Below are 57,671 nucleotides of genomic sequence, written 5' to 3' on the forward strand. Positions count from 1 at the left end.
CCATCCGACGAGGGTGGCCAGCTCGTCCGCGCCCAGCGCGGGGGCGGAGCGGGACAGCTGGGGGAGCAGTCGCTCGAACGCCTCCACCAGCTCGTCGGAAACCTTGTCGACGACCTCGACCGCAACGCTCATGTCGTCCGACCATAGTGGGTCGGACCGCGCCCTTCGGTGTGAGGCGACGCACGCTAAACGGACCACTGGGTCCGGTACTCTTGGTTGTCATGACACGGCTACACATCAGTGACGCGATCCGGGCGACGGCGTTCTCCGGCGACGGCGACTTGTCCGAAATTTTAGACAAGTACTATGCGCCGGACTACACGCATCGTAATGACGGCGAGACGATGGATCGGGCGGCGTTCGTCGAGATGGTCGCCAAGTATCGAGGCCAGATCGCGCAGGGCACGGTGACGGTGCTCGACGAGATGTACGACGGCGACCGCTACGCCGAGCGGCACGTCTACGACATCACGCTGCGCGACGGCTCCACGATCAACCGGGAGCTCTACCTCTTCGGCACCGTCGCGCCGGACGGCCGATTCCGGCACATCACCGAAACCGGCTTCGACCTCTAGCTCGACAAGGTGTAACGGCCGGCCGCCGGGACGTGGACCAGCGTCCACTCGCCCCGCGGGCGCACCGACGCGCCGCCGGATGCCGTCAACCAGCGGTAGTAGTGCACCCGCAGGGTCAGATCGGCCGCCGCGGGGGCGTCAAACGTGATGCCGGCGGCGGTCTGCGCGACCATCGTCGCCGGGGCCGGCACGATCGGCTGCGGATCCGCCACCGCATACAACCGCCAGTGCTCGTCGCTCCAGACCGGCGTCAGATAGGGCAGCCCGGTCGCGATCAGCTGCGCCTCGGGCCGGCCCGACCAGTGCAGCTTGGCGTCGGGCACGGCGACGAACTGGACCGCGCGTTCGGCCAGCCACGCACGGTAGCTGTCCGCGGTCAGTGCCACGCCGGTTCCGCGCGCGCCGGGGATGTCGGTGAAGAACAGCGGGTTCCGCTCGATGTCGGCCTGCCGCAGCCAGCCACGGGCCAACGGCACATTCCCCATGTACGCCGCCTCCCAGTAATCCTGCGTCGGCGGAACCTCGACGCGTCCGGTGAGACGCTCCTGCCCCAAGCGAGCCAGCAGCGGGGCGAAATACGACGGGTCGGCGGTCGGGTTGCCGATGTCCCGCACGTCCGCGACCTCCACCGGCGGCTGCCACCAGAACAGCACCGCCACCAGCGGTAGCACGGCCCAGACCGGGAGCGCGCGGCCGGACCAGCGGGCGAGTCGCCAGGACGGCAGCGCGGGCACGGCCGCATACCCGGCGATCAGCGGCAGCGTGAACATCACCGCCAGGCGGGTCGCGTTGAGGCCGACCGGCGTGTGGATCAGTGAGGCGCCGAGGACCCCTGCCGCCGACAGCAGCGCGCCCGCGCGGACCGGCCACCGGGGCACCAGGACCGCTACGGCGAGGCTGGCCACGACGGCGCGCAGCACGTCGTTGGAGCTGATGTTCATCCAGCCGCCGTCGCCGAAGAGAAACGCGGTCAGCCCTAGCGGGATGGCTGCCGGCACGGCGATCAGCAGCCCATTCCGGATAAATCCGGATTTGTGCCAGGAAGGGTGGCCGGTGTCGGGTGCCGGTGCGTTCCGAGCGGGAGCCGGTTCGTCCTGGCTGGGTGCTGGCGCGTCGTGGCTGGGTGCTGGCGCGTCCTGGCCGGGCGCCGCGGCCAGTGGGCCACGTCCCGGCCGTGGGATCAGCAGCGAGACGCCCGCCAGCCCCAGGAACAAGCCCGCGACCGGGCTCGTCGCCGACGCCGCGAAGGCCGCGACCGCCGCCAGCCAGCGCAGCCTCGGGTACGTCAGAAGCAGGAGAGCCGCCAACCCCAAGGCGACCCCCAGCCCGTACGTCACCCGGCCGCTGACCAGGTTGAACGCGATGCAGGCCGTCCCCACCAACGCGCCGAGCCAGAGACGCGGCGCGCCCGTGCGCCGGAACAACGCGGCCAGCAGCACCGAGGACAGCACCAGTGACAGGGCGCCGGTGAGGCGTACCCCCAAAATGGCCATGACCGGCTGCGACACGAAGCTGTAGCCCAACTGGTCGACCCCGGCGTACCAGCGCAGATCGATCGGCGTCCACCCATGGCCGGCGAAGAAGGACGCGCGGGCGGTCTGCGCGGCCAGGTCCGAGCCCATCCGGGGCAGCAGCAGATAACACGCGCCTAAGGCCGCCGCGAGCACGGCGGTGACCCACTCCAGCCGGTGCCGAGACCACACGCCGACCACCGTACCGGCGTCGGGATCGTCGCAGCGCGTCACGGTAGGGTGCTCGCCATGTCCCGCGCCACCCTCTGCCGCTATGCGGGCCTGGCAGGCAGTCTGCTGCTCGCGGTGGCCGCGTGGCTCGGTGGCGCGCGCAGCCCGTGGCAGCCGACAGTCACGCCGCGCACGATCTTCGCGGGCGAGAACGGCGTGGTGCTGCCGCTGTCCTGGCTGCTGGGCACGCTGCTGATGATCGGCGCGTGGTGGTTCGGCCGGCGTGCGGTGCCTTCGGCGCGCTGGGCTTACGTGACCGCGGCGCTGTGGGCGGTCCCGCTCCTCCCGTTCCTCCCGCTGGGCAGCTACGACGTCTACTCGTACGCCTGTCAGGGTTGGCAGCAGAGCGCCGGTCTCGACCCGTACGCGGGCGGGGTCGCGGGCTGCCCCTGGCACGAGGCCGTGGCGCCGACCTGGCTGAACTCGCCCGCGCCGTACGGGCCGGTGTTTCTCGTGCTGGCCGCGGCCGCCGCGAAGCTGGGCGGCTCACTCACCGGGACCATCATCCTGCTGCGGGTGATCGCGGTGCTCGGCGTGCTGCTGATCGCGGTGTGCCTGCCGGTCCTGGCGCGGCGGGCCGGCGTGCCGCTGAAGCGCGCGGTGTGGCTGACCCTGGCCTGCCCGCTGGTGCCGATCCACCTGGTCTCCGGCGCGCACAACGACGCCGTGATGGTCGGTTTCCTGGTGGCGGCTCTGGCGCTCGCCTCGACGAAGCGCTACTTCTGGGCGGCCGGCATCCTGCTCGGGCTGGCGATCGGCGTGAAGGCCACCGCGGTCGTCGTGGTCCCGTTCGTGCTCCTGCTGGCCCGGCCGCGGTGGCTGCGTGGCGCTGTCGAGATCGTCGGGTCGGCCGCGGCGACCATCGTGGTGATCTCGCTGGCCTCCGGGCGTGGCCTCGGCTGGATCACCGGGCTGACCGGCAGCAGCATCTCGGTGCAGTGGACGTCGCCGTCCACCGCGGTCGGCATGGCGATCGACCAGTTCGGCCCGGACGCGGTTCCGGTCACCCGGGTCGTCGGCATCGTCGTGCTCGTCGTCGTGCTGGCGTTGCTCTGGTGGCGCTCGATCACGATCAAGACCGCAGACCCGATTACGTACGCCGGGTACGCGCTCGCCGCCACCGTGCTGCTCTCGCCGGTGTTCCATCCGTGGTACGCGACCTGGGCGCTGCCGGTGCTCGCCGCCACGCTGCGCCGGGACACCCGATGGCTGCTGGTGCCGTGCGCGATCGCCAGCGCGTTGTGCTTGCCTGATGGTTACAACTTGGCCTTGGCTACGAAGGCGCAGGGCGCGCTGGCCGTGACAGCATTTCTCCTGATTTTTGCCGGGAAAGCGATATATGAAGCGAAAAATAGGGCAGGGCCTGATCGTCGTCGTGCTCGCGGGGATCGCGATCCTGAGCGTCTTCCTTACTGAGGAGAAGCACTTCTTCTTCGACTCGCGGGTCTACTACGGTGCGATCAACTTCCTGTTCCACAACGACGGGATGGTCTACGACTGGACGCGCCCGGGCAGCCCGTACGGCTTCACCTACCCGCCCTTCGCCGGCCTGGTCATGGCGCCGATGGCGGTGCTCCCGCTCGGCGCGGTCATCTGGCTGACGGTGGCCGCGACGGTCCTGTCCACCGCCCTGGTCGCCTGGTGGCTGGCCGGCCCGGTCCTGCGCCGGCACGGCTGGACCGGCTGGTTCGGCGTCGCGGTCGCGATCTGCCTGGCGATCACCTTCGAACCGGTCCGCGAGACCATCGGGTTCGGCCAGGTCAACACGCTGCTGCTCGCGCTGGTCGTCGGCGACATGCTGTTCGGTGTGGCCCGCGGCCGCAAGTGGGCCGGCGTCGGCATCGGGCTGGCCACCGCGGTCAAGCTCACCCCGGGCGTCTTCATCCTGTACCTGCTGGTTACCCGGCGCTGGCGAGCCGCCGGCGTCGCGGCCGGCACCACCGCGGCGGCGTCGCTGCTGGCCGCCGCGATCTTCCCGGCCGAGTCGCGGGTGTTCTGGACGTCGGCACTGTGGGACACCAACCGGGTCGGCGGCCTGCAGTTCCTGTCCAACCAGTCGGAACGTGGCCTGCTCGCCCGGCTGCCGCTGGACGGCGTCGAGTCGAAGGTGTGGATCGCCGCGGTGGTGCTCACGCTCGCGGGGTGGGCGTGGCGGATGCGGCGCGAACCGGACGACGTCTTCGGGGGGCTCGCGCTGACCGGGGTGCTGGGTTGTCTGCTCAGCCCGGTCACGTGGATTCACCACTGCGTCTGGCTGCTCCCGGCAATCGTCCGATGTGTCGATAGTGGACTGTCCCGGCGGAATTGGTGGCATTTCGGGTTGGGTGTCGCGGCGTACGTGATAACCACATCGCATCTCACCTGGCTGTGGGAATTCCATCCGCAGCCGCCGCTGGCAATTCTCGGCGCCAATGTATATGTCTATTTCAGCCTGGCCCTGCTGGTCTGGACACCCATCGGCACCTCGCGTTTGCTTCCCGTCCATGAACCGGAAAAGGTCGTCTTGTAGTCACCATGTATGTCAATACGTCGCACCACGTCGGCGCTCGCGGTTCTCGGAATGACCGCGGCCGCCGCGTTGAACGTCGCGCCGTCCACCGCTTCGGCGCACGGGCGGGACACTGAGTTCAAACGTCTCGCGACCTTTCCCGCGTACCTGAATTCCTCGATCGGCGATGCGGCCGTGGCGGAGATCTCCACCGTCACCGAAGACGGCCGCACGGTCGTGTACACCGACAGCGCCGGCAAGCGGCTCGGCTTCGTCGACATCACGAACCCCGGCAGCCCGAAGCCGAAGGGCACACTGGACGTGGGCGGCGAGCCCACCTCGGTGGCGCACCTCGGTCACCTGCTGCTGGCCGGCGTGAACACCTCGGCCTCGTTCACCGACCCGTCCGGCAAGCTGCTGGTCGTCGACGACCGTTCCCGGGCCATCGTGCGTTCGCTCGACCTCGGCGGGCAGCCCGACTCGGTCGCGGTGTCGCCGGACGGCCGCTACATCGCCGTCGTGATCGAGAACGAGCGCGACGAGGACGTCGACGACGGCGCGATCCCGCAAATGCCCGCGGGCTATCTGGCCGTGGTCGACGCCCGTGCGTGGAAGGTCTCGAAGGTTGATCTGACCGGCCTGGCCGCCATCGCCCCGGACGACCCCGAGCCGGAGTACGTCTCGATCAACTCCCGGAACGAGGCGATCGTCTCGATCCAGGAGAACAACCACTTCGCGGTCGTGTCGCTGGCCTCGCGCAAGGTCGTCCGCTCGTTCCCGGCCGGCGCGGTCACCGTGTCCGGGGTGGACACGAAGGACGACGACACCATCACGCTGGACGGCACGATCACCGCGAACCGGGAGCCGGACGGCGTGGCGTGGATCGGCGACGACTACTTCGCCAGCGCCAACGAGGGCGACTACCAGGGTGGGACCCGCGGCTGGAGCATCTTCTCCCGCGACGGCAAGGTCGTCTGGGACGCCGGGAACTCGCTCGAGCACATCGCGGTCGAGCACGGCCTTTACCCGGACAAGCGCTCGGACGCCAAGGGGATCGAGCCGGAGAACGTGGCGTACGCGCGCATCAACGGGACGCCGTACATTTTCGTCAACTCGGAGCGCGGCAACTTCACCGCCGTGTACGACGTGTCGAACCCCCGGTCGCCCCGTTTCCAGCAGTTGCTGCCGACCGCCGCGGGTCCGGAGGGTGTGGTCGCGGTTCCGTCGCGTGGGCTGATCGTGGTGTCCAGCGAGACCGACGACCCGGACAACAACCTGCGCGGGGCCGTGGGGATCTACGGCATCGGGCACGGACAGTTCCCGTCGATCGTGTCGCAGCGTGACATCCCGTGGGGGACCTTGTCGTCTTTGTCGGCCGTGCCGGGAACGTCGTCGCGGCTCGTCTCGGTGACGGATGCGGCTTACACGCCGACGCATATTTTGAACATTTCGGTTAAATCGACGCCGGCGACGATCGATGGTTCGCTGACCGTGACCAAGTCCGGGGCTCCGGTCGGTTACGACGCCGAGGGCATCGTGGCGCGCCAGGGCGGCGGTTACTGGCTGGCCGTCGAGGGTTCCGCCGCCACCCCCAACCTTCTCGTACGCCTGGACAGCCGTGCCCGGGTGCAGCAGGAGATCCCGCTCCCGGCCGACGTGGCGGCGTCGGTCACCACGATGGGCCTCGAGGGCGTCGCCGAGGTCGGCTCGTCGGTGTACGTGGCGGTGCAGCGGCCGTTGAAGACCGACCCGCAGACGGTGACCCGGATCGGGAAATATGACACCAAGTCCGGTACGTGGTCGTGGCTGTACTACCCGCTGGACACCACGTCGGTCGGCACGGTCGGCCTGTCCGAGATCGTCGCGGTCGACCGGAACACGTTCGCGGTGATCGAACGGGACAACCAGCGCGGCCCGCAGGCGTCGATCAAGCGGATCTACGAGTTCGACGTCCCGGCCACCTGGTCCGGCGTGGTGACGGTCAAGAAGCGCCTGGTCAAGGACGTGTTGCCGCGGCTGCAGTCGGACCACGGGTGGGTGCCGGACAAGATCGAGGGGCTCGCGGTCGCCGGCAACGGTCAGACGTACGCGGTGACCGACAACGACGCGGTCGACGACTCCACCGGTGAGACCGTCTTCCTGCGTCTGGGCAAGCTGCTCTGACATCCGCTGACAGGGCGCTTTTTTCGTATCAGCGCTCTGTCAGCGGCCCCGGCAACACTGCGGTCATGGACATGACGAACGCGATCGTCGCCGAGGGCCTGGTGAAGCGCTTCGGCGACACCACCGCTCTCGGCGGCGTCGACCTTGCCGTACGGACGGGGACCGTACTCGGCCTATTGGGGCCGAACGGGGCCGGCAAGACCACGGCGGTGCGGGTGCTGGCCACCCTGATCCGTCCCGACGCCGGGCACGCCACCGTGGGCGGATACGACGTGGTCCGAGACGCGCACCAGGTGCGCAGCCTGATCGGGCTGACCGGCCAGTACGCGTCGGTCGACGAAACCCTCACCGGCACCGAGAACCTGCTGCTGATCGGCCGCCTGCTCGGCCAGTCCCGGCGCGCCGCCCGGGCCCGGGCCCGCGAGCTGCTGGAACGCTTCAACCTGACGGACGCCGCCGACCGCGCGGCCGGTAAGTACTCCGGCGGCATGCGGCGGCGCCTCGACCTGGCCGCCAGCCTGGTGGGCCATCCCCAGCTGTTGTACCTGGACGAGCCGACCACGGGACTGGACCCGGCCGCCCGCAACGACGTGTGGGACATCGTCCGGGGCCTGGTCCGCGACGGCGTGACAGTGCTGCTCACCACGCAGTACCTGGACGAGGCCGATCAACTCGCCGACGAGATCGTGGTGATCGACCAGGGCAAGGTCATCGCGACCGGCACGTCGGATGAGCTCAAGGCCCGCACCGGCGCGCAGACGCTGACCGTACGCCCGGCAACGGAGGCCGACCGTGACGTGATCGCGGCGGCCGTGGGCGCGGTGGCGGCCGGCGAGGTCGACCTGCGCGGCCCGATCATCACCGCGCCGGTGACCGACCCGGCCGCGCTCACCCATCTGGTGCGCCGGCTGGACGAGCTGGGCCTCGTGGTGGCCGAGCTGTCGCTGCGCAGCCCGAGCCTGGACGAGGTGTTCCTGACCCTGACCGGCCACACCGCTTCCGCTGCCGCCATTGATTTGGAAAGGACCGTGGCATGACGACTCAGGCTGTTGGTGCTCGCGCCGGTGCCGCCGTTTCCGTCCGCAACACGGCGACCCTGGCGTGGCGCACCTTGGTGCAGATCAAACACAACCCGTTCGAACTGATCGACTTCAGCGTCCAGCCGATCATGTTCCTGGTCCTTTTCACGTACGTGTTCGGTGGCGCCATCGCCGGCTCCACCTCGGAGTACCTGGCGTTCGGCCTGCCCGGCATCATCGTCCAGAACATGCTGTTCGCGACCATGAACACCGGCGTCGGCCTGAACACCGACATCAGCAAGGGCGTCTTCGACCGGTTGCGTTCCCTGCCGATCTCCCGCTTCTCCCCACTGGCCGGCCGCATCCTGGCCGACGTCATCAAGCAGGCGTGGGCGATCGGCTTGCTCCTGGTGGTCGGGACGATCCTGGGCTTCCGCATCCAGACGGGCCCGCTGGAGGTGATCGGCGCCTTCGCTTTGCTCCTTTTGTTCGCCTTCGCCGCGTCCTGGATGTCGGTCCTGGTGGCGATGCTGGTGTCCGCCCCCGAGAAGGTCCAGATCTTCGGCTTCGCCTTGCTGTTCCCGCTGACGTTCGCCTCGAACGCTTTCGCCCCGACGTCCACGATGCCGGGTTGGCTCCAGGCGTGGGTAAAGGTCAACCCGGTAACGATCCTGGCCGACGCGGTGCGGGGTTTGTTCAACGGCGGCCCGATCGCGACGCCGGTGACCCAGTCCTTGATCTGGGCGGCCATCCTGCTGGTGGTGTTCGCCCCGCTGTCGGTGTGGGCCTTCCGCAGGCGCACTTAGCAACCGGCCCGCCCGGCCTCGTCGGCGTCGTGACCCAGCGCGGTTGCGACGCCGACCTCGCCGCTCAGACCAGCCAGTCGCGCAGTAGGTCGGCGGCCGAGTCGGCCGTCATCCCGCAAGCCCTTCCGTACGCCTCGTCGAAGGGGCCGTCGCCCAGGGCGGCCCGGGCCGCGAACGTGATGCGCTCGACGTCGGGCACCGAGCGGTCCCGCGAGCCCCGCACGGCGTCGGCCGCGCCCAGCAAGTAGGCCGCGCGGGACGGGTTGCCCTCGCGCATCGCCAAGTCGGCCAGGCCGACGATGCACAGGGCGATCACCGGGGAGTCGCGGGACTCGATGGCTATCGTCAAGGCCTCGGCGTGCAACGCCCGGGCCGCTGCCAGATCGCCGTCCGCGGCCTCGATCAAGGCCTGGGTGCTTCGCGTCATCGCGCGGAACTGGGGGACGAAAGCCGGATTGTCCATCTTGGACGCCGAGCGGGCGATGCCCTGGCGGGCGCCCTCCAGGTCGCCCTGCATGCGGGCGAAGGTCGCCGTTCCGTACTCGACCGAGGCGATCACCTCGGGCAGGCCGACCTCCTCGGCCAGGACCCGCGCCAGTTTCAGCACGCGGCGGGCCTCGGTGTGCTCGCCCGCCATCCACAACTGGTGGGCGAGCTTGACCTCCAGCTGGGGCAGATCCTCCCGGATGCCGACCTCGCGGACCAGCGCGATCGCCTCCTGCTGCCAGACGGTCGCCTGGGCGAAGTCGCCGCGGGCCGCCGCCATGTCGCCGAGCGAGCTGAGGGCGAACCCGATGCCCCAGCGTTCGCCCAGCTCGCGGAACAGTTCCAGGGCCTCGCGCAGCTCCGCCTCGGCCAGGTCGGCGCTCTGCCCGAAGTTCAGGCGCAGCTGGGCCAGGATCATCCGGGAGATCGCGCGCAGCCACGGGTCCGGGTCGTCGAACAGCGGTTCCACCAGGGCGATGCCGCGTTCCGGGCCGTCGCGGTCGTCGAACATCGTCGAGAGGGGCTTGAGCAGCCGCAGCGCGGGATGCCGTGCGTCGGGGCCGGCGCCGTTGTTCTCGGCGGCCCGGAACTCCTGCTGCACCCGGTCGATCGGCAGGGCGCCCTCCAAGCCGTTGATCGCGGCGAAGGTGTGCATCAGCGCCAGGTCTTCCGGGTCGGCGTCGCCGGTCATCCGGGCCACTTCGTCGGCGATGAGCGCGCCCTCCGTGCGGTGCCCGCGCAGCCACCAGTACCAGCCGAGGCGGGCGACGAACGCGGTGGCGGTCGGGGTGTCGCCGACGTCGATCGCGGCGCGGATGGCGGCGTGCATGTTGTCGTGTTCCTCGCTGAGACGGCGCAGCCACACGAGCTGCTCGCGGCCGCGTAACTGCGGCTCGGCGCGGTCGGCCAGGTCGAGCAGCCAGCGCGCGAGCGCGATCCGCTGCGACTCGGTCTCTCCGGCCTCGGCCAGCCGTTCCAGCCCGTACTCGCGAATCGTCTCCAGCATCCGGTAGCGGCCGTCGGTGCCGAGGGTGAGCAGCGACTTGTCGACCAGCGCGCCGAGCACGTCCAAGCCGGTGCCGCAGACCTGTTCGGCGGCGGTCACCTCGGCGCCGCCGTGGAACACCGCGAACCGCCGCCACGCCATGCGCTCGTCCTCGCCGAGCAGATCCCAGCTCCAGTCGACGACCGCGCGCAGGGTCTGGTGCCGGGGCAGGGCGCTACGACTGCCGCCGGTGAGCAGCCGGAACCGGTCGGCCAGACGGTCCGCGAGCACGGCGATCGGCAACGTGCGCAGGCGCGCGGCGGCGAGCTCGATCGCCAGCGGCATGCCGTCCAGCGCCCGGCACACGCGTACGACCGGCTCGGTGGTGTCCTCGCTCAGCGCGAAACTCGCGGCGCGATCGAGGAGGAGGCGTACGGACGGGAAAGCGGAAGCGGTCGTCGCGTCCGCGCCCACCGGCGGGAGGGCCAGCGGCTCGACCGGAAAAAGACGTTCGCCCGGAATGCCCAGCGGCTCGCGGCTGGTGGCCAGCAGGCGAAGGCCGGGCGCGGCGCGCAGCAGCGTGTCGGCGACGTGCGCGGCGGCGGCCACGAGATGCTCGCAATTGTCCAGGATGAGCAGCATGTTCCGGCTGGCGACGGCCTCCTGCAGACGGACGAGCGGCGGCACGTCGACGGTGGCGCGTTCGAAGACGAGCTGACCGCGCAGATTCAGCGCGGTCGCAATGGCCTGTGGCACCTCGGCCGGGTCGGTGACCGGGGCCAATTCGATGCGCCAGACCTCGCCCGGAATGCCCGCGCCGACCTCGACGGAAAGCCGCGTCTTGCCGCTGCCGCCGGGCCCCAGCAAGGTGACGAGGCGATTAGCCACAATCAATTCCCGCACCGTACGCACGTCGTGGTCCCGGCCGACAAAGCTGCTCATCTCGGCGGGCAGATTGCCCTTCGCCGGCGTGTCCGAGCGCAGAATGTCGACGTGCAGCCGGGCCAGTTCCGCCGACGGGTCCACGCCCAGCTGATCGGCCAGTCGCCGCCGGGTCGTCTCGAAGACCTCCAGCGCCCGCGCCGCATTGCCGTTCTTGTGCAGCGCGCGCATGAGAAGCGCGGTGAGTTGCTCGTCTAACGGGTGCGATCGAAGAAGACCCTCGAGTTCCGGTACGGGATTTTCGGCCGCCCCCAGTTGGGCTTTCGTGGCGGTCAGGCGCAGTTCTTCGAGGCGTACGGCGTCGGCTTGTGCCACCGGGGGAAAGTCGAGGTCGCCGCGCCAGAGTTTGAGGGCTTCGGCCGGCTCGGCATGGGCAAGCCGGACAAATCGGTTGACATCCACTTTGTCGGCATCTATTGCCAGGCGGTAGCCGGTCGGCGCGGCCTCGACGTCGAGCTCGGGAGCCGTCCGGCGCAGCCGGGAGACCAGGGCCTGCAGGGCGTTCGCGGCCTGGGCGGGCGGGTCGTCGCCCCAGACGCCGTCGATGAGCCGGTCCGCGGAGACCACCCGGTTCGCGTCCAGGGCCAGCAGGGTCAGCAGGGTGCGCAGGCGGACGCCCCCGACCGGCACGGCCTCCCCGGTGCGGGCGCGTAGTTCAACGGGCCCGAGGACCGCGATCTCCACCCGTCTGATTCTGCCCTGCCGGGCAAACCCATTCCGCCCCCGGCGCGGTTCGAATCCTCAGGCGGGTCTCAGTTGATCGGCGCGCAGGTGGCCGGTGCTGGCAACTTCGACAACCGTCAACGCGTCGAGAATGGTGACGGCGCCGGGCGGAAAATCTTCCGGGACGGTTTGGTCACCCGGCAGCGCACGGAGGAAATCGGCCGTGATGCCGCCGTGCGTGACGACGGCGATCGCACCGGGCTCGCGTTCGCATTCACGGCAGAACGCCAGCATCCGCTGCCCGGCTGTGCGCGACGAATCGCCGACCCGTGGCACGAAGTCGCGGTCACGGACGGTTCGGGCCCAGTCGTCCCGGAACTGCTCCGACGACACGCTGCCGTCCCAATTCATCCGCTCACGCAGCCGCTCGTCGACGTGAATCGGCAGGTCACCGGCCTGCGCCGCGATGCATTGCGCGGTCTGCCGGGCCCGCAGCAGCGGACTGCTGTAGAGAGCGCCGATGCCCTGGCCGCTCAGCCACACCCCGGTCAATGTCGCCTGCCGGCAGCCGCGCGGGGTCAGCGGCGGATCGCCGGCCGCGGCCACCGTCTCGGCATGCTGCACCACATAGATACGCGCCATGCTCTTACTCGACCACAGTCAGCAGCTTTTTGCCCTTCTCCACGATGTAGGTGGCGAGTTCCGACCCTTCCGTGGTGCCAATGTTGCGCACCGAGTGGACCGCGCCGGCCGGGACGGTCAGTACCTCGCCGGGGCCGTAGATCTTGGTCGGCCGGCCCTCGACCTCGTACTCCAGTTGACCCTCGAGCACGTAGATGACCTCCTCGCCGGGATGGAAGTGCCGCAGCGGCGGGAAGCCCGGCTGCACGTAGACGCGCGACTGGATCACCTCGCGTCCCGGGGTGCTGAGGTCGTAGCGCTGCAGGTCGGTGCGCCAGAGGCCGGGCGCGACCCGGGTCCGTTCGTCGGTCATGGGGCCAGTCTGCGGCGGCCCGGGGGGCCTCGAGTCCGTGTGACACCCGGCGGGTGCACGGGTGGTTCCCCTCTCAGATGTTGGATTCGCCGTTCTTCGCGCGTTCGGCGGCCACCTGGCGTTCGACGGTGCTCAGCGGATCGGGGTCGAGACCTGCGGGAATAAGCCGTCCGCGGAGCGCGGCGGCCCGGCCGGCCCAGCCATGGGCTTTGCCGGCGACGACGTCGAGCCGGGCGTGCGCGTCGAGCGCGTCCAGTTCGTGCCAGGCCAGCCGGTGCCGGACGGCAAGCCGCAGGGCGGAGTCCGCGTCGTCGCGGCCGCGTCCGAGGTGAGCTGGGTCGCCGGCCGCGGCCCGGTCCGCATGGATGCCGGCACGGACGGCGAGCGCCGCCGCTTGCGCCAGCACCAGCTTCCGAGGTCCGGCCAAGGTGAGCGCCTCCGCGACGTGTTGGTCCGCTGCGTCGAGGTCGCCGTCGGCGCGGGCGCACTCGGCCAGCATGGTCAGGGTGAGTGCCAGCTCGACCAGGAAATCTCCGTCGCGAAGGATAACCACCGCGGCCGCTACCTTTTCTCGCGCGGCATGAGGTCGGCCGACGGTGAGGTCGAGCGAACCGAGTATTCGATCGCACAGGGCCAGGTCGTCGTTCCAGCCGTTCTCCGCACAGATCCTGCGGTTGGCGTCCGTCAATGTCCGGGCGGCGGCGTGCCGGCCGGTCCGGACAAGAAACTCGGCCCACCACACGCCGGGGAAAGAAAACATATGGTCGTTACCGGGTGGCTCGGCGTACTCGAGGCGGTCGGCGAACATGAACCGTTCCTCGGCGGCGCGGGATTCCCCCAGCAAGGTGAGCAACCACCCGCGCCATTCAGCCGCGTTGGCGAACGCGCTCGTGGTGTCCACGCGTGCGGCGACGGCGGTGCTTTCCTCGGCCGCCTCCCACGCCGCATCGATGTCCCCGACATGACCGAGACACTCGATCAGATTCCGCCACGTGCGCTCAAGACTGCGGACGTCACCGGCGTCAACGTCGAGATCGATCGAAGCCAGTTGATACTCCTGGGCAGTCACCGGGTCGCCGGTGATGAATGCGAAGAATCCGGTGCCGCGCATGTACGACGCCAGACGATCCACGCCCAGGTGGCTGGCGCACGCGTTGCGGTGATCAACAGTGTCCACGAACGCAGACGTAGCGCGGAGACCCAGCCCGGCCGCGGCAATTGGATCCATACCGTTCCCGCATCGGTACGAGTTCGGTTCTGAAACAGATCGTCAGCGGCTTGCCATTGATCGGCGGCGACCAGAAGCTCGATGGCTTCGACGACTCGACGCCCGTCCTCGCGACTCACGATCGTTCCGGCGGGCAGGCCGGTAAGCGTAGCGTCCGCTGCCATCTCGGCGGCATCCAGCGCCAGGGGCCGAAACGCATCCCGGACCAGCGGATGGGCGGCCAAGGTGCCGTCCGGATGCCAGGACAGGAGCCCGGTCAGCCGGGAGCGGGCGACCGCCTCCACCCGGCCGGCCGTCCATCCATCGAGATGGCCGCCGAACCTTTCGTGCCGAGCGACAGCGAGCACACTGTCCGGAGTGACCGGACGGGCGAACAATGCCACGGCGGCGACGAGATACTGATCCGGTTTCGACAATCGCGTGCCGTAGAAACGAAGCACCTTGGCGACGCGCGCATCGGTGCTGGCTGTCGCCGCAAGCCCGGTCCGAAGGCTGGCGAGATCTGAGGTCGGCGGCCGGTCGGCCAGTATCGCGCCCAAGGCGGCCACCGCGAGGGCATGCCCATCGACACCGATCACCAGCTCTTGCCGTTCGATCTCGGCCAGCCAGCCGCCGCCGGCAGCGGCCAGCAGTGCCGCCCCCTCGGCGGGGGTGAACGGCGGTACCTCCAGTATCCGGGCGGTGTCCCCGTCAAACCGCTCCAGGTCGGCGAACGGAAACCGGGAGGTCAGCGCGACCAAGCCGCCGTTGGGGATCTGGCAGGCGCCGGTCAGCACCTCGCGCAACGTGCCATCCAATAATCGGCCGAACTCGGTCCCGGCCGGACCCTCCTGGGCTACTTCCAACCCGTCCAGCACCAAAACCAGCGGTACCACACGGAGCAGAGCCAGCACCGCCGCGCCCAGCCGGCCGCGGGTAGCCACCACGATGCCGAGGTTCTCCGCAGCCCATGTCAACAGGGCGAGGGCCCATCGTTCGGCGGAGGCATCGGCGTAGAAACTCCAGCCGAACAGCCCGCGGAATTCCGGACGTGCGACCGCCCCGCCGTGCCGCTCGAACCATTCGGTGACGAGCGCCGTCTTGCCCGCCCCGCCCCAGGCCGTCACCCCGACGAGCCGCACCGTCGGGTCGGCCGCCCACCGCGACAGACGGGCCAGCTCCTCCGAACGGCCGGTGAAATTCGACACGGGCTCCGCCGGTGGCGTCCACTTCACCGGCATTTCGGCTGTGCCGTGCCGGGCGGGCGGGTTGGCCAGGCCGGCTGTCGGCGGGAAAGCGGGTGCGGTGAACCCGCTGAGCAGCGCCTGCAACGCCGAATGGTCACCGTTGGGGGCGCGATACAGGATCAGCTCCGCCCCGTACTCGATCGCTGCCATGGCCCGCAACGTCTCCGGGTCCATCCCGCCGTCCGGGTCCCAGCCCATCACCGCCACGTGCCGCGGTGCCCCGCCCGGGTCGATGGCGGTGCCGGTCTGCTCGGCCACCTCGCGCAGCACCGCGGCGATGCGCTGGTCGGCGAAGCTGAACCCGATCCACACCAGATGCGAGCGCCGGACCAGACCGGCCAGCACCCGGCTCAGCTTTCCCGCGTACGCGCGCCGGTACTCCGAGGCCGCCAGCACTATCGCGTCCGGCTGGTTGTGGTGGCCGTGCGCGAACAACACCGGCAGCTCGTCGTCGCCGAAAATGTCGTCGGTCTCCCACCGGTCCAGGTTCAGCTCGTCGGTCCACGACGTGAAGCCCGTGCCGGACGCCCGTGGCCGTACCCGCATGCGCGCGTCGATGATGCCGGGGTCGTAGTTCGTGGTCACGACCGCCTGGAACGGGCAGCGGCACACCAGCTCGTGCGTCGGCGTCCACGTCCGGCCCGACTCTTCGTCATGGCGTACCCGGAAAACGTCTCGCAGCGCGGCCTGATAGCGATGCGCACCCAGATGCTGCCGGACCAGCGCGACGGCCGTGTCCGGTCGTTGTGCGGCGACCGCCCGGATCGTCGCGGCCGTTTCGTCGCTGAGGCCACGCGCTGACGCCACGTCGACGAGGTCGCCGATGACCGCGGTCCACAGCGGATAAAGCGGCGCCGACACGCCGGCACCGAGGAACGCCACCGCGTCGCCGCCGTCGAGATAGCGGCGTAACGCGTCGAGCCCCGCCGCGTTGACCCGGGCCAGGTCGTCGTCCGACATGGCCCCACCATGCCAGGACGATCGAGCCCGGCCCATCCCACGAGCGTGCTACTCGGCCGCGCGAGCCGACGATGCGACGTGTTCACGCATGCATATGTGGCTGTTTGGCGGTGGGATACCTCGTGCCTTCAAGATCGTTCGGTGAAATCGAGATCATCGCGCCGATGGCGGGCCATTGTGGTGACCACGGTCACCACCGTGGTGGCCGCGGCGTCCACCGGTGTCGTCGTCACGCCCGCCGCCGCCAGCGCGGCCGCGGACAAGACCAAGCCGGTTGACTACACGTCGTTCGTCGACCCGTTCGTTTCGACGGCGGGGGACGACGGCAACGACCTACCGGGCGCTCAGGCGCCGAACGGCATCGTGAAGGTCAACCCCCTGACCGTGCCGGGGCGTAACCATTCGGGTTACGACTACAACCAGACCCACATCGCCGGGTTCACCCAGACCGACCTGGACGGGGTCGGCGGCTCCGGGGGCGGCGGTGACATTCTCGTGGTGCCGACCGAGGTCGAGTACGGTGCCCGGCCGTCGACCGGGTCGTACTCGCACCCGTTCACGCACCAGAACGAGACCGCCACGCCCGGGTATTACCAGGTGCGGCTGGGGGAGATCTCGGGTCATGACGGCGCCGTGCAGAACGGGCCGGGCGCGATCAACGCGGAGGTGACCGCGACGACCCGCACCGCACTGCACCGCTACACCTTCCCGGACGGCGCCAAGCCGGAACTCGTCGTCGATCTGAACAACAACTTCACCAGCCGTACCGGATCATCGGTCGACGTCAAGAGCCTCAGCGACGGCCGGGTCTCGTTGTCGGGCGACATCGCCGGGAACTTCAACGGAGCTTCCTACGCGCTGCACTACTACGCCGAGACCGAGCAACCCGTCGTGTCGTACAAGACGTGGGGGTCGGGTCAGTTCGGGGACGTGGCATCGCGTCGCGGTACCGACACCGGTGCCATTCTCACCTTCGCGTCCAAGAATGTCGGCCTGCGGGTCACCGTCTCGCCGATCAGCGCGGACCAGGCACGCGTCGACCAGGGCGCCGAGGTCGGAAAGCTGACGTTCGACGGCGTACGGGATGCGACGAAGGCGGTCTGGAACAAGCAGCTCGGCCGCGTCGATGTGTCGGCCTCGGTGAAGGCCGACTCGGACGGATCGCTGAAGCGCCTGTTCTACACCCATCTGTACCGCATGTTCGCGTTGCCGATGAACGCGACGAGCACGTCCGGCACCTACCGCGGTGTCGACGGCGTGGTGCACAAGACCGGCGACTTCACCTACTACGACGCATGGTCGTCGTGGGACGACTTCCGCAAGTATTCGGTGTTCGCGTACGTGGATCCCGAGATGTACCGCGACATGATCCAGTCGCTCATCTACCTCTTCGCCGACGTGCAGAGCACCGGCAAGGCGATCGGCGGGCTCACCCAGTCGGTGCCGACCGTGCGCTGGGAGCGCTCGGCGGTGATCATCGCGGACGCGCTGTCGAAGGGCTTCACCGGCTTCGACCGGCTCGACCAGGCGTACCCGGCGTTGAAGAGCTACGTCGGCTACTACAACGGCAATCAGCTGCGCCAGGGGTACATCGAGGACCACCCCGGTGACTCGGTGCAGCGCGGTTACGACCAGTGGGCGCTGTCGATCATCGCCGACGAGCTGGGCCGGACCGACGACGCGACGCAGCTGCGCGCGCAGGCCGAGCTGCCGATCGCGAACCTGTACAAGCCGGGCGCGTGGACGGCGGCCGACGGCGCCAAGGTCGGACTGCTCACGTCGCGCAACGCCGCCGGTGACTGGGGCACCACCGACTACGCACAGTTCGAGGGCGCGAACCTCTACCAGGGCACGCTCTGGCAGTACAACTGGTATCCCGCGTACGACATGGACGGTGTCGTCAAGGCGATGGGCGGCCCGGCCGCGGCACAGGACGCGGTCGAGCACTTCATGGGTGCGGACGATCCGGACAACGGCCTCGCGATGCTGCACTCGAACGCCAACGAGATCGACCTGCAGGCGCCGTACCTGTTCAACTACGTGGGGCTGCCGAGCCTGACGCAGAAGTCGGTGCGCACGATCTACACGAAGGACAGCTGGAACCGCTACATCGCCACCGGCAGCACCGACGAGCTGCCCAGTGGTAGCGGCGAACTGCACCCGCCGGTCAAGACCAAGGTCTACCAGCTCGACCCGCACGGCTTCCTGCCGACCATGGACAACGACGCCGGCACGATGTCGACGATGTTCGTGGCCGCCGCCATCGGCCTGTTCCCGGTGACCGCCGGCTCGTCGCAGTACCAGATCGGCTCGCCGTTCTTCGACCGTACGACGATCTCCTACGACGACGGGCGCAAGTTCAGCGTCTCGGCCGACGGCGTCTCCGGCGACTCGTACTACATCCAGTCGGCCTCGCTCGACGGTGCCTCGTTCGGCAACACCTGGGTCGACTACCGCACGCTCGTCGACGGCGGTTCGCTGGACGTCCGGATGGGCGCGAAGCCGTCGAGCTGGGGCACCCGCGGCAAGCCGGCGTACTCGCTGAGCACCGCGGGCAACGGCGGCGGCACCCCGAGCGGCACCACCGTGCACGCGTCGCCGACGACGATTGCGGCCGGGACCGACAGCCGCGTCAACGGCACGATTGAGCTCTCGTTGCGCGGCGGTGCGAAGTTCCGCGGCGCTCGCGGCAAGAGCCTCGTCAAGAGCGGCACCGCCATGATCCACGACCTTCCGGCCGGCGTGTCGGGGGATGTGATAGGCGTCGACTCGACGAAGGTCCGCGTGGTGCTGTCGGGTAAAGCCGCGGCGGACGCCCGTTTCTACGTCACCTTCACCGACTCGGCGTTCACCGGGCACGCCTCGGCCGCGCAGGTGACCGGCGACGGCCTGTCGTCGCGCGACGCGCTGTCGATCTCGGTCGCCGCGGCGGAACGCGCGACGCTGACGAAACTCGTCGACGAGGGCCTTCTGGTACGCCAGGGCAATTATTCGTACGCGTCGTACCAGGCATTCCGTGGTTCGCTCGAGCGTGCCCGGACGGTGCTCGCCGACGACGCCTCGACCAGTGCGACGCTGCGCAACGCGTCGGAGTCGTTGACCGGCGCGGCCGCGGCGTTGACCCTCGACCAGGGCGCGTACCGCGTGCTGGAGGCCGAGCAGTCCGACGAGTGGTCGGGCGGCGACCTGAAGAACGAGGCGTTCAACTCCAGCGGCAACCTCGGCGGCGTACGGGACGGGTCGTGGATCCGTTATCGCAACCTCGACTTCGCCGACGTGGCGCCGAAGACGCTGACGATCCGGTACTCGAGCTCGGCCTCGCCCACCGGCGCGCCGAGCTCGGTCGAGGTGCACGCCGGGACGCAGGACGGTCCGATCGTCGGCAAGGCGACGCTGCCCGGCACCGGCGACTGGGCCAAGTACGTCACCACCCAGGCGGAGATCACCGATCCGGCGGCGCTGGTGCAGGCCCGCGACGTGACGCTGGTCTTCCACGCCCCGGCCGGGCAGGACTGGGTGTCGAACTTCGACTGGTTCCAGTTCCTCTCGACCACGCCGGGCGACGGGGACTCGGGTACCACTCTTCCGCCGCTCACCGCGTCGACCGCCGCGCAGACCGGTGACGGCAAGCTGCCGCTCAACCTGTCGCGCGGGCTGTTCGAGAACGTGACCGACGGCGCGTGGGCCAAGTGGAACGGTGTCGACCTCGGCACGAACGGCGTCCAGAACGTCACCGTGTCGTACGACAAACCGCGCTCGCGGGCGGCCTCGGACTCGCACATCGAGCTGCACCTCGGCGCGGCCGACGACAAGCGCATGGTCGACATCCCGTTGCCGTACACGGGAGACGGCTGGGGCACCGAGGGCACGGCCACGGTCGCCGTTCCCGCGTCGGACTTCAAGGGCGTGCAGGACGTCGTCGCGGTATTCCGTTCCAGCACCCAGAGCGATGCACAGCCGTACGTGGGGAATGTGACGTCGTTGACCTTCACGGCGGCGGCATCCGCGCCGGCCAGCGTGGTGGTCGAGGCCGAGAAGTGGGCGGCCAACAGCGGTAACGGTCTCAAGAGCGAGCCGAACAGCTGGGACGACGGAACGCAGGTCACCGACCTCGGCGGCACCTACAACGGGGCGTGGCTCGACTACGGCGCGACCGACTTCGGGTCGAAGGCGCTGGAGCAGGTCTCGGTGCACTACGCGAACAACTCGTCGCGGTGCGGGCAGAACTCGGCGATCGATGTCTACCTCGACCACTTCGACCCGGCCGCGCCCGGCGACCCCTACGTCACCATTCCGCTTCCGGTGACGGGTGCGGCGTGGCAGAACGCGGCGACCACCACGGTGTCGCTGCCCGCCGGGCTGACCGGGTCGCACCGGGTCTACCTGCGGCTGCGGACCACTGCCGACGCCAACCATCCGTACGTGGCGAACATCGACAACCTGACGTTCGCGCCGGCTGCGGTGACCGACGACCCGCCGGCCGGTCCGGTGGACAAGTCGGCCCTCAACGCCGCGATCACCGAGGCCACGCCGTACGTCGCCGACAAGGCGCGCTACGACAGCATCGACTTCGGGGTGTTCGAGCGGGAACTCGGCAACGCCCGCGCGCTCGCCGGATCGGAGACCGCGACCCAGCTCGACGTCGACGCTCAGGCGCGGGCACTGCGGTTGGCGTACGGGCAATTGGTCCCGCGGGCCCGGCTGTCGCTCGAGAACGCCGTCGAGCTGGCCGGGTCGGTCGTGCCCGGCCGCTACACCGACGCCTCGTGGAAGGCGTTGACCGGCGCACTCGCCACGGCCAAGGCAAAGCTTGCCGATACTGCCGCGAGTGATGCGGCGCTGAGCAGCGCGGAGGCCGCGCTGACCAAGGCGCTCTCCGGCTTGAAGGTCAAGCCGGATCAGGTCCCGGCGGCCCCGGCGGCCGTCTCGATCGAGGGCGGTGCGGGCAGTGTGACGGTGCGCTGGGCGGCGCCCTCGGACGACGTCAAGCGTTTCGTGGTCGCTCTTCAGGACGGGCACGAGCTCACCGTCGACGATGCGGGGCAGACGTCGGCGGTCTTCACCGGGCTCAAGCGCGGCACCCAGGCACGTGCCCGGGTACGCGCGGTGAACGCGGTCGGGGCGTCCGCCTGGTCGCCGTTCACCGAGCCGGTCAAGGTGGGCACGACGGCACCGCTTCCGCCGCGGGTGCAAGCGGTCCGGACCGAAGGCAAGGACGTCCGCGTCTCGTGGACCGCGAACGGTGACGGCGGCGACCGGATCCTGGCCTACCGCGTGACCCTCGACCGGAAGCGCACGCTGATCGTCGCGGGCGACGCCACTTCCGCCGCGTTCGTCGGCGTCGGGGGCGGCTCGCACACGGCCCGGGTGGAGGCGATCAACGCCGTGGGTGACTCGGCGACGCCCGCTCCGGTGGCTCCCGCACCGGCTGCGGCGACCCCCGGGCCGTTCCCGGCCGAGGTGTTGTCGGCGCACTACGACTCGGACTCGTGGCCGTCCACGCCGGACGGCAGCCCGTACTTCGTCAACCTGCTGCGCGGCGTCAAGCAGCTCGGCCCGGACGTGCGTGGCGCCAATGAGACGGTTGCGGACCCCACGGCGTACAACGACACCAAGGCGCTGGAGATCAACGCCGCGGCGTCGAGCGCGCAGGTCGACCGTGCCGAGAACGACGCGGACCACGGCTCGGACGTCACGATGGCGGACGGGCTCGGCTCGCGTCTCGGCGACCTGTATCTGAAGGCTCGCAGCGACGGCAAGCTGCCGAAGACCGATGCGCTGTTCGGCCGGATCACGGCGGGGCTGGACGGGACCGGAGCCGCGAAGGACTTCTACGCCTACAAACGCCCGTACGTGCGGATGGGGCTGGTCGGCCAGGGCGGTCTGGTCCGTGACTCCAGCAACGGCTCGTACGCTTCGCTGGCGGGCGACGGGTCGTTCCCGAGCGGCCACAGCTACGGCGGCTACACGGTCGGCACGTTCCTGGCCACGCTGCTGCCCGAGGTCGCGCCGCAGATCCTCGCGCGGACCTCGGAGTACGGCGACAACCGGATCGTGCTCGGGTTCCACTACCCGCTCGACGTGATGGGCTCCCGGATGACCGGGCAGGCCACGGTCGCGCACCGCTGGGCGGATCCCGCGTTCGAGGACCTGCTGATGCAGGCGCACGACGAGATCGAGTCCGTGCTGCTGGACGAGTGCCGCGATCAGGGCTTCGACTCGGTGCTCGCCTGCGAGGGCGACCCGTACCGCGGGCTCGGCACCGGCCAGGCCGAGTCGCTCTACACGGATCGGCTGACGTACGGGTTCCCGCAGGTGGGCAAGCCGAGCGTGCCGGCGAACATCCCGGACGAGGCCGGCGCGTTGCTGACGACCGCGTTCCCCGACCTGACGAACGCGCAGCGGGTGCAGGTGCTGCAGCAGACGGCGCTCGACTCGGGCTATCCGCTCGACCTGACGTCCGCGGGCGACCCGAGCTGGCAGCGGATCGACCTGGTACGGGCGATGACCGCGCACGTCAAGGTGAATCACGACGGGACGGTCACGGTCACGAACTACCCCGACGACACGGAGGCGAGCGTGGCGACTGCTTCGTCGCTGACGGTCGACGGGGTGGCGGTGGACGGGTTCGACGCGGACACGCAGACGTACATGGTCGACTGGCCGAAGAACCGGCGCCTGCCGTCGGTGGCCGCGAAGCCGACCGAGCACGGTGCGAAGGTGTCGGCGTCGACCGCGAAGGACGGGACGACCGTGCTGACGGTGCGCTCGCCGAACGGCCAGGTCAGCCGTAGGTACACGGTGGCGTTCTTCCGTACGCACTGATTTTTCAAGCTAAAGCGGCGGTCGCTCTTGCGGCCGCCGCTTTTTCGTATCTGTAGGAACCTCAAGGACGGAAATACGGGGCGGTTGGGACGCGATCACCGTGGGGCTGCTCGGCGGTGGGGTTCGCGGGCGCGAGTCTGGCCCTGCTGAGGATGACCAACGACGAGTTCGACGCGCGCTGAGCCGCATCGTTTACCCTGCCGTCATGGGGAGCGCCGAGCTGGATGAGCTGATCGTCGCGGACGCCGGGGCGCTGCGCGCGTGGTTGTCGGCCAACCACACGACGTCGCCCGGCGTCTGGCTGGCGCTCACCAAGAAGGGCGGCACCGTCACCACGCTGACCTGGCAGCAGGCGGTCGACGAGGCGCTGTGCTTCGGCTGGATCGACGGGCAGGCCCGGAAACGGGATCAGGAGAGCTCGTGGATCCGGTTCACCCCTCGTCGGGCCCGCAGCGCCTGGTCGCAACGCAACACCGCGCACGTGGCCCGGCTGGAAGCGCAGGGGCTGATGCGGCCCGCGGGTCGCGCCGCGGTGGACGCCGCGAAAGCGGACGGGCGGTGGGCGACGGCGTACGCCCCGCCGTCGGAAGCCGAGGCACCGGCCGACCTGCTCGCCGCCATCGCCGCCGTCCCGGCCGCGCAGGCCATGTTCGACGTGCTCACCAAGGCCAACCGGTTCGCTCTCATCTACCGGCTCAACGCCGTCAAACGGGCGGAGACCCGGGAGCGAAAGATCGGCGAGTTTGTCGAGATGCTCGCCCGCCACGAGACGTTCAACCCGCAGAAGGCCAAGCCACCGACCTCGCCGTGATGCGGGCGCGGTCTTCATCGCCGAGCGAGGCGATCGAGGGTCACTTGCCGAGGCGTACGGGCAAAGCAAAAGCGGCGGTCGCCGGAGCGACCGCCGCTTCCCGATGTTGCCAGGTCAGACGTTGTAATACATCTCGAACTCGTGCGGGGTGGGGCGCAGGCGAACGGGGTCGATCTCGTTCTCGCGCTTCCACTGGACCCACGTCTCGATCAGGTCGTCGGTGAAGACGCCGCCCGCGGTCAGGTACTCGTTGTCGTCCTCGAGGGAGTTCAGCACCGCGTCCAGCGAACCCGGCACCTGCTTGACGTCGCCCCACTCCTCGGGCGGCAGGTCGTACAGGTCCTTGTCGATCGGGGCCGGCGGCTCGATCTTGTTCTTGATGCCGTCCAGGCCGGCCATCATCATCGCGGAGAACGCCAGGTACGGGTTCGACGACGGGTCCGGGACGCGGAACTCGACGCGCTTGGCCTTCGGGTTGTTGCCGGTCACCGGGATGCGCGTGCAGGCGGACCGGTTGCGCTGCGAGTAGACCAGGTTGACCGGGGCCTCGAAGCCGGGCACCAGGCGCCGGTACGAGTTGACGGTCGGGTTGGTGAACGCCAGCAGCGACGGCGCGTGGTGCAGCAGGCCGCCGATGTACCAGCGGGCGGTGTCGGACAGCCCGGCGTACCCGGTCTCGTCGTAGAACAGCGGCTCGCCGCCCAGCCAGAGGCTCTGGTGGGTGTGCATGCCCGAGCCGTTGTCACCGAACAGCGGCTTCGGCATGAAGGTGACGGTCTTGCCGTGCTCCCAGGCCGTGTTCTTGATGAGGTACTTGAACATCTGCATCTGGTCGCCGGCGTGCAGCAGCGTCGAGAACTTGTAGTTGATCTCGGCCTGGCCCGCGGTGCCGACCTCGTGGTGGGCGCGCTCGACGGTGAAACCGGCGTCGATCAGGCGGCGGACCATGGCGTCGCGCAGGTCGCTGTAGTGGTCCAGCGGCGCGACGGGGAAATAGCCGCCCTTGTACGAGGTTTTGTAGCCCCGGTTGCCGCCTTCCTCCTCGCGGCCCGAGTTCCACGCGCCCTCGATCGAGTCGATGTAGTAGAACGACCGGTTCGCGGCGGTCTCGTGGCGGATCGAGTCGAAGATGTAGAACTCGGCCTCGGCGCCGAAGTACGCGGTGTCGGCGATGCCGCTGGACGCCAGGTACGTCTCGGCCTTCTTCGCCACGTTGCGCGGGTCCCGGGAGTAGGCCTCACGGGTGAACGGGTCGTGGATGAAGAAGTTCAGCGCGAGGGTCTTCTGGGCGCGGAACGGGTCGATGAAGGCCGTGGTGACGTCCGGCAGCAGCATCATGTCGGACTCGTGGATGGCCTGGAACCCGCGGATCGAGGACCCGTCGAAGGCGAGGCCGTCGGTCACCACGCTGTCGTCGAACGATTCGACCGGGGTGTTGAAGTGCTGCATCACACCGGGCAGGTCACAGAACCGTACGTCGACGAACTTGACGTCCTCGTCCTTGAGGTATCGCAGCAGTTCCTCGGGATTGGCGAACACACGTCCTCCTGGCACAGGATTTCGATGCGAGGCGGCTGGGTCGCCGCATGGCATGGTTAAGCTGGTCGCGACGCTATGGGTCGGGAGTTGCCCGCTCGTATCCCTATTGTTTCCGCCGTGTTACGGACGCTGTGAGCTAAGCCGCGCCCTTCACCGTACGCGACGACGGCGCTCCCTGACCCGGAAACCGGCCGGATACGCTGGAGGCATGGCGACGCGTGATTCCGGTGCTCTCGACCTGGGCGGTACCCAGGTGGCTTCGTTCGGCCGCCGGTTCCTCGCGCTGCTGATCGACTGGATCGTGGTGACCGTGATCGCAGCCTTGATCGTCGACTCGCTGCAACGCAACCCGTGGCCGCAGCTCGGGCTGTTCGTGCTGGTCCACGCGTTCTTCGTCGGCCTCTTCGGACGGACGATCGGCATGGCGATCCTCGGGATCCGGTGCGTTTCGGTGGTCGACGGCGGTGCCATCGGCATTCCGCGGGCGCTGCTCCGAGGCGTACTGCTGGCGCTGGTCATTCCCGCGATGATCTCCGACGGTGACGGACGCGGCCTGCATGACCGCGCCGCCAAGTCGGTGATGGTGTCGCCGCGCCAGTGAGGCCCGTGTTTACCGGGGGCCTTTACCGGGGGCGCGGCTGGCGGATGTTCTGCGGGCGCATGTTCTTCGGGATCGCGCCCTTCGGCATCTGCGGGCGCGCCATCAGGGCGGCGAGACGCTTGTCGAGGGCGTTGACGTCCTTGCCGGTCAGGTTGCGCGGCAGGCGCATCAGCGTGGTGCGCAGCTTGCGGATGGGCAGCTGGCCCTCGTCGTTGCCGATCACGTAGTCGTACAGCGGGGCGTTGCCGATCACCTTCGACAGGCGCCGCTTCTCACCGCCGAGCAGGCCGCGCACGCGCTGCGGGTTGCCCTCGGCCAGCAGGATCACGCCGGGCCGGCCGATCACCACGTGCACCATGTCGAACTGCGTCGTCGAGCTCGCCGCGGCCCGCACCCGCCAGTCGCCCCGCATGTTCTCCACCAGGGAGGCGGTGGCGCCGGGCTGGTCCTCGGCGGCGTTCATCATCGCGGCGTTCGACCGCAGGTTCAGCACGATCACGCCGGCCAGCAGGGCCAGCAGGATGCCGACCGGGATCCAGACGATGCCCCAGCCGAGAAGCACGACGGCCACGGTGAGCGCGAGCGGGATGGCCACGGCGGCGATCACCATGGGGACGAACCATTTGTCCCCCTTTGCCGTGAAGGCGATCACCTGGCCGATCTGCTTCAGCCGCGTGCCGAACGACACCTTCTCCTGGGGATTTGCCATAACTCGAAAGTGTAGTGGGGCTGAGCCTCCTTACGCGGCCCGGGCACCCGTGGGACCCGGGGTAAGGAGGCTGAGCCGCCGGAAATGAGGCTGCCGCCCCATGCCCGGGACCCCTCTTCGCGAGCAATGTCGATGTCAGCGAACGACGACCTTCGAAGCGAGGAGAAAGATCATGTTCCCGTACGCCGATGCCCAGTCCCGGCTCGACATCAACCAGCAGCGGATCGACGACATGCTGCGGCTCGCCTCGTCACACCGTCAGGCCCGGGCCGTTTCCGCCGGCCGGCAACGCCGCCTGGGCCGGTGGCCCCGGCGGCACCGGTCGCACGCGACCGTGACGGCGTGATCGATGAGCGCCATCGCCGGGGAGCGATTTTTGTCGTACCCCCATGGCATGCTCGACCTCATGACAGCGCACGCTCACAGCGAGGTTCTGGTCGGCCGCGAGGCCGATCTCGCCGTGCTGCGTGACGCCCTGAAACGAGTGCGCCATGCCGAGCCGTCGACCGTGCTGGTCGGCGGCGAGGCCGGGGTCGGCAAGACCCGGCTCGTCGAGGAGTTCCGACGGGGGCTCGACGCGTCGGTGCGGGTGCTCACCGGCCAGTGCCTGGAGCTCGGGGAGGAGGGCTTGCCCTTCGCCCCGTTCGCCGGGGCGGTCCGCGACCTGGTCCGGGCCCAGGGCACCACCGTCCTCGACGGCAACGAGCGCGAGTTCGCGCGGCTGCTGCCCGAGCTGGGTCCGCCACCGGAGTTCGGTGACGCCCGGCGTGGCCTGCTGTTCGAGTCGGTGGGCGCGCTGCTCGGGCGGCTCACCACCGAGCAGCCCGTGGTCCTCGTGATCGAGGATCTGCACTGGGCCGACCGTTCCACCCGCGACCTCATCGACTACCTGGTCCGCTCGGTCCGATTACCGCAGCTTCTGCTGATCGCGACATATCGCAGCGACGAGCTGCACCGCGGGCATCCGTTGCGCCCGTTCCTGGCCGAGCTCGAGCGGGTCCGCGGCGTGCAACGGCACGAGATCGACCGGCTCGACCGCGAGGGCACCGCCGAGATGCTCGGCCACCTGATCGGCGTCGAGCCCGACCCGCCGACGGTCGACGCGGTCAACGAGCGCGCCCAGGGCAACCCGTTCTTCATCGAGCAGTTCGCCGCCTCCGCCGACCCGGCCTGCGGCGACATCCCGGCCACCCTGCGCGACCTGCTGCTGTCCCGGGTCGACCTGCTCAGCGAGCCGGCCCAGCGGGTGCTGCGCGTGGCCGCGGTCGGCGGCACCCAGTTCGGCCATGAGCTGCTGGCCCAGGTCGCGGGCATCGACGAGGCCGCGCTGGAGTCCGCGTTGCGGTCCATCGTCGCGGCCCAGCTGGTGGTCTTCGACCCCGACGGCGGTTACGAGTTCCGCCACGCACTCGTGCGCGAGGCGGTGCACGACGACCTGCTGCCCGGCGAGCACGCCCGGCTGCACGGGCGCTACGCCCAGGCGCTGGAGGCGGCACCGCATCTGGTCGCGGCCGACCGCGCCGCCGCCGAGATCGCCCACCACTGGCACGCCGCCCGCGACCATCCGCGCGCGCTGGTCGCGGCCAAGAGCGCGGCCGACGACGCCGGGCGCCGGTTCGCGTTCGGCGAGCAGGCCAAGCTGCTCGACCGCGTGCTGGAGCTGTGGGAGGACGTGCCGGACGCCGAGACCCGCCTGGGCGTCGGCCACCTCGACCTGCTGGAGGAGGCGGCACTCGTCGCGATCGACTCGGGCGAGCACATGCGGGCGCTCAGCCTGACCCGGGCCGCGCTCTGCGACCTGGACGCCGACGCCGAGCCGTTGCGCGCGGCCCGGCTGCTGGCCCGGCGGTCCAAGCTGCTGCGCAACGCCGGCAAGAGCGACGGGCATGAGGAGAGCGTCGAGGCGTACCGGCTGCTCACCACCGCCGAGCCGAGCGCCGACCGGGCCCGCCTGCTCGCCGACGTGGCGTACCTGTTGAACCTCACCGACACCGACCTGGCCTGGCAGGTGGCGCGCGAGGCCATGGACGAGGCCAGCGCGTTCGGTGACGCGGCCGCTCACGTGTCCGCCGAGATCACGTTCAGCGAGGCCTGTGTCGGCACCGCCTCGGTCGAGGAGGCGATGCCGTCGATGGTCGCCTCGATCGGCCGTGCCCGCGAGGCCGGCGATCTCCCCGGCCTGACCCGGGGCCTCGTCGTGATGTCGGATTTCCTGTTCGGGCTGGGTCGATATTCGGAGTCCGCCGACGCCGCGGCCGAGGGCGTCCCGCACGCCGACCGGGTCGGCATCAGCCGCACCAGCGGGGTCTTCCTGCTGGCCAACCACGCCGAGGCGCTGATCGCGCTGGGCCGCTGGGACGAGGCCGACGCTCGCCTGGCCGAGGCCGCCCGGCACGATCCGCCGGGGACGCTGGCGTTGCCGTGGCTGCGGCTACGGGCCTTCTTGCGGTTGGCGCGCGGCACGGATGGCGCCGACGCGCTGGTGCAGCGGGCCGCCGGGTTCCTGCGTAAGCCGTTCCTGGACGCGGAGAACCGCCTCTGCATCCACACGCTGCGCATCCTGGCCACCCTGGCGGTCGACGACATGGCCGCGGCCGTGGCGGCGGCGAATATCGCGTTGGCCGATCCGGCGGTGCTGCAGAGCGCCCGCTACGGGTGGCCGCTGCTGTCGGCCGCGGCCCGCGCGGCGGCCGAGTCGGGCGACCCGGCGCTGGCCAAGACGGTCCGCCTGCTGGCCGCCGGCCTCGCCCCGCTCAGCCCCGCCGACGAGGCGTACCAGGCGACAGCGTCCGCCCAGCTCGACGGCGGTGCTTCGCGGTGGCGGGCGGCGGTCGAGGCGTGGCGCGCCGACGGCCACCCGTACCAGCTGGCCGAGGCGTTGCTGGGCCTGGCCGAGTCGCAGGCCGCCGACCGCCCCGCCGCGGCCGAGTCGCTGAGCGAGGCCACCGCGATCACCGCCAGCCTCGGCGCGGTCCCGCTCTCCGAGAAGGCCGACACGCTGGCCCGCCGCCTGGGCATCCGAGCGGCGTCCGCGGCGGTGGTGGCCGAGCCCGGCACGGAACTGCTGACCGCGCGGGAGCGCGAGGTGCTGCGCCTGGTCGCGCAGGGCCAGAGCAACAGCCGGATAGCCGCCAGCCTGTACATCTCGCCGAAGACGGCGAGCGTCCACGTGTCCCGGATCATCGCGAAGCTGGAGGTGGCGAACAGGGTGGAGGCGGCCGCGGTGGCGCACCGGTTGGGGCTGCTCGCGGATTGACGCGGGCTGGGGCGAAGGTTGCTGCCGGAGTGACGCGGGCTGCGGCTGTTATGACGGGTTGCGGCCCGAGCGGATCACCCGTCGCAGCAGGACCACGCCGCAGCCCATCAGGACGAATCCGAGGGCGATGGCCAGCAGGCTGCCCGGGCTCATGCCCGCGGCGGCGGTGGTGGCGCTCGCGGCGGCGGTGGTGGGGTTCGGAGCGAACTGCTGCCCGTCGGGGAAAGCGTCCAGGTTGTCGTCGGTGGGGGCGGAGAAGGCTGCTGGCGCTGATGCGGTTGTGGAGCGACCTTGGGCGGCCGCAGCGGGGGTGGCCGGCTTCGGGGCCGCGGCGGCCGGGTTGGGCTGGGGAAGGGCGGCGCAGGGCAGAGACGGCTGCCGCCAGCCACCTATGTAGGTGGTGAAGTTGCTCGCCCGCAGCGTGAGCGTCGCGCCCTTTTTGGCCGAGATGTGCACCGTGCGGCCGGGGGCCACGCGTGTCAGGGCGCCGGAACGGATGAAGACGGCGTCGGCGTTGGCGTTCGGGCGGTTGGACAGGGCGGCGTGGAACGTGTCGTCGCAGGCGCTGGTGAAGGTGGCCGTGGGGCTGGCCGTGCACGCGGTTTCGCCGCCCGCGTACCAGGCGAACTTGCCGACCGACCGGCTGTTCGCGGCGCCCAGTCGCGAACTCCCGTAGAGAGCTGCCGACGTGGTCGACTCGTTGCTTACCTGGCTGCCGAAGAAGGCGTAGACCTGAGTGGAGCAGCCGGGCACCGCGACCTTGAGCGTGACGCTGCGATGGGTCGGGTTGATCGTGGCGTGGACGGCGGCGTACACGAACAGGCCGCCGGGTTGCGATGGTGCTGGTGCGGTGTAGGAGGCCAGGGAGAAGGTCTGGCTCTGGCCGCTGCACAGGGGACGCACGGCGGTGACCGTCGCGGTGCCGGCCGGACCGTTGAACGTGTGGCGGTAGGTGGCGTCGGAGGCCGGGACACAGACGGTGCGGGCGGCCCCTATCGGCACGGCTGCGAAGGCCGGGGCGTGTGCGCTGATCGGTGCGCCTGAGCGGGCCGAGACGTCTGCTCTGATCGGTATGTCTGGGCGGGCCGGGGCGCCGGCGCTGATCGCTGCGTCTGCTTGGGCCGGGATGCCTGCGCTGATCGGCATGCCTGGGACGGCGGAGATGGCGGCTCCGAGCACGCAGCCAGCTGTGGCGGCGAGGAAGAGCACCAAGCGTCGCAACCCGAGCCCCGATGTCGGCGATCGGCTGGGGCGGTCCCGCCGATGCCCGGCGGTGACCGAGAAGGATCACGTCTCCCCAGAACCAGGACGATCTGACCCGGCAACTCCAAGGTAGGCCGGAGGGCGCACCCGACAAGCCGGAAAAGTCGGATAAGTCAGGCGATGAGAGTGGAGGCGAGGCCGGGCCGGCCTGGGACCGTGGCCCGCCCTGCGTAGGGAGTGGCTGCGGCTTGCGCCTGGCGAGAGTGGCTGTGCCGGGGCGGAGAGACTGGCTGTGCCTTGCGGGGGTGGCCGTGCCTGGCGGCGGGGGTGGCTGCGGCTGCGCCTCGCGGAGGGAGCGGCGGCGTCTGCCGGACCGAGTGGCTGCGCCTCGCGGAGGGAGCGCTGTGGCTACGCCTGGCGGAGAGACAGCGATGCCCCGGTCTGTGGCCGGGGCATCGCTGCGAAGCTGGGTGAAACTGCTGGTCAGCCGCGGGCCTCGAGGGCCTGGCGGTACAGCCGGCCGGCGCGGTACGACGAGCGGACCAACGGGCCGCTCATCACGCCGGCGAAGCCGATCTGCTCGGCCTCCTCGCGGAGCTCGACGAACTCCTCCGGCTTGACCCAGCGCTCGACCGGGTGGTGACGGGGGGTGGGGCGGAGGTACTGCGTGATGGTGATCAGCTCGCAGCCGGCCTCGTGCAGGTCGCGCAGCGCGGCGGAGATTTCGCTGCGCTCCTCGCCCATGCCGAGGATCAGGTTGCTCTTGGTGACCAGGCCGGCCGCGCGGGCCTGCGTGATGACGTCCAGGGAGCGCTCGTAGCGGAACCCGGGGCGGATGCGCTTGAAAATGCGGGGGACCGTCTCGACGTTGTGGGCCAGGACCTCGGGGGTGGAACCGAAGACCTCGGCCAGCTGGTCGGGATCGGCGTTGAAATCGGGGATGAGGAGCTCGACGCCGCAGCCGGGCTGGAGCTTGTGGATCTGGCGCACGGTCTCGGCGTAGAGCCAGGCGCCGCCGTCCGGAAGGTCGTCGCGGGCGACCCCGGTGACGGTGGCGTACTTGAGGCCCATGGTGGCGACCGACTCGCCGACGCGTCGGGGCTCGTCGGCGTCGAACTCGGCCGGCTTTCCGGTGTCGATCTGGCAGAAGTCACAGCGCCGGGTGCACTGATCGCCGCCGATCAGGAAAGTGGCCTCACGGTCTTCCCAACACTCGTAGATGTTCGGACAGCCTGCCTCTTGACAGACCGTGTGCAGGCCTTCTTTCTGCACCAGGCCGCGCATCTGCGTGTATTCGGGACCCATTTTCGCCTTGACCTTGATCCACGGCGGCTTCCGCTCGATGGGAGTTTCGGCGTTGCGCGCTTCGATGCGCAGCATGCGGCGGCCCTCGGGAGCAATAGTCACATCAACGAGATTACGCCTGATTAGCTATCTGCCTAGATACGGGCGACGAGACTCACTTGGGCGCAGGTGTGACGGCTGTCACGCGTACGGGAAAAATAGGGTTTGCCTTGTTGCCGCCCCCTGTTAACGTGCAGCCAGCGGCAATGAGGGAGCCGAGTAACGCCCTGAAGCGACGGTCGAGAGAGCCACCGGCAGCTGTGAAGGTGGTGCGTGCGCCGGGGCGCGAAGACACTCCTGAGCCGTGCAAGAAACCTGAGGCGCCTGTACGGGCGTGAAGGTGCGGTGGCACCGCGAGGATCCCGCTCGCCCGCACCTCCCTGGGACCGCGTTGCAGTTCCCGAGGAGGTCAACGCCATGCAACGCATCCTGTCCACCCAGCTGACCGCGCACGTGCACGAGACCGTGACGATTGCCGGTTGGATTCATCGGCGCCGGCTGCTGAAGTCGGTCGCGTTCCTCATCGTCCGTGACGTCGAGGGGCTCAGCCAGGTGCTGGTCACCGAGCCCGCGACGCGCGAACAGCTCGAGCGGCTCACCGAGGAGAGCGTGGTCGAGGTGGTCGCCACGGTCACGCCGAACGAGCAGGCCCCGGGCGGCGTCGAGCTGACCGCGCCGAAGATCCGGGTGTTGTCCACCGTGGACGTGCCGCTGCCGTTCGAGATGCACCGGCCGGCTTTGAACGCGAGCCTGCCCACCCAGCTCGACCACGGGGCGCTGGCGTTACGGCATCCGGCGCGCCGGCAGGCCTTACGTATCGCAGCGGCGGCGACAGCCGGTTACCGTGCGGCGCTGTCGGAGCAACGGTTCGTCGAGATCTACACGCCGAAGATCGTCGCGTCGGCCACCGAGTCCGGGGCGAACGTCTTCCGGCTGGACTACTTCGGGCGGCCCGGATATCTGGCCCAGTCGCCGCAGTTCTACAAGCAACTCATGGTCGGCGTCTTCGAGCGGGTCTTCGAGGTCGGGCCGGTGTTCCGGGCCGAGCCCAGCGACACGGCCCGGCACCTGGCGCAGTACACGTCGCTGGACGCCGAGCTGGGATTCATCGACGACCATCGGGACGTGATGGCCGTGCTCACCCGCACGCTGAGCGTCATGATGGCCACCGTCACGGCGAGCACGGGGTTCGTGACGCCGAAGGTGCCCGAGGAGATTCCGGCGGTGCACTTCAGCGAGGCGTTGCGCATCGGCGGCGCGCCCGAGGACGAGCCCGACCTGGCGCCGGCGCACGAGCGGGCGCTGGGGGAGTGGGCGTTGCGCGAGCACGGGTCCGACTTCGTTTACGTGACCGGGTATCCGATGCGCAAGCGGCCCTTCTACACGCATCCGGACCCGGCGCGGCCGGGCTACTCGAACGGGTTCGACCTGCTGTTCCGGGGCATGGAGATCGTCACGGGCGGGCAGCGGCTGCATCGGTACGGGGACTATGTGGACGCGTTGACCCGGGTCGGGGAGCCGCTGGAGGCGTACGAGGGATATCTGGACGGTTTTCGGTATGGGATGCCGCCGCACGGGGGCTGGGCGATCGGGTTGGAGCGGTTCGTGGCGCGGCTGATCGAGGCGGCCAATGTGCGTGAGGTGACGGCATTCCCGCGAGACTTACACCGGATAAATCCGTAAAAATCGGGATAAAATGGGTGGCGCAGCGAGGGCGACTGGAGCTTGCGGGCTGGACGGAGCGCGGGTCGCACGGCCGGGGATAGAACGGCGCGGTCGCACAGCGCGCGGCGAACGGCGCGGTCGCACAGCGCGCGGCGAACGGCGCGGTCGCACAGCGCGCGGCGAACGGCGCGGTCGCACAGCGCGAGGCGAACGGCCCGGGTGCTGAGGCGGAGCGGTTCTTGCGGCGCCGGGGCGTCAGAGGAGCACGGCTAGCGTCACCGCGGCGACGATCACCAGCGGGACGACGGTCATGCAGATGAAGATCGTCCAGGCGATGGGGTGGCCGAAGTTCAGGGCCACCCCGCCGCCCTTCTTGGGTACGAACACCCGGCGGTCACGCGGATCGCGATAGAGAGGCATCACATCAGGGTAGGGAGGTGCCTCTCGACGATCGGCAGCACCTCGGCGACTGTCACCCGCCTGCCGAGCTCGGCGGACAGCGACGTCACCCCGGCGTCGCGGATGCCGCAGGGCACGAAGCGGTCGTAGTTGGACAGGTCGCAGTCGCAGTTCAGGGCGAAGCCGTGCTGGGTGACGCCGCGCGCGACGCGGATGCCGATCGCCGCGATCTTGCGGTCGGGGCCGTGCTCGTCGGCCGGGACCCAGGCGCCGCTGCGGCCCTCGATCTGCTCGGCCGTCACGCCCAGCTCGGCGCAGACATCGATCAGCAACTGCTCGGTGCGCCGTACGTACGCCACGACGTCGACCGGCTCGGCCAGCTTGAGGATCGGGTAACCGACCAGCTGACCGGGGCCGTGCCAGGTGATCTTGCCGCCGCGGTCGACGTTGACGACCGGGGTGCCGTCGAACGGGCGGTCGGCGATCTCGGTGCGCTTGCCCGCCGTGAACACGCTCGGGTGCTCCAGCAGGAGGACGGTGTCGGGCCGGATCCCCGCCACCACGGCGTCGTGCAGCCGCCGCTGCTCGTCCCAGGCCTTCAGGTAGTCGACCAGGCCCGGTCGCAGGACGGAGAGCGTCGAGGTTGTCACGGCCTCACCCTAACGCGGGGTTTAACGATCTAACGGATCCACACCTGGACGGATGCGCCACACCAGCACGTCCTCCACCCGCTCCGGCGGTCCTAGCAGGTCGGTAGCGGTGGTCTCGACGGCCGAGCGGAACAACGGACCGTCCGGCCCGGTGATGCTGTCGGTGAGGAACACCGCGTCGATCCCCCAGTATTTGAAGTCGGCGCGGGCCTGGGCGCGGTCCCAGTTGTCCAGGTCGGCGATGTATCCGTAGAGCGCCGCCCGCAGGAACAGCCAGTCGGTGCTGCGCGGCACCGCCCCGATCCGGCCCTTCGCCTCCTTGCCCCCGACGTCCGGGCCGAGGAAGTAACCGTCCGGGATCTTGAACTGCTGACCACCCCGAGCCATCGTGTACGCCTGCCAGCGCTGGCCATCCCCGGCCACGTTGATGGCGAACGGGAGCGCCGACATCGTCCCGCCCGCCGGCACGTACTTCTTCCACGTGCCGTCGGCGATGAACTGCGGTTCGGGCGCCCGATCCGAGGTGAGCAGCGGCAGCGGGAAGATCGGCACGAGCGCGAGCGCGAACGCCGCCGCCATCCGGCCCCGCCACTTCCCGCGCATCAGCTCGTCGGCGCTCAGCGTCAGGATCACGCCGAACACCCCGACCAGTGCCAGCGCGTAGCGGGCCGGCAGCGCCGAGTCGAACAGCGGCAGGTGCGCCAGGAAGGCGTACGGCATCGGCAGGTAGCTCTCGTTGCCGAAGAACAGCAGCCGCGGCCCGAGCGAGATCACGAAGAACACGCCGGCCACCACCGCGAGGGCGCGCAGGGTCGAACGCCGTCCGGGGTCCGCGCGCTTCCACAGTTGCACCAGGGAAAACAAGACCAGGACCACGAGCGGAAGACCGAAATACGACGTCTGCTCGGTCGGATTCGGCGAAAGGTCATTCCCGATTCCGGCCCAGGCCGCGAGGGTACGGTCGGAATAGCTGATAAACGCGCCGATGTCCTCCGCATAATGGCGCTGGTTGAACCCCGTACCGGAAAAGGTTTGGGGTCCGGCGAAATGCAGATAGAGCGGGTACGCCAGAAGTGCTAATGCCACGACACCGGTGACCGCGAGCCCGGCCAGCACCCGGGGCAACGCCTCGCGCGCCTCGGCTCGGGTGGCCCGGGGCACCGACCAGGTGATCAGGAAGATCCCGGCGGCCAGCGCGCAGAAGAACAAGCCCTCGGCGGCGACCGTGAAGCCGATCGCGAGCAGCAGCCCGAGCACCAGGCCGTTGCGCAGCCAATGGCCCTTCTCGCGCAGTTTGAACAGCCACCACAGCACGACCGGGGCGACCCAGCCGGAGGTCCAGTTGAGGTGGCCGTTGGCGTGCGAGATGAAGCCGGGCGCGAAGCCGCAGAACAGGCCGCCCAGCGCCGCCGCGGCCCGGTTGCGGGTCACCCAGCGGGCCAGGAACAAATACCACGCGAACGCCGAGCCGGCCAGGTTCAGCGTGAGGATGCTGATGAAGCTGATCTGCGGGCCGAGCAGGATGGTCACCGGCGCGAACAGGAACGCGTACGCCGTGATCGACGTGTTCGCCGCGAGATTGACCCCGTCCGGCGTGTTCATCATCGTCGAGAAGAACGGGTCGCCGCCGTGTTCGAGCAGGTAGACGCCGTAACCCAGCACCCACTCGAAGAACGCCTGGTCGCCCACGTTGCCGGACACGGTCCGCACGTACGGTGACTGCCAGAGCCCCTTCGTGACATAGACCGCCAGCGCGAGCGCGATGACGGCGACGAACAGGTGGGCCCGGCGACGGCGGGTGGCCGCTCGGGCATCGGGCGGGGCCGGGATTTCCGCGGCGGCGGCGGTGGCGGGAGCGGCGACTGACATCAGCCGCAGATTAGCAAGCCGACCTGCGTAATCAGCGGGGCTGGGCGGGTTCGCGGCCGAGGGCGGCGAACATGGCGCTCTCGATGTCCGGATAAGCCCATTCGAAGCCCGCCCTCTCCAAGACCCCCGCCCGTACGCGCTGACTCTGTTTCGCCTCGCCGGCCAGCTCGCCGAGGGCGACGTCGAGCACGACGGTGGGCACCGACAGCACGGCGGGCCGATGCACGGCGCGCCCGAACGCCTTGGTGAACTCGGCGTTGGTGCAGGGCTCGGCGGCGACAAGGTTGACCGGGCCGGCGATCGAGTCCCGGTCGAGCAGGAACTCGGCCGCGGTCAGCCAGTCGTCCACCGCGATCCACGCCATCCACTGCCGGCCGCTGCCGATGCGCGCGCCCGCGCCGAACTTGAACGGCAGCAGCAGCGGCTTGATCAACGAGCCCTCGCGGCTGATCGCCGGGGCGGTGCGCAGCAGGACGACCCGGGTGCCGGCGTCCTCGGCCGGGCGGGCGGCCGCCTCCCAGACCCGGCACAGATCGGCCAGGAAGGTGCGGCCCGCCGGGGCCTCCTCGGTGACGGTCCGGTCGCCGGTGTCGCCGTACCAGCCGACCGCGGAGGCCTGCAGCAACGTCCGCGGACGGTCCTCGGCCGGCAGCTGCTTGATCACCCCGGCGATGGTCGCGGTGGTGTCCACCCGGCTGGAGCGCAGCAAACGCTTGTAGCCCGGTGTCCACCGCCAGTGCCCGATGGACGCCCCGGCCAGGTTGATGACCGCGTCCGCGCCGGCCACCAGAGCCGGGTCGAGCTGGTTCTGGCCGGGACGCCAGGTGGCCTCGTCCGGTTTCTGGGCCGGTCGGCGCACGAGCCGGGTGATGTCGTGCCCGGCGTCGGTCAGCCGGGCGGCGAGCCGCGTGCCGAGGAACCCGGACGCGCCGGCCATGAGGATCCGCATGCCCTCTATCTTGCCCAAAATCGAACCTGTTCAAAACAGCCCTGGCAGGGCCGGATACGCGCGAAGGCGAGCCGGAATTCCGGCTCGCCTTCGTTCGGGTTTACGTCCGAGTCGTGGGCTCCAGGTCAGTTCAGGCCCAGCTCGCCCTCGAACTGGCCGGCCTCCAGGCGCTCCTTGACGGTGACCAGGAAGCGGGCCGCGTCGGCGCCGTCCACGATCCGGTGGTCGTAGCTCAGCGCCAGGTAGACCATCGAGCGCGGCACGATGATCTCGCCCAGGTTCGGGTCGTCGACCACGATCGCGCGCTTCACGACCGCGCCGGTGCCGAGGATGCCGACCTGCGGCTGGTTGATGATCGGGGTGTCGAAGAGCGCGCCCCGGCTGCCCGTGTTGGTCAGCGTGAACGTGCCACCCGAGATCTCGTCCGGGCTGATCTTGTTGTTCCGGGTGCGGTCGGCCACGTCGGCGATCCGGCGGGCCAGTCCGGCCAGGTTCAGGTCGCCCGAATCCTTGATCACCGGGACGATCAGGCCCTTCGGCGTGTCCACCGCGATGCCCAGGTGCTCGGCGTCGTGGTAGGTGACGGTGCCGGCCTCGGTGTCGATCGACGAGTTGACCACCGGGTGCTGCTGCAGCGCCTCGACCGTGGCCAGCGCGAAGAACGGCAGGAAGCTCAGCTTCACGCCGTGCTTGGCCTGGAAGTCGGCCTTGGCCCGGTTACGCAGCTGGGCGATCCGGGTCACGTCGACCTCGACCACCGTGGTGAGCTGCGCCGACGTCTGCAGCGACTCGACCATGCGGCGCGCGATCGTGGCACGCATCCGGGTCAGCTTCTCGGTGCGGCCACGCAGCGGGCTCGGCTCGGGCTTCGCGGTGGACCGGGTCTGCGACGCGGCAGGCGCGGCGGCGGCCGGGGCGGCCGGAGCCGGAGCGGCCGCGGCGGCCTTCGCCGCCGCCGCCTTCTCGGCGGCCTCGATCACGTCCTGCTTGCGGATCCGGCCGCCCACCCCGGTGCCGGTCAGCTTGGACAGGTCGACACCACGGTCGGTGGCCAGCTTGCGGACCAGCGGCGTCACGTACCCGGCGTCGCCGGAACCGTTGGCCTGGACCGTCTCGGCGGCCGGAGCGGCCGGCTGCGCGGGAGCGGGCGTCGGGAACGTCTCGGCGGCGCGGTCGGCGGCAACCGGGTCGGCGGCGACCTCGGCCTCGGCCGACGGCTCGCCGTAGGAGTCGCCGAGGACCGAGACGTCCCTGGCCGGCGGCGTCTCGGCGCGCGGCTGCGGCGCGGCGGCAGCGGGAGCGGCCTGGGCGGGAGCGGCCGGGGCGGGTGACGCGGGCGCGGCCGGAGCCGCGTTCGGGGAGCCGACGATCGCCAGCTCGGCGCCGACGTCCGCGGTCTCGTCCTCCTGCACCTTGATCTCCAGCAGGGTGCCGGCGACCGGTGACGGGATCTCGGTGTCGACCTTGTCGGTGGAGACCTCGAGAAGCGGCTCGTCGGCCTCGACCGTCTCGCCGACCTGCTTGAGCCAGCGGGTGATGGTGCCCTCGGTGACGCTCTCGCCGAGCGCCGGCATGGTGACCGCGGTGCCCTCCGCCGCGGAGGCGGGCGCCGCCGAAGCCGCGACCGGCGCGGGCTGCTCGGCCTCGACCGGCTTCTCGGTCGACGGCGTGACCGGGGCTGCGGGCTCGGGTTCGGCGGGGGCGGCGGCCGCGGGCGCGGCTTCCGGCGCGGCCGGCGCGGGCGCCGACGATCCGGCGTCCTCACCCTCGCCCGCGATGACCGCGAGCTCGCTGCCGACCTCGGCCGTCTCGTCCTCCGCAACGACGATCCTGGTCAGCACGCCCGCGGCCGGCGACGGGATCTCCGTGTCGACCTTGTCCGTGGAGACCTCGAGAAGCGGCTCGTCCGCCTCGACGCGCTCGCCTTCCTGCTTCAGCCAACGCGTGACGGTGCCTTCGGTGACACTCTCACCCAGCCGCGGCATGGTGACCGATACCGGCATGTCTCAGAACTCCTTAACCGCTTCTTTTTGGAAGGACGTATCAGGCGTGCGCGTGCAGCGGCTTACCGGCCAGCGCGAGGAACGCCTCGCCCACCGCCTCGCTCTGGGTCGGGTGGGCGTGGACGAGCTGGGCGACATCCTCCGGGAACGCCTCCCAGTTGTAGATCAGCTGCGCCTCGCCGATCAGCTCGCCCATCCGGTCGCCGACCATGTGGATGCCGACGACGGGACCGTCGACCTGCCGGACCACCTTGACGAAGCCCTGGGTCTTGAGGATCTGGCTCTTGCCGTTGCCGCCGAGGTTGTAGTTGTACGACGTGATCTTGTCAGCACCGTACTTCTCCTTGGCCTTCTCCTCGGTGTAGCCGACGGAGGCGACCTGGGGCTCGGAGTAGGTCACGCGCGGGATACCGGCCTCGTCGATGACCGCGGGCCGCAGCCCGGCGATCTCCTCGGCGACGAAGATGCCCTGCGCGAAGCCGCGGTGCGCGAGCTGCAGGCCGGGGACGATGTCACCGACCGCGTAGACGTTGCCGACACCGGTGTGCAGGCGCTCGTTGGTGATGACGAAGCCGCGGTCCAGGGTGATGCCCTGCTCCTCGTACCCGAGGCCGGCCGTCACCGGGCCACGGCCGACCGCGACCAGCAGCACCTCGGCCTCGATCGTCTCGCCGCCGGCGATGGTGGCGCGCACACCGTTCTCGGTGCGCTCGACCTTCTCGAACGGCTTGCCGACCTTGAAGTTGATCTTCCGCTTGCGGAACGCGCGCTCGAGCTGCTTGGAGACCTCTTCGTCCTCCGCGGCGACCAGCCGGGGCAGCGCCTCGAGGACGGTGACGTCGGCACCGAACGACTTCCACACGCTGGCGAACTCGACGCCGATGACGCCGCCGCCGAGCACGATCACCGAGGACGGCACCCGGTCGAGCTTGAGGGCGTGCTCGCTGGTGATCACGTGCTTGCCGTCGACCTCGAGGCCGGGGAGGCTGCGCGAGTAGGACCCGGAGGCGAGGATGACGTGGCGGCCCGTGTACCGCTGGCCGTTCACCTCGACGGTGTCCTTCGCGACGAGCTTGCCCTCGCCGGGGACGATCGTGATCTTGTCTTGCTTCAGGAGGCCCTGGAGGCCTTTGTAGAGCCGGCCGACGACTGCGTCCTTATAGGCGTTGACGCCCGCCATGTCAATGCCGACAAGATCGGCCTTGATTCCGAACTGCTCACTCTCGCGGGTCTGATCGGCGATCTCGGCGGCGTGCAGCAGGGCCTTGGTCGGGATGCAGCCGCGGTGCAGACACGTGCCGCCCAGCTCGGCTTTGTCGACCAGAGCGACGGAGAGGTCAAGCTCGGCCGCGCGCAGGGCGGCCGCATAGCCACCGCTCCCGGCACCGAGGATGACGATGTCGAAGGTTCCACCGTTCGGCTGGCTCACGTTGACTCCAGTGGTCGCGTCGTTGCCTTGTGGGTCACACAATGGAAACGGTCACAGTATGTCCTGGCCATCTTGTCACTTGCGGAACCGATCGATGCACTCAGGTGCCACACGGCGTGCCCGCGAGTCGTACCCTTGCGCCATCAGAGAGAAGGAGAGCGCCGGTGGCCTGGTTTCGGCGGCGGAGAGAGCCGGGTCGTCCGGCCGGTCGTCCGGTGGATCGTGCCGATCTTGAATATCTCGCGGAGTTCGTCCGCACGCGCCGGGGCGTCGAGGCGTTCATCGAGCCGCGGACGAACGTGACCGAGACCACCGTCTTATTAGTCGCGCACGACGGTGAGTGGACACGTCGGCGCACCGAGTCACCGGATATCGCGCGGCGCTGGGCCCACCAACTCTCGGTTCCCATCTACGACGTACGGCTGATGGGTTATCCGCAACGCATGCGTGACTACAACGCTCGGCAGAAGGATCGCCCGGTCTAGCACGACGGCCGGGCGATCCGAACCGGTCCGTCAGGACGCCGCGAGCTGATCGATCGCGGTCAGGAACGTGCGGACCGGCACGCCGGTGCCGCCCTTCGTCCAGTAGCCGGTCGCCTCGCCCGAGTGGAAGCTCGGACCCGCGATGTCGATGTGCGCCCACTCGACCCCGTCCGCCACGAACTCGCGCAGGAAGACACCACCCTGGAGCATGTGGCCCGCGCGGTCGAGGTTGGAGTTCGTCTGCGAGATGTCGGCGATGTCCGACTCCATGCCCTTGCGGACCTCGTCCGGCAGCGGCATCGGCCAGGCCGGTTCGCCGGTCGCCTCGCCGGCCGCCTTGATCAGCTCGACAGCGGCGTCCGAGCCCATCAGCCCGGCCGTCCGCTTGCCCAGCGAGATGACCTGGCCGCCGGTGAGCGTCGAGGTCTCCAGCACGTAGTCGGTGCCGTCCGCGCAGGCCCGCGCGATCGCGTCGCCGAGCACCATCCGGCCCTCGGCGTCGGTGTTGTAGACCTCGACCCGCTTGCCGTTGAACATCGTGATCACGTCGCCCGGCCGGTAAGCCGAGCCGGACGGCATGTTCTCGGCCATCGCCAGGTAGCCGGTCACCGCGACGGCGGGCTTGAGCGCGGCGATGGCGATCATGGCGGCACCCACGGCGGCCGCGCCGGACATGTCCGACTTCATCTCCCACATGCCCGCGTTCGGCTTGATGCTGATGCCGCCGGTGTCGAAGGTGATGCCCTTGCCCACCAGCGCCACCCGCTTCGGGTCCGCGACGCCCTCCGGCACGTACCGCAGGCGGACCAGCCGCGGCGGCTCCTCGGAACCCTGGCCGACCGCCACGATGCCGCCGTAGCCACCGGCCTTGAGCTCGTCGAAGTCCAGCACCTCCACCTCCAGGCCGCTGCCCTCGGCGGCGGCGACCACGGCGTCCGCGAACTGCGGCGGGCGCAGCAGGTTCGGCGGCATGTTGATCCAGTCCCGGGTCTGCCGGACCGCCCGCGCCACGACCTCGGCGCGGGTCACCTCGGCGACAGCGGCCGCGTCCGCAGCGTCCGGCACGTGCACCTGCAGCGCGGTCACCGGCTCGCGGCGGTTCGGCTGCGGCACCGTCTTGTAGCCCGCGAAGCGGTAGCCGCCGAGCATCGCGCCCTCCAGCGTCGCCCGCAGCACCCCGGGCGCGTCCGCGTCGTCCGGCAGCGGCAGCGCCAGCGCCACCGTCGCGCTGCCGGCCAGCGCCCGCACCGCCGCACCGGCACCCCGGCGCAGCGTCTCCAGGCTCGGCGCCGAGCCGGTCGGCTCGTTACCCAGGCCGACGGCGACGACTAACGGCGCCGCGATGGTGCCCAGCGTGGCCAGCTTCGTCACCTCGCCCGGGGCGCCGCTCGCGCCGAGCAGCGCCAGCGTCGAGGTCAGCTTGCCGTCGAACGCGGCGGCGATGCTCTCGGCGCCGGCGGCGGGCAGCAGGGCGCCCCCGTCGTCGGGCTGGCTGTGCAGGCCGATGACGATGGCATCGACCGCCAATTCGGCCGGGTCGGTGTCGACCAGGCTGAGGCTGGGCTGGCTCACGCGAGTACTCCGGGACTTCGGGCCGGGCGCCTCTTGGGCAACTTCGGCTTATCGGATTGTTAGGTGTCCCCGCGACAATAACGACTCCCAAGGTCACGGGTAAGTTGGCAGTCATGTCTGCCGACGCCGCCGATGCCCTCGCCCGTTCCCCCCTGCACGAGCGCCACGTCGCCCTGGGCGCCAAGTTCGCCTCCTTCGGCGGCTGGGAAATGCCTTTGGAGTACGCCGGTGGCGGTGTCCTCAAGGAGCACTCCGCGGTCCGGGACGCGGCCGGCGTCTTCGACGTGTCGCACCTGGGCAAGGCCCGGGTCCGCGGCGCCGGTGCCGCCGGCTTCGTCAACGCGTGCCTCACCAATGACCTCGGCCGCATCGCCCCTGGTCAGGCGCAGTACACATTGTGCTGTGCCGACGACGGCGGCGTGGTGGACGACCTCATCGCGTACCTGATCGCCGACGACCACGTCTTCCTCATCCCGAACGCCGCGAACACCGCCGAGGTGGTGCGCCGGTTGACCGTGGCCGCCCCCGCCGGCGTCACGGTGACCAACGAGCACCAGCGCTACGCCGTGCTCGCCGTCCAAGGCCCGCAGTCCGCCGAGGTGCTCGCCAAACTCGGCCTGCCCACCGAGCACGACTACATGTCGTTCGCGACGACCACGCTGGGTGACACCGAACTCATCGTGTGCCGCACCGGATACACCGGCGAGCACGGCTACGAGCTGGTGGTGCCGTGGGACGACGCGGTCGCCGTGTGGGACGCGCTGATCGCCGCCGGCGTCCGCCCCTGCGGCCTCGGCGCCCGCGACACGCTGCGCACCGAGATGGGCTACCCGCTGCACGGCCAGGACCTGTCGCCGGAGATCACCCCGGTGCAGGCCCGCTCCGGCTGGGCGGTCGGCTGGAAGAAACCCGAATTCTGGGGCCGGGACGCGCTCATCACGGAGAAGACCGAAGGACCCCGGCGGACGTTGCGCGGGCTGGAACTGACCGGCCGCGGAATCCCGCGCGGCCACATGGACGTGTACGCCGGTGGGCAGCAGATCGGCGAGACCACGAGCGGCACGTTCTCCCCGACGAAGAAGGTCGGCATCGCGCTGGCCCTGCTCGACACCGCGGCCGGGGTGTCCGACGGCGACCTGGTCGAGATCGACATCCGGGGGCGGCGTGCCGAGGCGCGCGTGGTGAAGCCGCCGTTCGTGCAGCCATCCGTCCGGGCCTGACGGCACCCGATCGCCCCGGAACCGCCCTTCGACCGCCCCTTGATCGCCCCGCCAACCAGACCCCACCCTCCCTGGGGGAGCCCCCTCAGGCATTGTGGCGGAAATCGGCTTGATCGTGTGGCGGGCCTGTGGACAACTCGGGGCTGTGGACGGCTCGCGGCTGTGGACGGCTCGGGCTGTGGACGGCTTGATGCCGGGGTTGGCCGCTATTTACCTTTACATTGGGTTTGCGGCGTTCTCCGAATCGCCATTCCGGACATTTTGCCAGCGATTTCGCGACCTTGGAGAGTTATGGCTCGTATGTGGGCGTAACTCTCCAAGGTCTCAAAAGCAAGCGGCCATGGGCTGGCGCAAATACGACGAATGCGGACAGAATTACCGTCCTGTTCGGACGGACGTCCATAATGCGGCCGATCGCGTCCGGATAATGAGACGACGTCGACATGTGGACGCAACGCTTCGCGCATTGACGCGCCGTTGGCCCTGACAAATACCGTTATATCTGGATAAATGGGGTAGCAGCGGATCTGACGGTCGGGCTCCGACCACGCCGGTGGCTTGTCCACGCTCATCCGGAGTGCATGCGGGCGCTCGGAACGGGCGAGCCGGGGGGCCGAGTTCAGAGCTGCCCATTGCAGGACGAACTGGGCCGATCGACGCCGGCTCGGCACCGCGTTCGCCCACCTGCCCGGCATCGGCGGCCTACGCTCCGCGCCTAGCGCAAGCTCAACCCGGCCAGGGCGATCGTCGTCGCTACCTCGGTCATCGCGCCGAGCACGTCGCCCGTGATGCCGCCGAAACGGCGTACCGCGTGCCCGGTCAGCACGAGCACGACGAGTGCGGAGGCGGCCACCGCGGCCGGGCCCTGCCACCAGCGGCCCGGCACCGCGAACGCCGCGGCGACCGCCACGAGGATCGCGACCGCCGCGGCGACCGGCACCGGCACCGTCTCGGCGACCATCGCGCCCAGCCCCTCCGGCCGGGCCGCCGGTAGACCGCGGCGCGAAGTCAGCGTGATCGCCAGCCGGCCCGCCGCGTAGGCCACCACCACCGCCGTGACGCTCAGGCCGGCCACCGCGGCGGCCTGGATCAGCAGCGTGACGGCGATCGCCGCCACGCCGAACGGGCCGATGTCCGGCTTTTTCATGATCTCCAGGGCGGCGGCGCCCCGGCGGTACGACCCGAGCGCGTCCACCGTGTCCGCTAGGCCGTCCAGGTGCATGCCTCGGGTCAGCAGGGCGGCCGCGGCCACGGTGACACCGCCGGTGACCAGCGCCGGAGCGTCCGCGGACCGCAGCGCCCAGGCGATGCCGCCGAGCAGCAGCCCGAGCAGCGCGCCCACCGCCGGGGCCGCGGTCATCGCGACCGCGGCCGTCCGCCGGTCGATCCGCCCGCCGCGGATCGGCAGCACGGTCAGCGTGGTGACCGCGAGCCGCAGACCCGCGCCGAGCGTCGTCACTCGTCCGTCGTGGCGGGGCCGGGGCCGTGCGGCTCCGGCTCGGCGAGGTCCACGTCGGCGTCGTTCGGCACGAGCAGGTCGGTGGCCCCGTCGTCGCCGTGCCCGGTCAGTAGCGACGGGTGCACCGGCACCGTCGCGGCCAGCCGGATCGCCGTACGCAGCAGCGGCAGCGCGGCCAGCGCGTTCGCGCCCTCGCCCAGGCCGAGACCGAGGTCCAGAACCGGTTCCAGGCCCAGCACGTCGGCACCCTGCCGGGTCAGCGCGAGACGACCAGCGTCCGGCAGCAGCGTCCAGTGCCGGGTCTGGCTGGCCAGATCACGCGCGATCAGCCCGGCGGCGACGCCGACCGGGCCGTCCACCAGCACCGGGACCCGCCGGGACGCGGCGCCGAGCAGCACGCCGGTGGCCACCGCGAGGTCCGGGCCGCCGAGCTCACGCAAGATGTCCTTGGCGCCGCGCGGCTCCTGCCGGATCCGGTGCAGCGCGTCGCGGACCGCGGCCGCCCGCCGCATCCAGGCGTTGTCGTCGAACACGCCGCCGGGCTGCAGCACCCGGGGCAGCACCGCGACCGGCTCGGCGCCGCTGGTCGCCGCGGTCACCGCCGCCGCCACCGCGTCCGTGCCGACGCCGATCGAGGCCAGCACCAGCAGGTCCTTGCCGGCGTCCGCGGCCGTCTCGGCCAGCCGCCAGCCCTGCCACAGTGCGGTCTCGACCGCGGTGTCGTCCATGACCGGGCCGTCCTCCATGGCGGCGGCCTCGCCGGTCCGCAGCACGGCGACGTCCGCCCCGGCCTGGCCGGCGAGCTGGCTCAGGACGCCCTCGCCGTTCTCGACCTGGACGAGCCGGCGCTCGGCGTCGACCCGGTCGTCGCCGGCCGCCGCACCGCCCGCGTGGATGCCGGACAGCAGCAGGACGCGGACCGCGGCCCACGGCGCCGGAACGGTGGTGAACTGGGTGCCGGCCGCGAACACCACGGCCTCGACCAGCGAGCCCAGCCCGGCGCCGGCGAAGTCGACGCTGGCGAGGCGGTCGCGGGTGTCCGGTCCGGAGTCGGAGTCGGGCAGTGGGAGGTCCATGCCGGGCTGGAACACGACCGCGCCGTCGCCGACCGCCGGCAGGACCATGGTCGGCTCGGTGAGCACGCTCGGCGCCGCGGGCGCGGCTAGCGATTCGGTGGCTTGCGGGGTGACGAGCTGCGGTTCGGCGTCGGGGAACGGGGGTGGCGGCGTCGTCACATCAAGTTGCGGGTCTGCCGGGGCGGCCGCGGCGGAAAGACCACCCTTGAGCCACACCGCGCGCCCCGCGACCACCAGCGCAACCCGGTCACACGCGTCCGCCAACGCCTGGTTGGTGCTGCCCAGCGCATCCGCGAACGCGCGCCCCACCGGTGTCGCGGGCACCAGCGACAACCCGACCTCCGGGCTGACGAGCACCACGCGCGCGGGGCACGCGCGTACGGCTGCGGCAAGAGCGACCACATCGGCGGCATCGTCGTTCGGCTGGCGGGCCGGGTCGAGAAGGGCCGTCACCCAACCGCCCAGATCGTCCACTAACAGCGTGTCGTCCGGTTTGGCCTCGGTCAGTACCTCGACGAGCCGGGAGGGGTCAGCACCCGTCTCCTCGGTCGACCAGGACTGCGGCCGGCGTCGTTGATGTTCCTCGATCCGGGCACGCCATTCCGGATCGTCCTCACCGCCCACCGCGGTAGCCACATACCGCACCGAAGGGGCATCCGTTACGAGCGACTCGGCGAACGCGGACTTACCGGACCGGATCCCGCCGAGCACCAGGACCGTGGACCACCGATCATCGGACATGCCCCGTACCTTAAGGCCGGAGCGAAGTCGCGGACGCCGTAGGGTGGAAGCGCACCGACCGAAGACGTGAGGGGGCGGCGAATGCCGTGGAGTTGGCGGTACGAGAACGCCGACGGGCGACCGGTTGCCGGTCCGGCCGAGACGTTCAGCAGCCAGGCCGACGCCGAGTCCTGGATCGGCCAGGAGTGGCGGCAGCTCGCCGAGTCCGGGGTGGCGACCGTCGTCCTGGTCGAGGACGATCGGGTGGAGTACCCGATGAGTCTTCTCCCGGCGGAGTGACGTGACCTACGAACCTGTTTACACCCGGACGCCGCGCAACGCCTTCGTCCCCAGCCCGGTCTTCGTCGGGATTTTCGCCATCTTCGTGGTGACCGGCTGGATGACCTGGACGACGTTCGGCAATGTCAAGGTCGATATCTTCCTGTTCATCATCGCGGGCTGGCTGCTGTCGCTGTGCCTGCACGAGTACGCCCATGCGATCACCGGGTTCTTCTCCGGCGACCGCAGCGTGGCGGACAAGGGCTACCTGCGGCTCAACCCGCTCAAGTACACGAGCCCGCTGCTGTCGATCGTGTTGCCGGTGGTCGTGGTGATCCTCGGCGGCATCGGGCTGCCCGGTGGCGCGGTCTGGATCGACCGGTCGCGGATCCGCAGCAAGCTGCGCGAGTCGTTCATCAGCGCGGCCGGCCCGCTCACCAACGTGGTCCTCGCGGTGGTGCTCGCGATCCCGTTCCTGATCGGCGTGGTGCCGGACGACCTGATCCTCAGCAACGGCTTCGGTGGCGTGGCGGTCAACGCCGCCGCGCACGGGTACTTCTGGAGCGCGCTGGCGGCGCTGGCATTCCTGCAGATCACCGCGGCCGTGCTGAACTTCCTGCCGATCCCGGGCCTGGACGGCGGCAACATCTACGCGCCGTGGATGAGCCCGCAATACCAGCGCGCCTGGAACTTATTCGCCCCGTACGGCTTCATCCTGCTGTTCCTGGCCCTGTGGCAGACGCGGCTGGGTGACTGGTTCTTCGATGTCGTCTACTGGCTGGCCGAGCGCATCGGCATCGACCAGCTGCCGATCGCCGCGGGCTTGGAACTGATGCGCTTCTGGTCCGACCGAGTTTTCAGCTGACGGACGGACCAGAAGCAGAGTATTGCTGATTACGGCCGGCGGGGGCTGACCGTCTTCGCCGGGTCGCGCTCGGCCACCGGGTCGAGCGCCTCGTCGATCGCGCGCATCAGGTCGGCGTCGAGCTTCTTGCCGGCCGCGTCGGCGTTGTCCCGCACCTGCTCGGGGCGGGTCGCGCCGATGATCGCGGCCGACACGCCCTCGTTCTGCAGCACCCAGGCCAGCGACAGCTGAGCCATCGACAGCCCGGCCTCCTTGGCCAGCGGCCACAGCTTGGCCACCGCGTCCAGCGTCTCGTCGCTCATCCAGCCGCGGATGGTCTGCGCGCCGCCTTGCTCGTCGGTGGCCCGGGAACCGGCCGGCGGCTTCTGCCCGGACTCGTACTTACCGGTCAGCACACCCTGCGCGAGCGGCGAGAACACCACCTGGCCCAGGCCCATCTCGAGCGACGCGGGCACCACCTCGGCCTCGATGACGCGCCATAACGCGGAGTATTGCGGCTGGTTCGACACCAGCGAGATCTTCAGATCCTGCGCGAGCTCCCACCCGGCCCGGATCTGCGACGCCGTCCACTCGGAGACACCGATGTAGAGCGCCTTGCCCTGCCGGACGACGTCGGCGAACGCCTGCATCGTCTCCTCGAGCGGCGTCGTGTAGTCGAACCGGTGGGCCTGGTAGACATCGACGTAGTCGGTTTGTAACCGGCCTAAGGAAGTGTCGATCGACTCCATGATGTGCTTGCGGGACAGGCCCCGGTCGTTGCGGCCCGGCCCGGTCGGCCAGTAAACCTTCGTGAAGATCTCCAGGCCGGCGCGGCGCTCGCCCTTGAGCGCCCGGCCCATCACCGCCTCGGCACGGCCGCCGGCGTACACGTCGGCGGTGTCGAACGTCGTGATACCCACGTCGAGGGCGGCCCGGACACACGCGGTGGCCTGCTCCTCCTCGATCTGGGACCCGTGGGTGATCCAGTTTCCGTACGCGATCTCGCTGATGACCAGGCCAGATCGGCCCAAGTGACGGTGCTCCATGGACCAAGACCCTACCGACCGCCCTCAGAGGACCGGACGGGTGTCCGTCACGAGTTTGTCGATTTCGTCGATTACGTCGGTGCGTTCCGAATACTTCATCTCGACCAGCGTGGCGCCGGACCGGTCCAGCGCGCCCCACAGGCCGAACTTGTCCGCGATCAGGAACGCCGCCGGGTGGATCAGCACGGCGGCGTGCGCGGGCGGCACGACCAGCTGACCCTGCCGATCGATGACCCCGAACCGCTCCCCGGCGTCGACCACCGCGAGCCCGTCGTCGGTGAAGCCGTCCATCGGGCCGCCGTCCACGGTCGCCGTCGCGAACGCCCGGTAGCGTGGCGGCACCACGATCCGGCCGTGCTGGTCGACCGCGCCCCAGCCGCCGCGCAGGATCAGCGCGAGCCCGTTGTGGAACGGTTTGGCCGCGTCGAAACCGCCCGGCACGATGACCCGGTTCTGCCGGTCGATCGCGTACCAGCCGCCCTCCTGATCACGCGAGACCCAGGCCAGGCCCTCCGCGAACGGTCCGGCGGCGCGATAACCGGCGGACGCGTCGATCACCACCGAACCCGCTTCGTCGATCAGTTCCCAGGCGGGGGAGTCGGGGCGGCGTACCCAGGCAAGGCTTTCGGCGAACGGCTGAGCCTGGGCGAAGCGGGGTGGCACGGCGCCGACATAACCCCACAGGCCGCTCCGGTCGTCCCGCAACGGGCGAGCCGCGTCGGTGTGTCCGAGGATCTCTTCCCTCGTACGCGGGTAGGGGCCCCAGCCGTCCGAAGTGTGCCGGGTGATCGTGTCCAGGGCGAGCTCGATCCGCTCCACCAGTTCCGGATCGGCGCCGCGACGCAGGTCCAGCGCGCTTTCGAAGTGGTTGACCGCCTCCAGGTACCGGCCCTGCTCGAAAGCGGACCGACCGGCCAGCTCGTGGATCTCGGCACGCAGCCGCGCGGGCAGCTCCGGGGAGGCGGCCTCGGCGTAGCGGCGGTCCGCCTCGGCGTACTCGCCGCGCCAATGCAGCACGTGCGCGAGCCGGGCCCGGGTGATGGCGAGCAGCGCGGGCTCGCCGGCGTGCCTGGCGTGTTCCAGCGCCTTGCGGGCGTCGGCGAGCGCCGGGTCCAGGTCGTCGACCAGGCGTTGCGCGACGGCCCGCAGGCTCAGCAGGCGGGCGCGGACGGCGTCGCGCTCGGCGTACTCCAGCTTGTCGGTCAGGCGGTCGATGACCACCCACATCTGGTCGGGGTCGTCGATCCGCTCACGCAAGGTCTCCGGATCAAAGACCCAGGGGTACGTGCTCAGGACCTGTTCCGGGTCGGCGCGGCGGGTCGGCGCGGGGGTGCGCTGGTCACGCTGCTGCCGGATGGGGGCGGCGGGTTGCGGTGCCGTTGGTTGGGGTGCCGTGGGTTCGGGTGCGGCGGCTTCCGGTTCGGGTTCGGTGTCCGGCTCGGGGTGGGCTTCCGGGTCGGGCTGGGCTTCCGGTTCCGGGTCGGCGTGGGGTGCGAGTTGAGCGTCGGGCTCAGGTTGCGGATCGGGCTCGGGCTCCGGGTGGATCTCGGCGGCGGCCTCGAGTTGCGGCTCGGGCTCCGGCTGATCTCCGGCGGCTGCCTGTGCCTCGGCGACCTCGTCCGGCTCGTCGGGTGTCTCCGGGTCGGTGGTCGCCTCCATGGCGGCGGCTTCCGGCTCGGCGGCGGCTTGCGGCTCGGCGGCGGCTTGGGGTTCGGTCGTGGCTTGCGGCTCGTCGGCCGGCTCTGGAGCGCCCAGCGCGAGGTCCGGCTCGTGATCGGCGATCTCGGGCTCGTCGTGGGCCGAATCGGGCTCATGCGCGATCTCGGGCTCGGCTGTTTCCGTTTCGGCGGCGGCGGGCTCCGGGTCGATCTCGGCGAATTGCGGCTCTGGTGCCGGTTCGGGCATCGGCTGCTGCTCGTCCGGCTCGGGCTCGGCGGCCAGCTCCGGCAGACGCGGCGGCGCCTCGATCGCGGTGTCGATGTCCGCTGCAGTGCCGATGTCCGCCGCGGCGTCCATGTCGGCTGGTGCATCGATGACAACCGCGTCGATGATCTCATCATCGAGCGGCTCGACGCCGTCCTCGATCACGTCGACGGTCTCCGCCGCTACCGGCTCGGGCTCGCCCTCATCGGGCGCGACGTCTTCGGCGGGCAGCTCGACATCCGCCCAGGCCACGTCGGCGTTCGGGGCTTCTTCGTCGTCCCACGAATGGCCGGCGCCGTCCGAGAGCAGCTCGTTGCTCTCCGCGGACTGGCTGTCGATCGTCGGCTCCGGCGCGATCTCGGGCTCGGCGTATTCGACGTAGGCCTGGACGTATTCGGGCTGATCCGGGGCCTGCTGCGGCGCGGCCTCGATGTATTCGGGCTCTGCCTGGACATGGTCCGTCTCGGGCCGAGCGTCGGTGTCGGGCTGTCCTTCCGCCTCGCCCGTATCGAATGACTCGTGCCGGCCGTGGGCGGCGGACTCCGGCTCGGTCCGGACCTCGGCCTCCGGCAGAACGTCGGGCTCGGTGCCCTCGGGAGCGTCCGCGGGGATGCCGCTGACCGGCGCGAACCAGTCCTGCTTCTCCGGCACCGCGCTGACCGGCGTCTCCGGCAGCGCGCTGACCGGGCGGGCCTCCTCGGCGGCCGGCTCCGGCTCGGCGGCCGTATCGTTTTCCGTGAGAGCCGGCGTCGACCCCGCGAAGCCGCTCTGCGACAGCAGCCACCCGAGGCCGTGCGGTTCGTCGTCGGCGGGTTCCGGTTCCGGCGGGGGTGCCTGCTCCCAGACCGGCGGAGTCCACCCGCGACCGCCTTCCGCGGTGGGAGCAGCGGGATCCGGCTCGATCGCCACCGGCTCCGCCGTGGCCGGGGACTCCACGGTGGACGCCGCGACCGGCCCCACCGACGGATCGAAGACCTCGGCCTCGGCATCGCCGGCCGGCGTAGCGAACGGCGGCGCGGTCACCGGTTCGATCGCCTCGAACCCACCACCCCAGCCGGTCGCCGGAGCCACGTCCGCCGGCGCGGGCCCGGAAACCGGACGGGTGGGCCTGGACACCGGATGCGCCGGACCGGAAATTGGATGCGGCGACGCGACCTCCTGCGCCGCGGAAACCGGGCGCGGCGGGTAGTCGGCCGGCGGAGGCGGCATGGACGAGGGATCCGCGCCATAGGCGAAAGGCTGGCTGAGCGCGGAGACGGGCTGCGCGGTGTATTCGGAAGGCTGGCCGGGTGCTGAGACGGGCTGCGCGGTGTATTCGGAAGGCTGGCTGGGCGCGGAGACGGGCTGCGCGGTGTATTCGGAAGGCTGGCTGGGCGCTGAGACGGGCTGCGCGCCGTAGGCGGAAGGCTGGCCGGGCGCGGAGTCCGGCTCCGGGTTGTAGGGCGACGGCTGTCCGGGCGCCGAGACGGGCTGCGCCGAGTATTCGGGCGACTCGGTGGGAGCCGAGACCGGCCCCGTGATGTGCTCGGACTGGCCGGGCGCCGAGACGGGCTGCGCGCTGTAGGCGGAGGGCTGGCCGGCAGCCGAGACGGGCCGCGGCGGGTACTCCGGGGGCACGGCGGTGCCCGAGACCGGCTGCGACGAATAGCCGGGCTCCTGCGCGGCCGGTTGTCCATAGCCGGACACCGGCTGCGGGCCGTAGGTCGGCGGAGACACCTGCTGCGGCGCGAAGGCGGCAGGACCGGACGTCGGGTGCGAGCCATAGACGGGCTCGGCCGCGGGCGACGACACGGGCCGCGCCCCATAGCCGGCGTCGGCGGGCCACTGCCCGGGCGTGGGACCCGAGACGGGCCTAGGCTCGGCGGCCGGAGTGGACACGGGCCGCGGTGCGTATGCCTGCTCGGACGGCGACACCGGGGCGGGCGGCGCACTGGCGGCGGCCGACGGCTGCGGCGGAACGATCGGCAGCTCCACCTGCTCGTGGTGGCCGGGTGTCGCCGGGAAGAGCGGCGCGTCCGGCCGCGGCGGGGTGATACGCGTCGGCTGCGGTGCGGGCCGGGCCGTCGCGGGCGTGCCCCGGTCCGGCGGCATCGGCCGCAGGTCGAACGGCGCGTCCGTGCGCTGGCCCGGAGTGGGCCGGGCCTCCGGCCGCGCCGGGAAAGCCTCGGCGGGAGCGGGTCGCGCCGGGAAGGCATCGGCCGGAGCCGGCCGCGCCGAGAAGGCGTCAGCGGGAGCGGGCCGCGCCGAGAAGGCGTCAGCGGGAGCGGGCCGCGCCGGGAACGCGTCCGCCGGAGCGGGGCGTGCACTGCCGTAGACCCCGGCGGCGTCCGCCGACTCCGGCCGGCGTCCGTAATAACCGGCCGCGGGCGGGCGCGAAGCGCCGTAAACCCCGGGCCGCCCGGTCTCCGGCGACGTGGGCGCGACCGGCGTGCGGGCCTCTTGCCCTTGCGTGGCGGCGCGGTTAGCGGCGGGTTGTCCTTGCGCGGCGGCACGATTACCGGCCGGTTGTCCTTGCGCCGCGGCCCGGCCACCAGCCGGGAACGCCGGCGGCGCGCCCGCCGGCCGCGGAGCCGTCCGGCCTTCGAACTGCTGCGGCGCGGGCGCGGCCGGGCGGCCTTCGAACTGCTGCGGCGCGGGCGCGGCCGGGCGGCCTTCGAACTGCTGCGGCGCGGGCGCGGCCGACCGACTTTCGAACTGCTGCGGCGCGCCCTGTTCCTGGCGTGCGGCAGCCGGCCGGCCCTCGAACCGCTGGGGCGAAGCCTGCTCCTGCCGCCGCCCTTCGAAAGCCTGCTCGCCCCGCGGCCGGCCCTCGAACTGCTGCGAAGACCCCTGCTCGCCATACCCCGGCGAAGCACCCCGGCGCTGCTCCGGACGCGCCCGCCCGGCCGGTGACTGCGGACGACGCTCCTCACCCGGCACCCGGTCCTGCATCGCGGCCGGACGGTTCCACGACGGTTCGTCGCGTGGCGGCGGCACCGCGGCCGAGCGGCCGCCCGGGCGGTTCACATTCGGCTGCCGCGGGTCGTACGAGGGCGGGTCCTCGTGCTGGACCGGGCGGTGCGGGAAGCGCCGCGGCGCCTGATCCTCCGAAGAGGACCACGCCGGCGGCGGGGTCGGCGACGGACCGACCGAGGCCCGGCCGACGCCGCGGTCGTCGCGGTTCGCCTCGTAGACGGGGGTGTGCACGGCCTTGCGGCGGCCCGGGTCGCCCGGGTACCGCTGGCCGGGCACCGGCTCCCACTCCCACGTGATCTCGTAGACCCAGGCGGGCTCGTCGCCCCAGTCATCGCCCGCGCGGGAGCTCCAACCGGTCATCGGGCACTCACGGCGAGGCCCGGTGGTTGGCGACGCTCCGTCACGGCTGCTTCCACTTCATCGGTTGGAAATTGTGCGGTGGCCGTCCGGAGACCCGGGTAGAGTCGCCCGGCTCGACTGCGGGGTTGGAAAGGAGATTAACGGCGTGGACGGGATCGGCGCCAGCGTGCTCGTGGTCTCTCCGAATCGTCCGAGCCGGGCCTCCGTCACCACTTTCCGTGCGCTGGTCTGGTCGGGTTTCCGCCGATACGCGACCTATCGTCAGGCCACCGTCGCCGGAATGTTCACCAACATAGTCTTCGGCTTTCTCCGCTGCTACGTCCTGTTGGCGGTGGCCGGGGGCGCCGCCGGGGGAATGGCCGCCGGATACGATCCGACACAGCTCGCCACGTACGTCTGGGTGGGCCAGGGGTTACTGAACGTGGTCGGAATCTGGGGCTGGACCGACCTGTCGGACCGGATCCGGACCGGTGACATCGCGGCCGACCTGTTACGTCCGGTGCCTCCGGTGACCGCGTACCTGGCCGCCGATCTGGGTCGTGCGACGCACGGCATGCTGGCCCGGTTCATCCCGCCGGTGATCGTCGGCCTGATCTTCTTTCCGCTGGCCGTCCCGGCTCGCTGGCAGACCGTGCCGCTTTTCGCGCTTTCCGTAATCCTCGCGGTGATCGGCAGTTTCGCCTGCCGGTTCCTGGTCAACGCCACCGCGTACTGGCTGCAGGACGCGCGCGGCCCGATCATGCTGTGGACACTCGGCTCCGGCGTGCTGACCGGCCTGTACTTCCCGTTGCGCCTGTTCCCGGACTGGGCCGTCGCCGTGCTGTGGCTGGGCACACCGTTGCCCGGCCTGCTGCAGACGCCGCTGGACGTGGCGGCCGAGCGGGACTCGCCGGCGCTGCAGGCGGGCCTGGTCGCGCTGCAGGCCGTCTGGGCCGTGATCATGCTCGCACTGGCCCGGCTGGTGCAGCACCGCGCCGAGCGGAAGCTGGTGCTGCAGGGTGGGTGACTTGCGGGCCTATGCGGCGCTGCTGGGCGGCCAGTTCCGGTCGGTGACCAGCTACCGGGCGTCCTTCGTGGTCGAACTGTTCAGCAGCGCGGGCGCCACCGCGCTCGACGTGGTCACCGTGGTCGTGCTGTTCGGCGCGGCCGTCGAAGTGGGCGGGTTCACGCTGGCCGAGGCGCTGATGATGACCGGGATCGCGGCGTCCGGGTTCGTGCTCGGCGACCTCGCCGTCGGCAGCGTCGAGCGGATCAAGCTCTACGTGCGTACCGGAATGCTCGATGCGGTTCTGGTGCGGCCCCTGGGCGTACTGCCGCAATTAGTCTTGATGGATTTTCCGCTGCGTAAGGCGTTGCGCCTGGTCTTCGGCACGAGCGTGATCGGGGTCGCGATCGCGCTCAACGACGTCGACTGGACGCCGGCGCGGGTGCTGCTCATGGTCGTCGCGCCGATCGCGGCCGGGGTGTACTTCGGGGCGATTTTCGTGATCAGCGCGACACTTTCGTTCTGGTGGGTCGAGTCCGGCGAGATCGGCAACGGTTTCACCTACGGCGGGCGCGACTTCACCTCGTACCCGATCACGGTCTATTCCGGCTGGTTCCGCGGCCTTTTCGCGTACGGGCTGGGGTTCGGTTTCGTGGCTTATCAGCCGGGGCTGGCGCTGCTCGGCCGTCCGGATCCGCTGGGCCTGCCGGGCTGGGCGGGCTATTCGTCGCCGCTGGTGGCGCTGCTCGCCGCGGGGATCGCCGCGGTCGTGTGGCGCGTCGGCGTCCGTCACTATCGGAGCACCGGTTCATGATCCAGATGAAAGAACTGCGCAAAGATTTCTCGGTACGCGTCAAGGCCGGACGACTGCGTCGGGTCAAGCGCACGGTGTCCGCCGTGGACGGGGTGTCGCTCGACATCGGAACCGGCGAGATGGTCGGCTACATCGGGCCGAACGGCGCCGGCAAGTCGACCACGCTGAAGATGCTGACCGGGGTGCTCAGCCCGTCCGGTGGCGAGGTGTCGGTGTGCGGGCTGGCGCCGGTGCCGCAGCGGACCAGGCTGGCGTTGTCCATCGGGGTGGTGTTCGGGCAGCGCTCGCAGCTCTGGTGGGACCTGCCGCTGGCCGAGTCGTTCCGGCTGCTCCGGCACATCTACCGGGTGCCCGCCGCCGATCACGCGGCCCGGTTACGGCGCTGCCGCGAGCTGCTCGACCTG

The 57,671-nt window shown here is 70.5% G+C and carries 41 protein-coding genes (2 of these 41 cut by a window edge); 19 read left to right on the forward strand and 22 right to left on the reverse strand.

Features of this window, described 5'->3' with window-relative positions; translation table 11 throughout:
• A protein-coding gene (locus HH310_RS17725; RefSeq protein ID WP_169176671.1) for a GNAT family N-acetyltransferase crosses the window boundary here: on the reverse strand, positions 1-132 show its 5' portion. It extends 300 nt beyond the left edge of the window; only the first 132 of its 432 coding nucleotides appear in the window; the start codon lies at positions 130-132; its stop codon lies beyond the left edge, outside the window.
• 89 nt (positions 133-221) lie between these two features.
• Between HH310_RS17725 and HH310_RS17730 the strand changes: the two genes are divergently transcribed.
• Positions 222-575 (forward strand): nuclear transport factor 2 family protein, encoded by a 354-nt coding sequence (locus HH310_RS17730; RefSeq protein WP_169176672.1) that lies wholly within the window; start codon positions 222-224, stop codon positions 573-575.
• Here the strand turns inward: HH310_RS17730 and HH310_RS17735 are convergent.
• Positions 572-2,197 (reverse strand): hypothetical protein, encoded by a 1,626-nt coding sequence (locus HH310_RS17735; RefSeq protein ID WP_248294123.1) that lies wholly within the window; start codon positions 2,195-2,197, stop codon positions 572-574. The two genes, HH310_RS17730 and HH310_RS17735, sit on opposite strands and share 4 nt — an antisense overlap.
• 138 nt (positions 2,198-2,335) lie before the next feature.
• On the opposite strand from HH310_RS17735, the gene mptB reads away from it, so the two are divergent.
• From mptB to HH310_RS17760, 5 genes are all read left to right on the forward strand, one after another.
• The gene (gene mptB / locus HH310_RS17740) at positions 2,336-3,733 is read left to right on the forward strand and encodes a polyprenol phosphomannose-dependent alpha 1,6 mannosyltransferase MptB (protein ID WP_169176674.1); all 1,398 of its coding nucleotides are present in this window, start codon (positions 2,336-2,338) and stop codon (positions 3,731-3,733) included.
• Complete coding sequence (locus HH310_RS17745) at positions 3,657-4,826, forward strand: glycosyltransferase 87 family protein (RefSeq protein WP_169176675.1); 1,170 nt, start codon at positions 3,657-3,659, stop codon at positions 4,824-4,826. Before mptB ends, HH310_RS17745 begins: the two co-directional genes overlap by 77 nt.
• 9 nt (positions 4,827-4,835) lie before the next feature.
• The gene (locus tag HH310_RS17750) at positions 4,836-6,968 is read left to right on the forward strand and encodes an esterase-like activity of phytase family protein (protein WP_169176676.1); all 2,133 of its coding nucleotides are present in this window, start codon (positions 4,836-4,838) and stop codon (positions 6,966-6,968) included.
• Positions 6,969-7,039: 71 nt separating this feature from the next.
• Positions 7,040-8,005 carry an ATP-binding cassette domain-containing protein gene (locus tag HH310_RS17755; RefSeq protein ID WP_169176771.1) on the forward strand — a complete coding sequence of 322 codons (966 nt, stop codon included), beginning with the start codon at positions 7,040-7,042 and terminating at the stop codon, positions 8,003-8,005.
• Positions 8,002-8,793 (forward strand): ABC transporter permease, encoded by a 792-nt coding sequence (locus tag HH310_RS17760; protein ID WP_169176772.1) that lies wholly within the window; start codon positions 8,002-8,004, stop codon positions 8,791-8,793. Before HH310_RS17755 ends, HH310_RS17760 begins: the two co-directional genes overlap by 4 nt.
• Positions 8,794-8,857: 64 nt before the next feature.
• On the opposite strand, the gene HH310_RS17765 is transcribed toward HH310_RS17760, so the two are convergent.
• The 5 genes from HH310_RS17765 to HH310_RS17780 all read right to left on the reverse strand — a co-directional run bounded on the left by HH310_RS17765 (position 8,858) and on the right by HH310_RS17780 (position 16,277).
• The gene (locus HH310_RS17765) at positions 8,858-11,890 is read right to left on the reverse strand and encodes a BTAD domain-containing putative transcriptional regulator (protein WP_312034164.1); all 3,033 of its coding nucleotides are present in this window, start codon (positions 11,888-11,890) and stop codon (positions 8,858-8,860) included.
• Between the two features lie 57 nt (positions 11,891-11,947).
• Positions 11,948-12,511: a histidine phosphatase family protein gene (locus HH310_RS17770; RefSeq protein WP_169176677.1), complete on the reverse strand. Its 564-nt coding sequence runs from the start codon at positions 12,509-12,511 to the stop codon at positions 11,948-11,950.
• Positions 12,512-12,515: 4 nt separating this feature from the next.
• Positions 12,516-12,863 carry a cupin domain-containing protein gene (locus HH310_RS17775; protein ID WP_169176678.1) on the reverse strand — a complete coding sequence of 116 codons (348 nt, stop codon included), beginning with the start codon at positions 12,861-12,863 and terminating at the stop codon, positions 12,516-12,518.
• 73 nt (positions 12,864-12,936) lie between these two features.
• On the reverse strand, positions 12,937-13,995 hold the full coding sequence (locus HH310_RS45380; protein WP_312034165.1) for a hypothetical protein: 1,059 nt from the start codon (positions 13,993-13,995) through the stop codon (positions 12,937-12,939).
• A complete protein-coding gene (locus HH310_RS17780; protein ID WP_312034166.1) occupies positions 13,929-16,277 on the reverse strand; it encodes an SIR2 family protein in 2,349 nt (782 codons plus the stop codon). The genes HH310_RS45380 and HH310_RS17780 overlap by 67 nt, the downstream gene beginning before the upstream one ends.
• 141 nt (positions 16,278-16,418) lie before the next feature.
• Between HH310_RS17780 and HH310_RS43860 the strand changes: the two genes are divergently transcribed.
• On the forward strand, positions 16,419-23,102 hold the full coding sequence (locus tag HH310_RS43860) for a glycoside hydrolase domain-containing protein (protein WP_312034167.1): 6,684 nt from the start codon (positions 16,419-16,421) through the stop codon (positions 23,100-23,102).
• A gap of 205 nt (positions 23,103-23,307) precedes the next feature.
• Entirely contained in the window at positions 23,308-23,913 is a 606-nt protein-coding gene (locus tag HH310_RS17790) for a YdeI family protein (protein ID WP_169176680.1), read from the forward strand.
• 114 nt (positions 23,914-24,027) lie between these two features.
• Here HH310_RS17790 and glnA read toward each other — a convergent pair whose 3' ends face one another.
• Complete coding sequence (gene glnA, locus HH310_RS17795; protein WP_169176681.1) at positions 24,028-25,452, reverse strand: type I glutamate--ammonia ligase; 1,425 nt, start codon at positions 25,450-25,452, stop codon at positions 24,028-24,030.
• Positions 25,453-25,660: 208 nt separating this feature from the next.
• Here glnA and HH310_RS17800 point away from each other — a divergent pair, with 208 nt between their 5' ends.
• A complete protein-coding gene (locus tag HH310_RS17800) occupies positions 25,661-26,053 on the forward strand; it encodes an RDD family protein (RefSeq protein ID WP_169176682.1) in 393 nt (130 codons plus the stop codon).
• A gap of 22 nt (positions 26,054-26,075) precedes the next feature.
• Here HH310_RS17800 and HH310_RS17805 read toward each other — a convergent pair whose 3' ends face one another.
• Positions 26,076-26,762: a DUF4191 domain-containing protein gene (locus HH310_RS17805; protein WP_169176683.1), complete on the reverse strand. Its 687-nt coding sequence runs from the start codon at positions 26,760-26,762 to the stop codon at positions 26,076-26,078.
• A 172-nt stretch (positions 26,763-26,934) separates the two neighbouring features.
• Between HH310_RS17805 and HH310_RS17810 the strand changes: the two genes are divergently transcribed.
• Together HH310_RS17810 and HH310_RS17815 are read left to right on the forward strand one after the other, a co-directional pair.
• On the forward strand, positions 26,935-27,108 hold the full coding sequence (locus HH310_RS17810; protein WP_169176684.1) for a hypothetical protein: 174 nt from the start codon (positions 26,935-26,937) through the stop codon (positions 27,106-27,108).
• Between the two features lie 60 nt (positions 27,109-27,168).
• Positions 27,169-30,018 carry an AAA family ATPase gene (locus HH310_RS17815; protein ID WP_248294104.1) on the forward strand — a complete coding sequence of 950 codons (2,850 nt, stop codon included), beginning with the start codon at positions 27,169-27,171 and terminating at the stop codon, positions 30,016-30,018.
• Positions 30,019-30,066: 48 nt separating this feature from the next.
• Here the strand turns inward: HH310_RS17815 and HH310_RS17820 are convergent, their stop codons facing one another.
• Complete coding sequence (locus HH310_RS17820) at positions 30,067-31,020, reverse strand: hypothetical protein (protein ID WP_169176686.1); 954 nt, start codon at positions 31,018-31,020, stop codon at positions 30,067-30,069.
• Between the two features lie 684 nt (positions 31,021-31,704).
• The gene (lipA, locus tag HH310_RS17825) at positions 31,705-32,601 is read right to left on the reverse strand and encodes a lipoyl synthase (protein WP_169176773.1); all 897 of its coding nucleotides are present in this window, start codon (positions 32,599-32,601) and stop codon (positions 31,705-31,707) included.
• Positions 32,602-32,982: 381 nt separating this feature from the next.
• Here lipA and aspS point away from each other — a divergent pair, with 381 nt between their 5' ends.
• Positions 32,983-34,248, forward strand: a complete 1,266-nt coding sequence (gene aspS, locus HH310_RS17830) for an aspartate--tRNA(Asn) ligase (protein ID WP_169176687.1) — start codon at positions 32,983-32,985, stop codon at positions 34,246-34,248.
• Between the two features lie 237 nt (positions 34,249-34,485).
• On the opposite strand, the gene HH310_RS17835 is transcribed toward aspS, so the two are convergent.
• The 6 genes from HH310_RS17835 to lpdA form a co-directional block, all read right to left on the reverse strand.
• A complete protein-coding gene (locus HH310_RS17835; protein ID WP_169176688.1) occupies positions 34,486-34,650 on the reverse strand; it encodes a peptide ABC transporter substrate-binding protein in 165 nt (54 codons plus the stop codon).
• Positions 34,650-35,279, reverse strand: coding sequence for a lipoyl(octanoyl) transferase LipB (gene lipB / locus HH310_RS17840; RefSeq protein WP_169176689.1), 630 nt, complete (start codon positions 35,277-35,279; stop codon positions 34,650-34,652). The genes HH310_RS17835 and lipB overlap by 1 nt, the downstream gene beginning before the upstream one ends.
• A gap of 21 nt (positions 35,280-35,300) precedes the next feature.
• Positions 35,301-37,148, reverse strand: a complete 1,848-nt coding sequence (locus HH310_RS17845; protein ID WP_248294105.1) for a DUF2079 domain-containing protein — start codon at positions 37,146-37,148, stop codon at positions 35,301-35,303.
• A 31-nt stretch (positions 37,149-37,179) separates the two neighbouring features.
• The gene (locus tag HH310_RS17850) at positions 37,180-38,097 is read right to left on the reverse strand and encodes a TIGR01777 family oxidoreductase (protein ID WP_169176690.1); all 918 of its coding nucleotides are present in this window, start codon (positions 38,095-38,097) and stop codon (positions 37,180-37,182) included.
• A 125-nt stretch (positions 38,098-38,222) separates the two neighbouring features.
• On the reverse strand, positions 38,223-40,100 hold the full coding sequence (sucB, locus tag HH310_RS17855) for a 2-oxoglutarate dehydrogenase, E2 component, dihydrolipoamide succinyltransferase (protein ID WP_169176691.1): 1,878 nt from the start codon (positions 40,098-40,100) through the stop codon (positions 38,223-38,225).
• A 40-nt stretch (positions 40,101-40,140) separates the two neighbouring features.
• The gene (gene lpdA / locus HH310_RS17860) at positions 40,141-41,529 is read right to left on the reverse strand and encodes a dihydrolipoyl dehydrogenase (protein WP_169176692.1); all 1,389 of its coding nucleotides are present in this window, start codon (positions 41,527-41,529) and stop codon (positions 40,141-40,143) included.
• Between the two features lie 164 nt (positions 41,530-41,693).
• On the opposite strand from lpdA, the gene HH310_RS17865 reads away from it, so the two are divergent.
• Complete coding sequence (locus tag HH310_RS17865; RefSeq protein ID WP_169176693.1) at positions 41,694-42,014, forward strand: hypothetical protein; 321 nt, start codon at positions 41,694-41,696, stop codon at positions 42,012-42,014.
• Between the two features lie 30 nt (positions 42,015-42,044).
• Here the strand turns inward: HH310_RS17865 and HH310_RS17870 are convergent, their stop codons facing one another.
• Complete coding sequence (locus HH310_RS17870) at positions 42,045-43,586, reverse strand: leucyl aminopeptidase (protein WP_169176694.1); 1,542 nt, start codon at positions 43,584-43,586, stop codon at positions 42,045-42,047.
• Between the two features lie 113 nt (positions 43,587-43,699).
• Between HH310_RS17870 and gcvT the strand changes: the two genes are divergently transcribed.
• Complete coding sequence (gcvT, locus tag HH310_RS17875) at positions 43,700-44,806, forward strand: glycine cleavage system aminomethyltransferase GcvT (RefSeq protein ID WP_169176695.1); 1,107 nt, start codon at positions 43,700-43,702, stop codon at positions 44,804-44,806.
• Positions 44,807-45,521: 715 nt separating this feature from the next.
• On the opposite strand, the gene HH310_RS17880 is transcribed toward gcvT, so the two are convergent.
• Together HH310_RS17880 and cobU are read right to left on the reverse strand one after the other, a co-directional pair.
• The gene (locus HH310_RS17880) at positions 45,522-46,265 is read right to left on the reverse strand and encodes an adenosylcobinamide-GDP ribazoletransferase (protein WP_169176696.1); all 744 of its coding nucleotides are present in this window, start codon (positions 46,263-46,265) and stop codon (positions 45,522-45,524) included.
• Entirely contained in the window at positions 46,262-48,082 is a 1,821-nt protein-coding gene (gene cobU / locus HH310_RS17885; RefSeq protein WP_169176697.1) for a bifunctional adenosylcobinamide kinase/adenosylcobinamide-phosphate guanylyltransferase, read from the reverse strand. The genes HH310_RS17880 and cobU overlap by 4 nt, the downstream gene beginning before the upstream one ends.
• 81 nt (positions 48,083-48,163) lie before the next feature.
• On the opposite strand from cobU, the gene HH310_RS17890 reads away from it, so the two are divergent.
• Together HH310_RS17890 and HH310_RS17895 are read left to right on the forward strand one after the other, a co-directional pair.
• Positions 48,164-48,361, forward strand: coding sequence for a hypothetical protein (locus tag HH310_RS17890; protein ID WP_169176698.1), 198 nt, complete (start codon positions 48,164-48,166; stop codon positions 48,359-48,361).
• Position 48,362: 1 nt separating this feature from the next.
• Positions 48,363-49,205: a site-2 protease family protein gene (locus HH310_RS17895; protein WP_169176699.1), complete on the forward strand. Its 843-nt coding sequence runs from the start codon at positions 48,363-48,365 to the stop codon at positions 49,203-49,205.
• Positions 49,206-49,234: 29 nt separating this feature from the next.
• Here HH310_RS17895 and HH310_RS17900 read toward each other — a convergent pair whose 3' ends face one another.
• Both HH310_RS17900 and HH310_RS17905 read right to left on the reverse strand, forming a co-directional pair.
• Positions 49,235-50,230 (reverse strand): aldo/keto reductase family protein, encoded by a 996-nt coding sequence (locus HH310_RS17900; protein ID WP_169176700.1) that lies wholly within the window; start codon positions 50,228-50,230, stop codon positions 49,235-49,237.
• A 24-nt stretch (positions 50,231-50,254) separates the two neighbouring features.
• Positions 50,255-55,468, reverse strand: a complete 5,214-nt coding sequence (locus tag HH310_RS17905) for a WG repeat-containing protein (protein WP_169176701.1) — start codon at positions 55,466-55,468, stop codon at positions 50,255-50,257.
• A gap of 154 nt (positions 55,469-55,622) precedes the next feature.
• Here HH310_RS17905 and HH310_RS17910 point away from each other — a divergent pair, with 154 nt between their 5' ends.
• The 3 genes in view from HH310_RS17910 to HH310_RS17920 are tightly spaced (each overlapping or abutting the next) and all read left to right on the forward strand, a layout consistent with a single transcriptional unit that may run on beyond the window.
• Positions 55,623-56,474 (forward strand): ABC transporter permease, encoded by an 852-nt coding sequence (locus HH310_RS17910; RefSeq protein ID WP_396027526.1) that lies wholly within the window; start codon positions 55,623-55,625, stop codon positions 56,472-56,474.
• Entirely contained in the window at positions 56,467-57,267 is an 801-nt protein-coding gene (locus tag HH310_RS17915; protein WP_169176703.1) for an ABC transporter permease, read from the forward strand. Before HH310_RS17910 ends, HH310_RS17915 begins: the two co-directional genes overlap by 8 nt.
• On the forward strand, positions 57,264-57,671 hold the beginning of the coding sequence (locus HH310_RS17920; protein ID WP_169176704.1) for an ATP-binding cassette domain-containing protein. The gene runs 558 nt beyond the window's last position; the window shows 408 of its 966 coding nt (coding positions 1-408); the start codon lies at positions 57,264-57,266; its stop codon lies off the right edge, out of view. Before HH310_RS17915 ends, HH310_RS17920 begins: the two co-directional genes overlap by 4 nt.

This window comes from Actinoplanes sp. TBRC 11911, assembly GCF_012933445.1.
Classification (GTDB): domain Bacteria; phylum Actinomycetota; class Actinomycetes; order Mycobacteriales; family Micromonosporaceae; genus Actinoplanes.

Coding starts and splice junctions, on each gene's coding strand:
- sucB (WP_169176691.1), bottom strand. CDS start 40,100: ATGCCGGTATCGGTCACCATGCCGCGGCTGGGTGAGAGTGTCACCGAA.
- HH310_RS17805 (WP_169176683.1), bottom strand. CDS start 26,762: ATGGCAAATCCCCAGGAGAAGGTGTCGTTCGGCACGCGGCTGAAGCAG.
- HH310_RS17760 (WP_169176772.1), top strand. CDS start 8,002: ATGACGACTCAGGCTGTTGGTGCTCGCGCCGGTGCCGCCGTTTCCGTC.
- HH310_RS17745 (WP_169176675.1), top strand. CDS start 3,657: ATGAAGCGAAAAATAGGGCAGGGCCTGATCGTCGTCGTGCTCGCGGGG.
- HH310_RS17900 (WP_169176700.1), bottom strand. CDS start 50,230: ATGGAGCACCGTCACTTGGGCCGATCTGGCCTGGTCATCAGCGAGATC.
- HH310_RS17800 (WP_169176682.1), top strand. CDS start 25,661: ATGGCGACGCGTGATTCCGGTGCTCTCGACCTGGGCGGTACCCAGGTG.
- HH310_RS17755 (WP_169176771.1), top strand. CDS start 7,040: ATGACGAACGCGATCGTCGCCGAGGGCCTGGTGAAGCGCTTCGGCGAC.
- HH310_RS17770 (WP_169176677.1), bottom strand. CDS start 12,511: ATGGCGCGTATCTATGTGGTGCAGCATGCCGAGACGGTGGCCGCGGCC.
- HH310_RS17775 (WP_169176678.1), bottom strand. CDS start 12,863: ATGACCGACGAACGGACCCGGGTCGCGCCCGGCCTCTGGCGCACCGAC.
- lipA (WP_169176773.1), bottom strand. CDS start 32,601: ATGCTGCGCATCGAAGCGCGCAACGCCGAAACTCCCATCGAGCGGAAG.
- HH310_RS17890 (WP_169176698.1), top strand. CDS start 48,164: ATGCCGTGGAGTTGGCGGTACGAGAACGCCGACGGGCGACCGGTTGCC.
- mptB (WP_169176674.1), top strand. CDS start 2,336: ATGTCCCGCGCCACCCTCTGCCGCTATGCGGGCCTGGCAGGCAGTCTG.
- gcvT (WP_169176695.1), top strand. CDS start 43,700: ATGTCTGCCGACGCCGCCGATGCCCTCGCCCGTTCCCCCCTGCACGAG.
- HH310_RS17845 (WP_248294105.1), bottom strand. CDS start 37,148: ATGTCAGTCGCCGCTCCCGCCACCGCCGCCGCCGCGGAAATCCCGGCC.
- HH310_RS17730 (WP_169176672.1), top strand. CDS start 222: ATGACACGGCTACACATCAGTGACGCGATCCGGGCGACGGCGTTCTCC.
- HH310_RS17905 (WP_169176701.1), bottom strand. CDS start 55,468: ATGACCGGTTGGAGCTCCCGCGCGGGCGATGACTGGGGCGACGAGCCC.
- HH310_RS17750 (WP_169176676.1), top strand. CDS start 4,836: ATGTCAATACGTCGCACCACGTCGGCGCTCGCGGTTCTCGGAATGACC.
- HH310_RS17850 (WP_169176690.1), bottom strand. CDS start 38,097: ATGCGGATCCTCATGGCCGGCGCGTCCGGGTTCCTCGGCACGCGGCTC.
- HH310_RS17790 (WP_169176680.1), top strand. CDS start 23,308: ATGGGGAGCGCCGAGCTGGATGAGCTGATCGTCGCGGACGCCGGGGCG.
- HH310_RS17780 (WP_312034166.1), bottom strand. CDS start 16,277: ATGTCGGACGACGACCTGGCCCGGGTCAACGCGGCGGGGCTCGACGCG.
- cobU (WP_169176697.1), bottom strand. CDS start 48,082: ATGTCCGATGATCGGTGGTCCACGGTCCTGGTGCTCGGCGGGATCCGG.
- aspS (WP_169176687.1), top strand. CDS start 32,983: ATGCAACGCATCCTGTCCACCCAGCTGACCGCGCACGTGCACGAGACC.
- HH310_RS17735 (WP_248294123.1), bottom strand. CDS start 2,197: ATGGGCTCGGACCTGGCCGCGCAGACCGCCCGCGCGTCCTTCTTCGCC.
- HH310_RS17815 (WP_248294104.1), top strand. CDS start 27,169: ATGACAGCGCACGCTCACAGCGAGGTTCTGGTCGGCCGCGAGGCCGAT.
- HH310_RS17810 (WP_169176684.1), top strand. CDS start 26,935: ATGTTCCCGTACGCCGATGCCCAGTCCCGGCTCGACATCAACCAGCAG.
- HH310_RS17835 (WP_169176688.1), bottom strand. CDS start 34,650: ATGCCTCTCTATCGCGATCCGCGTGACCGCCGGGTGTTCGTACCCAAG.